The sequence below is a fragment of the Paenibacillus sp. 598K genome (genome assembly GCF_003851045.1).
Lineage (GTDB): Bacteria > Bacillota > Bacilli > Paenibacillales > Paenibacillaceae > Paenibacillus_D.
On sequence record NZ_BFBX01000016.1, the window covers coordinates 108932 to 166602 of the forward strand.

Here is a 57671-nt window from a genome sequence, read left to right on the forward strand (position 1 = left end):
TTGGCAGTCCGCCAAAAAGACAACACGTTTACCGGGCATAAGTGACTTCCCCCTTCCGATACATAAGAACGTTCGTTCTTATTATATGAGAACGTTTGTTCTTTATGCAATAAGAAAAAAGATCCATCCTGTATCATGACGAGAAAAGAGTCCTGCGTTGCTTCAATAATTATGTTTGACAGAGTAAAACAATCATGATATATTTGTTTTACAGAGTCAAACAAACAACGAGAGAATACATATAGCCGCAGACGCAAAATGGCGTCGGGCCACAGGAGGAAATGAATATGATGAAAGTTAAAATCAAAGAAACAGGTGCTATGGAAACACTGAGCATGCTCTCGTCTAACGGTACAGATGCAGCAGCAGACATGATCGGCAATCATGGCGGATTCGGATCTGAAAGCTGGCAGTTTGATCTTGACGCTGACACAGGCATTTATGAAGCAAGTCAAGAAACGTATGATTGGTGGGAAAAGGTGCTGACGGAAAATGAGGAATTGGAGGAGCGTATCGAAGCGTTGAAGGAAGAACATGGATCAGATGCGGTGCAGGAAGTAATCGAAGCAGCCGGAAATGTAGACCTTGAAGACCATGCTGCCAATCTAAATAACGCTCTGGATGAGGCATTCTCGGGAAACTAATTCCCCCGCTGGCAGGGGTAACAGAAGCCGCTGAAATCCTCGGTTGGAAGAAGCAGCATGTCTCGGTTTACATGCAGCGCGGGAAGTTCCCCATTCCAATCCAGCGCCTTGCTGGCGGGCCTCTTTGGACGGTAAAACAGATCGAGGAGTATCGTGATAAACGCGGGAAGGAGACGGAAAAAGGCGATTAGCCAGTGGAAGGGTTGGCGACTGTTGGAGTTTAACGAGGACTAGCTAAAGCGCGACAGCCCCAGGAGGCGGCGCATAGGAGGATAATATGAGTAGACAAGTTAACAGGAAATCGATAGCGAAAATACGAGAGAGTCGAGCGAAGGAATATATTGAGCAGAAAAAACAGGAAAGACTCGATAAATTAATGGCAAAACCAATTGATTCACTAAACCTAAAAGAAGCATCATTGGTTGTCTATTTGTTGTCGAGAGAGTTAGAAAAGCTGGATCGCGAGGAGGAGTTACTGCGCAGAAAAGCTAATAAGATGATTAAAGCATATTACGAAAGGTCATCCGAGGTAGAGGAACTTAAGGCTTACTTGGAAAACAGAAGTGAAGCACAACCGGATCAAGTTACTTTATAAAAATAACATAAATAAGCCGCCCAGCCACGAAGGCCAGGCGGCTTTTGCTATACCGTGATCGAGGCTGTCTTACTCGGTCCATCCCACGCCACAACGCCCCCGACAGCCTCCCCAGCAGCCCGCAGCGCGACGTAGGTCACGCCGTCCAGCAGCAGCCCCGCGACAGGCTTACCGCCCACGCTGGCCGTCTTGCTGGCGTTGTCCCAGCCGACAGAGTGACCGGCAGCCTCCCCGACCGCTCGCAGGGGCGCATAGGCTCGCCCGTCGATCAGCAGGCCGCTGGCTACCTCCTTACCGTTGACGACGATGCGGCAGGTTGGGTGCCGAGGGCTGGCGGCAGGCTTAAGCTCTGCGGCGACCCGCGCTTTAAACGCCTCCCACCCCGCCCAGCTGCCGCCGTCGTACATGAGGCGCGGGCAGATCTTACGGGACCAGTCATAATGCCGCCGCAGCCGATCCACGCCCCACCCACGCTCCCGGAGCATGGCCGCAACCAGCTTGACGGCGTTGGTTAGCGTCTGGGCGTAGTTGCCGCTCTCACAGATCTCGATGCCGATTGACGTATTGTTGCCTGCTGCTGTCCCGGCGTGTAGCGCTCGCTCGTTGACCGGGATGCACTCGATAGCCTCGCGCTCATCGACAACAATGTGATAGCTGGCCCTTGCGACGTTGCTTGGATTGGTGAGCCAAGCCCGCTCATTGCGGGCCGTGCTCTTGGCGTTGCCGGTGTTGTGGATCGTGATTGTCGTGGCGACCATAGACTGCCCTGAGCGGCGGCCATACGGCGTTGACTTGGGGATGTGGTCAATGACTGCCCGCATCGCTGCCGCCTCCCTGCTTGGCCTTGTACTCGGCGAGCGCCTTTTCCACGGCTGCCCGGATATCGGCGTCGCTTAGGTCGCTACCGACCGCCCCGAGCCCCTTGTTGATGTAAGCCTTGGCGAGCCGCAGCTTTTCCTGCCCCTGCTTGCTGCCGAGAGTCGCTTCGAACAGCGCTACCGCCTCCGCTGCGATCCTCTGGAGGGCCTGACGCTGTGTATCGGTCGTCCGGGCCCGCAGCCAGGCCTTGGCAGGCTCGACCAGCGGATCAAGCTTGCGCAGCGCCCAGGTCATCACAAAACCCACGATAGCCAATACCAGCGTGTTGATATACGGTTGCAGTTGTTCCATGTTACTCTTCACCCTTTTTATCGTATTTGCGAAGCACAAACCACAGATCATAGCGGCGTGTATAGGTCAGCACGGCCAGTATAGCCAGACCCGTCGTCGTACCGAGCTGAGACAGCAGCCAGAGTCCGCGCTGCAAGTCCTGCACTGCCTCTGTCCGGTATCCAAACACCTCACTGGACCGCATCCATACAGCAATCAACATTTTGATGTCGTAAGCGACCAAAAAAAAGAGCATCGCCAGCATAAACGCGCTGACAACGCCCACTTTAAACCGCTCCGCGAAGTACGATCGATGTGCAATCAGTACATACGTCGCGCACCATACCGCTGCTGTGTATAGCACCAGCAGGCTCCAGTCGATCCAATCAATCATCGGCCTCAATCTCCTTTATCGTATATGAGGTACTTGGCAAAATTATTGCGCTCGATAACCTCCTGTAGCTCCCGGGACGATGTACGATAACGGTTAATGCTAAGAGTCGTCCTCTCGGAGGCCCGGGCTAACTCGGCCTCTTTTTTACGGAGCCAGGGGGCGATCCATCTCAACACTCGCATGAGCATAGTGATCATCCTCCTCGGTCCTCGTCTCTCTTAATGTTATTAACCGCAATCGTCAGCTGGTCCAACGGGCCTTTGATCTCATTTAGCGCCTTGATTGCCTCATCCCGGTCCTCCTCCGACCTGTCGAGTAGTTCCCGAGGCACGAGCTTGCCGGTGATGAGTAATCGCAGGATGTATATCATCATCACGGTCATGACGATTGCCAAGATCAGCGTAACGCCATACTTATCGACTAACTGGGCCCATCCCGATACTTGATCATGCGTCACGCGCAGACCTCCCCTCCCCAAATAAAAGAGCCCCGCCTAAGCAGGGCCTATTCCTCGATCACGATATAGTTAAACGTTGTATTTTCCTGCGCCGGAATTTGCAGGCGGCTGCTGGTGCGGATGAATCCGGGCGACGTGGCGTTGTAATACATCATTGACGTAGATGTTCCGCCCCCGACAAATACCCGATCTGTCGTCGCAGCGTACACGACTAGATACTCGAAGTTATTGCGGTAAAGTATAGCAATCCCTGCCGTAAATGCGAGTCCGGTAATGTTTGCTGCGCCGCGAAGGACGAGGCCCGTACCGACCTGATCGAATTGTACCGCCAGAGCTCCCGACGTGACGGTCCCTGTAGCTACACGCTTACCCTCGATTAATGTACCGATGACACCGAAAATATTGACGCCTGACCGGATGTTAGCCGCCGTGAGGTTGGCGCTGCCCTGCACGACGCCGCTGCCGTTGTGGTAGCCGTTTTGGATCGTCTGGTTAGCGGTACCCGGCGTAATCGTTACCGCGCCGCGATTAGGCATCGATCCCGTCCGCCGCGTCTTGGCGTCCGTATCGTAGTAGGTGCGCCCGGTCAGGACCTGCGCCGCCGTGGCGTCCCCGGTAAGGGCTAATGTGCCCGTCACCAAGCCATCCTCGGTCCCTATCGTCTTGCCCGCCAGCACGTCCCCGGCTGCGGCGTCTCCGTACTCACCCCCTTCACCCTGTAACGTAAAAGCCGTGCCGTCGCTCACCAGCGTATAGATGCCGCCTGCCTTGAGCAGTCCGGGAGGCGGTGCCGAGCCGTTGGCACGCAGGATTGGCGAAGCCCCGAACCCATTGGCGTTGATCGACGGGTTAGCGCCGTTGGCAACGTGCAACTTGACGGTGATGCGTAGACCTGCCGGGATGCCCACCGGTGCAGGCGTCAGCGTGACCGTATAAGCTGTAGCCGTCCCTGTAGTAACGCCGTAGCCGTTGCGGTTAGCCGCCATCGTCTCTAGCGCCCAGGCGTCCAGTTGCAGCTCGCGGATGCCCGTATCCTGCTTGTCGTTGTGGGTTTTAACCCTGGCGATGTCCTCAGTGTTGGCCCCGACCGCGCTGCCGAGATTGGCGGCCACGGTGACGCTCGCCTCGCTGACGGCCGTCGTGTAGGCGTGGCGGTCGAGGACGATGTAATCGACGTAGTAGTCGGCGTTGGGATCGTAATCAGTCGCTGGGATGGATGCGCCGCCGCCTCCGTTATAGTTGCTGTCGTTGGCCCTGATCGTCCACTTATCGTCGACCTGGCCGCCTTTGTATACGCGCAGGACTTCGTTCGTCCGTCCCGTAAGAGCCGAACCCGCTTGCGCCGTCCGGTTTATTACATAGTGCGGTACGCTGCTGATGGATACCGATTGCGGCGTCGCAAGCTCTCGACGGTACCCCGTCCGCACCTCGACGATATTAGGACCGGGATGGACCGTCAGGGCTCCGCTATGCGGTACGGGCTCAGTTACGGGAGCTGCGAGGCGATAGACGATCTTGGCGGACATGTTCGTCGCAGCCTCAAATTGGGCGCGGGTAGTACCCTTGGCGACTAAAAAATCAATGATATTGGCTCCGTGGACCGTACCGTATTTGCCGACATTGCTCGCCTGATCAAGCGCCCCTGACAATTCCGCCATTCCCTCAACTAGGGCTATGCCTGATCCAACAACCCCTGACATGCCAGAAGGGCGGTTATAGACAATTCTGTCCACGTTCGTACCTGAGACAGTTGTCAGATACGTCAGATCGCTAAGTAAAACTTCGCCGACTATTCGCCATACCTCACCGAGGTTAGCGTTGTAAACATCTCGTCGATTACCGATGCTACGCAAAATCACGTCGGCGATGTGCGTTTGATCCTGGTTAGGAACAAAGGATGGGGGCAGGGCGCTGGCGTCGCCGAGAACCAAGGTATGATTGGCGAACTCGGACGTAGTGTTGGCGTTGGTCCGCATGTACAACCGGACAACCGTGTTAGCCCCGCTGTTGAATGTGCGCGGCGTTGTGCCGTAACTCGCCAAAGATGCCGATCCAGCCGAATCAAATACACCAATCGTCCCGTTTGCGTTGTTGATGTCGGCAGCAAACGTATACTGGCGATTCGGCAGGACGGATATCGTGATAAAGGCATTCACGCCACTAGCGCCGCTCGACGTCAGCCTGTACTTATACGGCTCCAGTATTTCGCCGACGGCTGTCGTTGAGACTCCGGTCGAGTGCAGCGGCAGAATCTGATTACGACCCTTGACCGCTACCGACACGCCCCTTACGCTCTGCATCCCATCAATGTATGGGATAAGCGTATCTAAGGCCTCTCCGGTCAAACTTGAGAATTCAGACGAACTGATTTCTATTAGCCGCAAGTCTGCAAAGTACATTACCATGGTACCACCTGTGTTCATCCCAAAGCGCAACCGAAAGCCATCCCCAACCAAGGTGTTATTTTTGGGGATCTTAACCGAAATAAACTGCCAAGCACCCACTAAAGAGTAATTAATTACTGCTGTGTACCTTGTTTGGTTCGTGCCAAAATCACGTAGCGTGATATTAGCACCGCCAGACTGATATGACTCGATGTACACCCAGCACCCAACATAATACTCTTTGGTCGGATCGAGAGTAAGAGAGTAGTCCTTAGTTCCTTGGCCTGTATCAACAAACATGAAAGAAGATCCTGTATTACGCACGAAAGCTGTAGATAAGGTGACGTTGCCCGCAATTGAAAATGTAGATAAATTATTCAGTCTACCGTCACTACCCAGCAGGTTATACCGCGTCTGCCCCAGCACCACGACACTCGCCCCTGACGCCTGCTGCGCCTCCACGATACTCTGGCCTTGCGATAGGGTGTGCGTGATGGTGGCGGCTTCGGCAAGTTGAGCCTCCAAAGCGTCGACATCTGCTTGAAGGTTCGTTATTGCATTCTTGTCCGCTGCTGCCATGAGCCCGGAGGTTGTTGTTGTTGCGTTCGGGATTGGGTCAGATCCCCCGGACAAGTGAGAGGAAGCGTGCGCTCCTGGAGTCGATGTTCCTGTGGCGGTGATGGTCATCTTTTTATTCGCAGGGTCAGTGGTGACAGTTATGCCCGTACCGCCTTCGACCGTCAGTGTGTCCGTCTTGCTGTTGGCCGGTACGTTGTTGACCTGGCTGAAGGCATTCTGGTTGACCTCGGCTCCAGTCTGGATGCCACCCAGCTTCGTTTTCTCAGCAGAGGTGACATGGATCGTGCTGTCGCTCGTGTGCGTCGTCAGATTGCTTTGTACGGCGTCTACGTCCTGTTTGCGGGCTATGTGACTGTTGGCTGTTGGTGTGCCTACGTTCGCCTGTCCGTTGCCGTCACGCTGCATCAGCGTGTTGGCTGTGCTTGCGCTGGTCGACTTGTCGAGCTTGTCTTTGTCGGTAGCGACCATGAAGCCCGCTGTCGATGTCGTGGCTGCTGCATGGGCGCTGCCGCCGCTGCCTGCGTGAGTGGTGAGATTGTTCTGAACCGTGTCAACCTCTTGCTTACGGGCGATGTCGTCGGACGCCGCCGGAGCTGCTACCTTCGCCCGGCCCTGTGCGTCTCGTTGCATGATCCGCCCCGCTGTCGCTGCTGAAGTCGAACTGTGCGCCGTAGTCGCCGCTTTATGATCGTTGATGTCTTGTTGCGCTGTTCCGGTTGATGTGTCCAACGCGTCAAGCTCCTGCTCTACGCCATCGAACCCATCATTGATCTGCGTATACGAATCCGAGATGCGGTCACTTCCGACCAGATTCGTGAACCGATTTGCCATCGGGCTTACCTCCTTTCAATTGCTCCAATCGCTTCTCAATCGCTTCTTTAATGCCTTCGAGGATTTTGACCTCCTCTCCTGGATGGTAAGGCGTCATAGCTTGGATAACGCCGCATACCTCTTGCACAGGTTTTGTTGGGTCGATCTCCGCTCTAATTACTGCCTCTATTCTGGGCATATGGAACCTCCTCGGAACGTTTGTTTGCAAGGAAAAACCTCCCATCCTGTCGAAGTGCTATGCACCAAGCCAGAAGGGAGGTTCTTATTTTGTCTGAAGCATATTCTTGTCCAAAGTGTGGTATTAAAACATTCATTAAACATGATGAGCCGTTAATGCTCCCTCGTTTAGTCAAAAGTGATAATGGCAACGGAATAATGACTGACACGACAAGCGGTATCGCTGTGACGGCTATTATTTGCACCACATGTCGCTATGTGGAGTTCAACGCAATACTTGGTGATGAAGATTTAGTGCTTTGAACAATCCCGACCTGTAGCCTTCAATATTAAATCACTCGACAGATTAATTGGGGGCGCGGGTCGTGCTGCTTCACGAACATGCCGCTGATCCTCTTCCTTGGTCGCGGCTAATTCCTTTCTTACTATACCTCGAAAAACTTCCATTTGCTCGTCAGTCATTTGCTTCAGTGGGACAATGATTTCTGGACCTTTATCCCCAACCGTTTTATATTGGAATGATGGATTATCGACCAGCACGGTCAATGTCAGGGTGCCTGATGCGTCACCTGCACTCACGTCCAAATTGAAGTTAGTGACATATCGAATCAATTGACCATTGAGATAGATTTTGCCGCCTTCGATACTCAAATTATTCATCCTGTTCCCTCCCATCGAAAAACCCTCCGCGCGGGAGGGCTTAGTTTATTGTAGTGCTGCCAGTTGGTCCTTGAGGTCGGCGATTTCATCTTTCAACGTCTCGGCTTCGGCCTTTAATTGGTTCAATTCCTCAAGCAGGATAGGGTATGCTGGGGTATCCTTCAGTTGCTGGTCGCCGCCGCCCCAGTTGTATACTCCTTCGCTGTCTTTGAAGTATTTTTCCCTTGCGTCGATGTTGGCGTGCAGCCGAGATAACTGGTCTTCCTTTGTTGATAAGAGGCTTGTTATTCTCATTTCATTAACCAACTTCTGTTCATCTACAGACACCGCAGCGCCCCCTTTCGTCACAATTTCGATATGTTTATTTTGAACACTGACAATTTCGCCGTTTATAGCATTCGTTGCGTCGCGGACTGGGATGTACGAGGTACCATTGATGATGGCCGCTTCTTTTTCAAGCTTCTTCCCGTCTACCGAAACTGTCATCGTTCCATCCACTTTCTTTCCGATAATAGCGCTAATGTTGGCAGCAGATACCGATACGCCGAGCATTAAAATTGCGCCAAACAACATTCCTGCGACAAACTTCTTCATTCGAACACCTCTCAATACGTTTGATAGATTATACTCCAAAGTATCGGCAGAGTTTCGAGTTTTAATAAGTTAAGTCGCAGGAATGATTACAGACGCGAGTTCAGATCCATTCCGGTTATACATTTTCAATAGCCTTGTAGATGAATTAAATACTAAGTTATACCCAGCTTCTGACTTAAGTGCTCTATTGTCAATCGCCAGATCCAATCTATTAATAACAGTCTCTAATGATTGCCCTGTAGCCTCTGATATTAAAGACGCCCACCCGAGTATATAAGTACCCGAATAACCCCGCAGATACATGGCGTTGAACTCTGCCGTCAATGCAGGTGCATTCATATAGATCCCTGTCGCTGCGTTGCTCATCTGGATACTCCCCTCAGCTCCAGGCACAAAGAAACGAATATAAGGAGCGGAACCCGAGCCCCCGAATGCTCTCATTTCGATGCCGCTATTGGCTGAGGACTGAACGCCGAACATCTGAATGGTACTGGTCATGTATGCTCTTGGGTACGTTCCTGGCGCATTAGTCTGAACAGTACCACCGGTGATGGTTGTACCATTCAGGTTCGTTCCGTTGATCTGACCACCATTGAAGACTGCCGCGCTGATCGTCCCGGAGAACTCCCCGCCAACCGCCACCATATGGCCCGCGTTGTTGACGCTGAAGCTGCTGCCGATCTGGATGCTTCCGCCGATGAATTGACCGCCTTCGACCGTCCCGGTAAACTTCCCGTTTACACCCTCCAGCGTGCCGCTGAATTTGAATTTCCGAGAGGGGATGTCGAACCATAGCGCCTCTTCTCCATCGGCAGTGAACTTGAACTCATCGGTGTTTAAGGTCACTGAAGCCAAGCTGTCACTTCGATCAATGGTCAGCCCTTTGTCTCGGGAAATGCTAACGCCATAATACTTCTTCCCTTGCTTGACCGCCGACTGCGAGAGCTTGTTTATCTCGCTCGTCACTGTACCGACGACAGGATACTCACTTTGCTGCTCGCTCTGTGACGGGCTGTCAACACTCATAGAGAGTCCGCCCCGGAAGTCGAACACCTGATGCATAATGATCGTCTCATAACGGCTGAGGCCGTCCCAGGGGACTTCAGTATCTTCCCAAGGCTTGATTGCTGTCTCCCAGGTGTTGCCCTCGTACTGGAGGTAACTGATACGGTCGCCCATCTCTAATTGCGGATAGCCCCGTGCGTCCATTGCCACAGGGACATACGAGAATCCGTTCATCACAGCCAATATGCCATTCGCGATTTGCGGCGTAGCAAAAGGATTGTTGATGTATAGCGTGTGGTTTTCGTCACCGGTGCCCACCTCATAAGACAAGTCGTCCTCATCGTCGTAGGTGACAACGAACCGGGTGTAGGTCTTCAATGGGTTGGCTTTCTTCGCCATCATGTAATCCGATTCCGATAACTGAAAGACTGGCTGGTCGGCTGCCGTGAATCTCCTGAAGCGAATAGTGCCTGTTTTGCTGACATAGACACTCGCTGCGTTTGAGGCAGCAATGAACCCCATCACCTGACGCGTTGTATAGCCTGTAGGAGCCACAGGGAGCGTATAGGCCGGGTTAATACTCACCTGGTCATACTCATACCCTAGACGGTCGCATATCTCGTCCCATACGGCTTGCATCGTCGCAGGATACGTCAGGGATGAGACATAAGGCACCTCCGCAAAAATGAGTGCATCTAAACAAGTGAATGTCCAGATGTCCTTTTCCTGTACCCGCGAGTCGACAAAGAACTCCCCCAAAGGGAGCCAGTCGGTGCCTGACTCGTCCCCACCGCCCCAAGGGAAGTCACTACCCGCCCAAGGATAGGTAGCGTCTCCCCAAGTCATCCCAGCTGTGGAGAGGGCCAAATAAGGGCGCATGCGGGCATTGGCGGGGATCTCTAGCGGCGTCCTAAGCTTCAAGACAAATTTAGAGGCTGTCGCCGTCCCGATTTCGAATTCCTGATTCAGTGTCAGGCTATTCTCAATCAGAAACTCGACGATGCTCCTATTGGTGTACTCCTCCCCATCGATTTCAACCTTGACCATCCATTCCCGGTCGCGGCGTTTCAGCAGGTCCTCGAAGACCGGAGATATTGGATACACGGCCTCACCTCTCCGTCAATGTCATGGTTAATCCATCCCACCAGAGGACGCCGTTTTTCTCGATGGCGACCGGCGCAGGACGATTGCCGACATAGAAGTTTTTGGTCGTGTAATTTCCAAGCAGTGGGTCCGGGTAACGGAAGTCAAAGAAGACATTCTGCGTCGCCCGGAGGATGGCGGAAATCTTGTTCCACGGCAGCGCGGCGAACTTCATTTCGATCTGACGTTTGACTGCGACCCGATCCCTTGTCATCAGCCCGTCCGCCGTTCGTGTCGTGGATTCCGCATCGTCCAGGTCAAGTACCGTGACCGAAAATTCGATGGGGTAGGCAGCGATCTCTGTGCCGTTGATGTGCAATTGCATGACTACCTACCTCCTATACATTGAAAGCCAATCTGCCTTGTCGTCTGGTGATCTCATTCGTGCCCTGAGCAACTGCGCGGACAAGATCCGTATTGCTCAAGTTTGGTTTGCTGCCCTGCTGGTTTGTTTGCTGTTTGACGGCATGATAGATGCGATCCAAAGCCGCTACGACATCTTTGTTGTCCGATTCCGTGTTAATCATTGCCTCCAGTTTGGACAGAGGTGAGATGACTTCCGGGTCTGCCGCAGCTCCTCTATTATCCCCTACCATGGCGAGCGTTGGGCCGTAAGCCAAGCCGCCTTTGGCGAGTTTCGGGATTTTAGGGATGCTGATCCCAAACGATGATCCACCGCCCGCCCAATCCGGCACCCAATCCGGTACGTCAATGCTGATACTGTTGAGCCCGTCGATAACGCGATTGACCCCATCTATGATGAGGTTCAAAGGTGTTTTGACAATAGACCAGAGCGAATCAAACACACCCTTGAATATCTTTTGCACACTGTCCCATGCGTCGCTCCAGTTTCCTGTGAAAATGTTGGTGATGAAGTTCAACAGACCCTCCAAGGTTGTCTTCAGCCCACCGATTAAGTCTTTGATCCCGCTGAAGACATTGTCGAAGACTGTTTTGAAGACTCCCCCGATGAACTCTGCAATCGGCTTCCCAACTTCCTTCCAAAGGAATTCCAATACGCCGATAATGGATTCGATATCCGACATGAGCGTGGTGATCATAAACGTGCCGAGCGGCTTCAATACTTTCTCCCAAAGGAACTGAAATACCGCCGATACAGCTTCCACGGCAGGCTTAACCAGATCCTTCAAGGCGTTGCCTAGCGGTACAAGGACATTGTTCCATAGGTTTTTAGCGACGTCTGTCACCAACTTAAGAGCGATGACGAGGACATCACCAACGACATTAGCAACAGGTGTGACAACCTGTTTCCAGAACCACAACAAAAACTCGCCGAACGGTTTCAGGATGTTCTTCCAGAGCCATTCGGAAGCCTTCGTTACTGCTTCCCAAGCCTTCACGAGGACTGTTCCGAGCCATGAACCAAAAGGCTTGAGTACGTTATCCCACAGCCACTTAGCACCTGTCCCTACAGCCTCCCAAGCTTTCGTCAGGTTGGTTCCGAGCCATGACCCAAACGGCACCATGACATTATTCCATAAGTCCGATATGACATCTCCAATCGATTTGAAAATGCCATCAACCACACCCTTAAATCCTTCGTTCGTGCGGTAGAAGTAAATGAATGCAGCAACTAGCGCCCCGACAGCCAATACGATCCATCCAATCGGCCCGGATATAGCACCCAAGACCGCCACAATTGCAGTGCCTGCGCTTTTGACGGCTGCCACAATAGCTCCCCATCTCGATACAAGAAAGAATGTCGCAAACGCCGCTGCCAGTCCTCCTAATGCCGCAATAATGATATCTTTGTTGGTAACAACGAACTCTCTCATGTTTTGGAAGGCGTTGCGCACTTTCTCAGCCATTGCTCGGGCCTTCTCGCCGACATCGATCATACCGGCACCCATTGCACCAAAGGCCCCGCCGCCAGCATCGACATTCATTGGCCCGATTTCATCCTCGGCGTCTTTATCTTTGTCCTTGCCACTACCCGAGTCCGATTTATTACCGATCAGGTTCAATTGGTCAAATCCCGCGACAGATGTCTGAGCCTTCTTGCCCGCTTTCTTGGCTTTGTCTCCCGACTTGGCCGCAGCCTTACCAGCCTTGTCATAAGCATCACCCAAGCCGCCGACAGCTTTTGTTTGTTGGTCGATGCCTTGTGTCTGTGTCTTCTGCGCAGCTCCCCCGCCGAATAAAGCAGTGACAAACTGAGCGATAAAGTTAGCCACTGTAGCCAAGGCCGTAGCCATCCGCGTTAATGCCGGTAGTACGGAATTGTAAATCGGCAAAAACGCCTGACCAAGAGCCAGACGGGTGTTTTTGAGTTGGGCCACAAAGACCGCTTGTCGATAGGCTGTGTTTTGCGCTACCTCTGTACCGTACTTGGATGTGGCTTGTTCCAAGATACCCATGAGCCGGATCTGCTGCTGCACTTGAAAGCTGAGTTGGTTCCAGCTTTTCCCGTTGGCAAAGGCTCGGAAGGCTTCTGTTGACTCGATCATTGAGACATTGACGTTGATGCCAAGATCCTCGATAGCCTCCGTGTTGCCTAGCAGACCGGAACGAATCCTCTCCATCGTGTCTTCCATCGTCCTACCGGTGGCGGCTGCGGTGATGGCCGACGCCTTGAGTAGGTCTTGGGTGTTCTTTGTCGTCTCCTCTACCGTCTTGGAAAAAGAACTAATCAGATTGGAGTAGACCGCTGCATACTTGGTGATTTCGAGAGTCGACATACCCAGCGCCCGCTCGTTGTCCTTGGCCCACTTCTGAAAGGAGCCCGCACTGCTGCCGAGCGTCCGGTTGATCTGCATGATCGCTGCTTCAAGCTGCATCGCATCTTTGACTGCACTACCGATAGCCAAGCCGCTGCCAACCATAGCGAGGATCGCGCCAATGGCCTGTACAGTCTTAGAAATTCGCCCCCGAAACTGCTCCATGTCTTTTTGGGCCTGTTGCATGGATTTCCGCATCGCACTAAAATCAGCGCCCATGCGGATCATTAGGTTCTTAACTACTGCCATTCTCGCACCTTCTCGTTCCGCCGAATGCGGCGTTCAGATTTTTAACGATGGCTAACATCTCTTCCGGCGATTGCTGACGCTTTTTATTCGGTTGCTTACTGAGCAGCTTCTTGAGCGACGGCATCGGCTTCGTCGAACGGCTCCACCCGGCGTTGAGGTAAAACAACGTCATGCGCTCGTCCATCTCGGCACGTTGCCGCTCGTTAAACGCCATGATCTGCAAATTGAGCTCATGCGGCGTCATCTCGTTGTATTCGTGGACCTTCAGACCAATGGAGAGCGCGGCCTTTAGCGATTCTTCCCAGTCCCACGGTTGGGGCTCCCCGCTGCCGCCTGTGGGTTTCCCACCATGAATTTGCCGAAGGACGAAGCGAATGCTTCTTGCATCTTTTCAATCAATTCCTCGTAAGATGCCATGTCCAATAGATCCTCGATCTGATCCATTTCGAGCGTTTCGTTGTTGTCTCTCGCGTCGGAGAGCAGGCCGCAGTAGAAGAAGATTTCAATCTTCTCCGCGTCGAAGTTATCCATGTCGATATTCTCAATCGACGTACCCGTGAGAGCCTGGAGTTTCTTCAACGCCTTGTGCCCAAACCGCAATTCGCGTGGTCGGTCCAGATAAATCATGACTGCATCGTTCTTGTTGGCATTCGTCAATGTAATCCCTCCAAAAATAAAAATAGGCCGGATAGACCGGCCTTACGGCAGTACCAGAGTCGGCTCGCCAGATACCTTCAGCGTGCCCTCGAAGGATAATGCATCTTCCAGCTCCGCGCCGGTCGAGAAACCTGTCACAACAGCGTTGAATTCCCACGATGTTTCCATTTCTGGTGGGAAGACGATCTTGCAGGCGCTGGTCGCACCGGACTTGAAGGCTTGGTAGATCGCCGCTTGTCCCGCATTGTCAGGCATGAAGAAGCCAGAGATACCAACCTCTCCACCATCCTTGAAGCCACCAATGAACTCCCGGTAGCCGCCGTCGCTATCCAATGTTGTTGTATCGATTGTGTCGGCGGACAATTCAAGTCCGCTGATGGACGTAATACCGCCGACCGTAATAGTGCCGATCATGAGTGTTGTGCCTACCGCTCTTTGTGCCACGCGTCCAACCTCCTAAAGGTGAAATGTCAAACTGATATTGCATCTGTGCAGCGCTGGTAAAGCCTCGTATAGCTCCGTGGGGTCCTCATAGGTGAGGTCTTGGATGAATGGACCCCCGTCGCCAATCACGCGCCTAGGGAACGATGTGATGACGCTCATAACCTGTTCGGTCAAGTCCTTGAGTTGGGGATAATCGGAGGTGAGGATGTTTAAATCCACATTGACACTCTTGTTTCGGGTAAACCCAGCAAGCGTCCGTATCTCCCGTCCGAAACTGGACAAAAACACGATGTAAGGCGTCGTCACCGGCAGACCATCCAAGCCCATTTGCGGGGCGTTAGCTGGGTAGGTTTTGCCGTTCAGAGGCCCTATCGTGTCCAGTTCGAATATCATCGCTTCCTCAAGATTCATGTCATCACCTCGCTCTCCAAGCTTTGTCTACTGCTTTTCCGGCCACCTCAATGACTCGGGATTCAATGCGCGTCACATTCTCCACCAGACCACGACGTAAAAAACGGTAGCCAGGGACGTATCCCCCATCTACCGTCATAAAGCCGTATTCCATTGAGGCCGGATAGTAATAGCGCGTTCCGTCCTTTGTCGTTTTGACAAAGATATCGTTCTTGGCAGGGTCCATCATAATGTCATAGACTGCCTTGCCGATCTTTGTCCGGCGTTCCTTTTTCATGATGATGCCTGACTTCAGGTCTCCTGTGTCCTCCGGCGCATTGGCTTTAGAAGCCCTGAGAGGGATCGTAGCGCCTGCCCTCGCAGCCTGGGTAACAATGGTCTGTGGCACTTTGCCAAGGCGCTTCATCGCCCTCTCAAGCTCCTTCATACCTTCGATCCTCGTCCCCCTAGCCATCCTTCTTCACCATCGGGAATCGAGAGCAGACCAGTTCCAGCTTTTCCCCGGATTTCGAGAAGTTCCGAATGATGTAGTAAGTTGTTCCCTCGTAGATCAACTTTGGTTCCTCTCTGTATTCCTCGGCCAGAATTTCGAACATGATTTCCGGCTTCATGCCGACCGCCAACGCCTGGTAAAACTCGGACTGGCGAGCCGACTTCTTGTTGGCGTAAACATCCCTCGCCGGTGCGTCAACATCCCTCAATGAGTTGTAAGGCCCGCGCTCTTTCACAACAGCTACGAGCCCTACAACATCTCTCCACATCATGGGGTATCACTTCCTACCGTGTACTCCTGTGACAAGCTCAGATGGGCCTTCAGGGACTCGTAGGAGGCGGCAAAGCGTACCGCCTCCGGGTTGTCGAATCCGAAGTTGGCCTTGGCATATACGATGATGGCCCGCTTGATAAGAGGGTCGGTATCAATGTCCACCTTCGCCGCGATCACTCCGCAAAGTTTAAGGTCGTCTCTCGCGGCTGCAATGATGTCCTCGACCTCGATGTCAAACGTTGTGTTACTCGGGCTGATGCGAAGTGATTTTTTCACCGTTTCCAGCATTGTCATCACCCTGTTCTTTGTCCGTTTTGCGCTTACGCGATGGTTTATCTTCGGCAAGCACCTCGATGATTCCGGCTTTTTGCAGACAGGTGATGTGCGCCTTGTCGGGGCAGCTATACGCCGCCCCTCGCTGGAACATCTTCTTGTTCACCGGACAATAAAAAGATCTGAGTACATTCATGGCATCACCATTAGGCGTCGCGCTTAACGCGAATGAAGCCGTTGTGCGCGATTACGTTACCGCCCGCATATACCGACCCGCGATGAGCCACTTGGCCGGACTTAAATTTGTAATCCTCCGAGCGGCGAACGTCGATGTCAGAAAAGATAGTCAGCAAGTAATTTTGGAGATTGCCGTAAGCCATCCCAAAATCACCAGCAGTTCCAGCCGCGCTCAGACGTTTGCACGCAGAGTTGATGATGAACCGAATGCCGTCGATTGTTCCGGTATTGCCGTTGGAGCGAATGGTGTGAATCTTGTTGCCGTTCCCGTCCCGCAGTTGAGCGAAAGCTTTCAGATCGAGCTTGTTCAGAATGAGTGTTGCTCCACCTTCGACATCTTCATCACCGCCATAGCTGTAGACGATCTCATCCAGGAGGTTGTCATCGATTGCCGTGATTTCGAGGTCCTTGTTTGCATCAATAGCAACCGGAGAGGCGAAGATGCCCATGAGCCGGTTTGTTGCGCCGGTGCCAATCAGGATTTGACGGGAGATCCGTTTGCGGATTGCGATTCGAATGCCGCGCATGACCTCCGAATCATAATCGACATCCGGCAATTCGAGAACGCCTTGGTCCACTTCGGAGTACGACGTGATTTTGCTTTTGATAATTGCCGCCTTGCCGAATTGGGCGTCGTCTTCGTCGTAATCTGCGTCATCCGCAACCTCACCAGCTTCGCCATAGCCCACAACATAGCTTTTCTCGTAGCTCTCGCCGCCAATGCGTGGCGTCACCTGAACCAGATCGAGAAGCGAGGAGACTTCATTGAAGGTCGGCGACAAGGAGTCGGAATACCGCGTTGGGACCAGAATGCCAGTAGATGTCAGTTTTACTGCGTTGTTTGCGCGGAGCAGCGCTCCCCGCTCTGCTGATGGTCGGTCCCAAAAATCAGGGATGCCAGCGCCTGGAGCTTGTTCGAGTGGAGCGTCGTCACCTGTAAGCATACCCGAACGCAGATCTTTCAGGCGGTCGTTCATGGCTGTTTTGTTGGCGCGGTCCTTTACCGCTTGGTCGTACTTGTTGTCGAGGGCTTCGATTTCTTGGCTCTTTTGTTCGAACTTATCCAAGCTGCCTTCATTGGCGTAACCCTCCGCCTCTGCTACCAATGCTTTGCGAGCCTCTACGTATTGCTGTCTATTCATCCTCTACCACCGATCCCTTCAGTTTCATCAGTTTTATTTTGGCGGACATAATCCGTTGTTGCTTTTCATTTTCTTCTGCTGCGGAAGCTTGGTTTTCCAGAGGTGGATTTATCTTCCCTGCGCCACTCTCCGCAAGTAACATGCGGACTTTGTTGACAACCTCCTCTGGCAGCATGCCGCTGAACGGAGCGCTGGCTGCGAGTTGTTTCTGTTCATCAAACATAACCTCGTCAGCGAACCCCTCTTTAACGGCGTCTTGAGCAGTCATCCATGTTTCGGCATTCATCATTCTTTTCAAGTCTTCCTCGGACTTTCCGGTTTTCAGACGATAGGCATTGGCAATGGAAGTGTTTGTGTTTTGGAGAAACTTAGCCCCATGCTCCATATCGCGATAATCCCCCGTTACGCGAGACCATGCGTTATGAATCATCATTTGAGCGGTTGGAGCCATAGCTACTAAGTCACAAGCCATAGCAATAACACTGGCTGCGCTTGCGGCTAGGCCAACCACCCTCGCAATTGTTCCGCCTTTGTACTGCTTCAATGCAGCGAAGATTTCAGATCCCGCAAAAACAGAGCCTCCCCCAGAGTTGATGATTACATCGACATCCTCACCGTTAGCTTCTGCCAACTCGTCATATACACTTTGGGGACTAACCGCTGCAATACCGAACCAATCATAAATCCACTTCTCGTCGTCGCCGACGATAACACCTTTGATGTTGACCGTCTTCAAATTCTCACCTCCTTCCAAAGGCAAAATAAAAACACGGCTATTTGGCCGTGTCTCTGACTGTTTGGGTATCAAGCCTCAGTATTGGTTCGTCCCCGCCCTCTAAAGGCGGGAGGTTCATCACTCGACGCCATTCATTTGGCGTCAATGAGCGTCGATCAACCATCTGTACGAGGTTGAGTTTGGTTTGCATGGAGGCAAAGCTCATATCCATCGAATCGAATGCGATGCGATTACCGAATCCACGTTCCCTCGGTGAAAAAAGCTTTCTTGTGAACTCGCCAGAAGCTTGCAAGGCACATGGCTCAATCTCCGATTCGTAGTAAGCCAACCATTCATTCTCGTCATATTTCGCTTGAACGATCTTGTCGTTGGTTCCGAAAAAACTGTAGATCCTTTGAATTGCTTTTTCTTGATGCGGGGTCGCAGGAACAAATTGCTCGTTCTTCACTTGCTCCAGCGAGTACCTGGGATCGGAATAAGCCGCTCCGCCTGATTTAGTGGAAGACATGAAGTTTTCCACAAACTCTTCTACCGCAATATCCCGGTCTTCCTTGCGAAGGATAGTTTGGAATTTCAAAATCCATCGGATGATCGCAGAGTTTTTAACGGCATTCACGATAGATTGATCAGAAGCGTTGATAATTTCCATCAATGGCTTAAGTGCTTCTGTGTTCGCACTGCCGAAGATATCATTCTCGTTGTAGTCATCTCGTAGGTGTATGACATCCGAATAAGGAACGGTCAAAACTTTGCCCCGCGATAGCCAAAACTTCAACTTTAATTCCTGCCCCTCTTCTCGAATGACTTCCACGCCGGAAGCGTTGATAGGATAGAGTTGAACAGGAATATGGTCGGTATTCCGATAGATAAGAGCAAATGCATTGTTGTTTAGTTCGAGTTGAGTTGTCATCCGCTCCATGAACATCTGACCCGTCGAATAAGGATTCGGCTCTTGGAGGAGACGTTTCATATATGGCTCGGGATTGACCTTTAGACCATCAGGCCCTTCTCGGATGTGCGTCGCTTGGAGCTTACCCATGGCCTTCACTTTTGGTCGTATGGCCGCCCTAACGATGTCTGATTTGTACAGGTTGCCGCCCCACGGTGAATACCAATTGCCGTCATCGCTGATAAGTTTTATCTTCGTTTGGCTTTGCTCTGAAGCGCCAAATATTTTGTTCCACCATGCCAAAGTATCACCTCCCTCAAATCATATTGATGTACTCGTCCCTGTGCCGTTCCAAGGCGACGTAGGCATTCAGCAGCGCCGCCGTGCCGTCAATCCGCTTACGTTGGTTTTTGCCTTTGTGGGGCTGGATCGTTTGGTTCTTCAGGTCGAGGTCGATAGCCGTATTCGATAAGCACCACTTATCAATCGGGTTATTGTTGTAGATGACTTTCTTGGCCGACAGATCAGCTCCAAGCAGCTTCATCGGACCCGAAAGCGTGGCCTTACCTTGGGCCACATCCTCAAGCGCCTGTTTCCCGAAATGGCCTTGCATCTCCTCAACCCAATAGACGGCTGAATACCTGTCATAACCGATCCAAGGGATATAGATGCCAAACTCATTTTGAACTTCTACAAACCACTCCGTGACGAACTTGTGATGGACGCGATGTCCTGGAGTCGTCCGCAAGAGCCCACGTTGATACCAAAGGTCGTAAGGGATTTTATCCTCCTTGGAACGCTTCTCCAGTAAATCTTCAGGAAGCCAGTACATTTGCAAAACATAGATGTTATGATCGCCCCGTCGCATCGCAATGACCTTAGCTGCTGTGAGGTCGGTAGTGTCGGATAAGTCAGTACCGCCAATCCCATACCTAAGCCCGAGTTCCGCCACCTCGAACGTCTCGGTGTTATTTAGGTCCTCAAATGACAACCAGGCTTCAGCAGACGTTTCACGGATATTGAAATCCTTTGTCAGAAGGTTTTTGACCAGCATTGAGTTAGCTTTGGCCTTATTGACTTTCGTTTCGAGCTGATCAATCTTCTTGATCGTCCCAAGTCCCGGGTTGGCCTTCGGCCATGTCGCGGGATCGACCCACTCGTCTCTGTGATCGAGCTCATAGATGATTGGCAAGAAGGTATCGTCCTTATAGCCGTCCAGGTCGTCGAAGCCGTTCAAAAGCATTTCGGCCTCTTCATACTTCTGGTCATATACCGCTTCCCGGACCGTCCCCGCAGTGGTGATCATCACAATCAGCGGTTGTTCACGCGAGCTCGTACCATCCACGATGACGTCATAGAGGTTCTTATCCTTCCAGGCGTGTATTTCGTCCAGTAGAGCCCCGCTAACGTTCAGGCCGTCCAACGTCTCGCTATCGGCTCCTAGAGGCTTAAACGAGCTGTCATTCCAGTCAGACTTGAGCTCGGAGACAAGCGGCTTGATCCGTTTACGCAGCGCTGGGGACTTATTGACCATCCGTTTAGCTTCGAGCCATACGAGCTTGGCCTGATCCTTTTTGGTGGCACAAGCGTACACTTCGGCTCCAGGCTCTCCATCGGCGATCTGCAAATAGAGTCCTATGCCTGATGCGATGGTCGACTTGCCATTTTTCCGGGCAACGACTAATAGCACCTCGCGGTATTTGCGGGTGCCGTCAATTTTATGAATAAAGCCAAATGTTGCTGCTATAAATGCTTGCTGCCAATCCTCCAGGTCGATTGGTTTACCGCCCCACTTGCCTTTCGAGTGCTTACAAAAGTTTTCGATGAACTCGATAGCGTGGTTGGCGTGTTTTGGGCTGTACTCGTATTCGCTGGACTGATCATGAATGTCTGCGACGAGCTTTCGATAGATTCGTTTGACCTTATCTCCGACCGTGACTGATCCATTCTCGATCTGCGTCCAATAGGCGATAATCGGATTATGCGCTAACGGATATTGCTTTAGAAGGGCGCTCATCGGCCATGCACGAATCCATCAAAGCCGTCATCGACTTCCCCAGGCTTCGCGCTGCCCTCCTCTGGCTTCGGCATCATATCGGAAAGTTGCTTGATGATGCTTTGATAGTTCTTGTTCATCGCATTGTATAACCGCGCTACGGGTCGTTCACGTTCGTACGGAGCCGCCTTATCCGACTGGCTGAACATCTCGACAGATCCTTTATCACCCAGGTCATCTTCGAATCCCTCCAGTGTGACACGCATGAAAGCGGCTCGTCTGATTAATCCGTCAGCTATGTCCATCTGATTTCTCGGCATCTTCTCGTAAACCTTGCGAAGTCGCTTTTCCTCGGCGGTAATGGCTCGCTTCTTCGCAGATTTCCGCGCTGTTTCCGAACGCTTTTGAGCTGCAATTTTCGCACTCGCGACTTTCTCCTCCGCAGTCTTTTTCGCCATCAAATCACCTCATTTCAGGGGAGGGGGGTCATGCGCGCGCCCTGTGTGTTATTTGAAGGGGACACAACGGTCTTCATCATCCCCTCACTCACTTTTTGAAAGGGGGGGCGTTTCCCAATTTTTTGGTAATCCTTTAGTCGAATGAAGTGCTGTTTTGTCAACACTTTTTTCCGATTTTTCAAAGGTTTTTTTCGAGTTCGTCGTAGGGAATGTGCTCAAGGTTGTGTTGGTCATAGGTTGTAACCGACACTGCTCTTATCTTTATCCTCATGATGGTTTCGAGCATCAGTTGAACTTCATCGATAATCACTTCTGTGCGGAATGATCTATCTTCGAGGTCCTTTAGTGTAATGATTTCTATCGACTTGCCCATGTCTTTTGCAAGTCTGAGCAGGTAACTCTTCATGTACGAGTTATGAGCAAGTATTGGAATGCCTTTCTCTGCTGATAGGTTAATCAGTTGTGTCGACCTGCCACTCTTCCTTGGCCCGATGTACACCGATGGGAAACGTTGCAGGTCTCTTTCCGAACTCCTGACCGTTAGGTTATTGAATCCTTGTTGTGCTTTCTCCCCCTCCGGATTCGCCGTCAAACCCAAGTCCTTCTCTATGCTGTCGCACACCAACACAATGCGTTCCTCAACGCCCCGTTGTTGCGGATTCACATGTTTCAGCTTGGTCAGCCGGTCGAGATATTCCATCTTTGTATTGATGAGTTGCTGCTTAAAATTCATGCTGAACCCTCCCAATTTGCACTTATTTACTGATTCCCGAATACAAAGTCGCTTTTTCGAGCATTTCTTTGCACTAAATGAATGATTCTCGACCATCTTGGATCAAATCCCCATGCTCATCAAACATCAGCCCATCCTCTACCAGCGGCTCATGACTCCCGTGATGCTCCCGGTTGTGGTCGTCTTGGCACACATACTCCAACAGTTCATGATTGAGCGATATAGCCGGATTGTCGATGTTCTGAGGCGTAAGATATACCTTGTGATGGACGATCTTTCCGGGTGCTCCACAGCGCTCACATAGGCCGTGTACGGTCTTGATGTAGGACTCTCTACATCTCTTCCAGGCTGTGCTGTTATAGAAGCTCTTGGCCCAGGGTTTCATGGTCGCCTCCGTTATGTGAAATTAATGATACCGCTGGTGCTTACAGCTATAGCTCCGTTTGTCCGCATGTGTGTTCCGTCTCCCGTTATGTTCTCTCCGGTGATGCTGGTCCGCCATTTACGGGTTACGGGGTCTTGCAGGATGTCACAAATATCAAAGTACCCTGTAAGTGGCGCTGGGTTAGTTTTGATCCAGATGTTCAATTCATCCATCACACTGCCCGGCCCATACTTTGCGGCATCTGGAAACGTCTGATTCTCCAATGTGTTCCAATTGTCTGTGCTGTTTGTACGGTGTCGCTGTGTACACATGTAGACCTTGAGACCTCGATTGTGCAGTTCTGTGAAAATCGTCATCAAATCATCCTTAATCTGCTGTAGTGTCCTCCCACTTTCCACATCATTCGAGCTTAGATCAATCAAAGCTGCGTCGGTGTATTCTTGGAAGAATGCCAATTGAGTCAAAGAACCAAGGACGAAGCTTCTTGCGGTATATCCTGCGCTGCCGAACCGAATATACGGGTACTTCCCTTCCACTGACCTACGGGCAAACCCTTGGCCTGAAAGATCACCGGTACCCATGACGCTGGATGAACCTATAAGTGCTATCGATGGCACCTTATCGTCCTCCGAGATATCTCCTAAACACCCTATAGGACCGAAGCCTACGGATGCTGGAGTGTCGGGAAAGTCAATTGCCGTGTTGTCTGTTTTGCCTGGTACATGAGGCATTGTCCACCCGCTAGTCGGCCATGTCTGCCCGGTTTCAACTGTGACCAGTGCTTGAACAACAACCACCTGTCCTTTGGCGACACTCGCTGCAATTGGGTCGGAAACCACTGTAGCGCCTGGTGCCACTGTGGTAGTTGTATTCCCTCCAAAAGAAAAAGAGTGGAAAATCCCGTTAATTTTCGCTGCCATCTTGATTGTGATTGGGTTCGGGCCGGGGTTCTGCAAGTTATAGTTTGAAAAAATGAAGCGCGGGTTTTCCGTGTCATACTCAAAAATGAAAGAGTCTCGATAGGTAGCTCCGCCTTCTGCAATCAATCCTGCTGCCGCTGTGGCTCTGAATCCAGTATTTTTCTCTGAAGAAGCGACTAATGCCATCACCTTGACTGGTCCTGGATCAGGCCCATCACTAGGCACCCCAAAGTAGGACACCTGCAATCTCGAAGACCCCGAAACCGCTATTGCCCGAAACTTATCGACCTGCGACCGAGAGTCAAGCGACAGGCGATCCCCAGGATCAAGCTTATGCCCTGCTGTCACCGTTGGATTGCTACCGTCCAGCCAATATCTAGCTGCATTGTCCTCGACGGTAAGAGCGGCCTTTGTTGCACCTTCTGGGATCGACGCCAGTCCCGCAGCCATGCTATTAAGCGTAAGTGTTTCATGTCCCACCGAATCCTCGGCTGCTGATCTAACATTGATACTCCCGTCCGGGTTAATCCCATCCGCCTCATTCACAATCGAACCGTCACTCCGTATTACCTTGCCTGTTCTCGGTGCGTAGTTTGCCATCCTCATTCTCCTTTCCGGGCATGAAAAAAGCCGCCCGGAGGCGACCCAAATTTGATATGATAGTTATGAGCCGTATGGGAAAGCATCCCTGCGGCTCCTTGTTGTGTTCGCCATCCCGACTGAACCAAGCGAAGCTTGACCGTTAACGCCGGGACAGCGTGTTTGCGTGGGCAAGGGACTTGCACCCTTGCATGGCAGTGACTCGACCACATACCTGTGTCACATGCCGCACCAGCCGTCTGAAGTGGGTGTGTGCGTCTTCCTATTCCGCCACCACGCATATATGTGATGCATCACCCGATAACCGGTATACAGCCGCCGCTATGTTGGGGCAACTGTCGGGTGTGCTTATCACCGTTATTCGGACGCTTCGGTTGATGGAAACTCATCTGCAACAACGATCCTGGCGCACTCTATCATGCCAAGCGCTTCGATGATGCTAAACTCCCCTTGATAATCAACAGTGAGGTTTCCAGATTCATTAATACTGATGACAATTTTTCTATCCACCGAAGAACCCTCCTTTTATGACCTCCTACAAGCCAATCTAAGCCACACTAGAGCTCGGGTATCCAATCCGACGTGCTTGCACTTGGCGCGTGTCTCAGACGGTTGTAGGCTGTCAGGACATGAAAAAGAGGCTCGCCCGCAGCGTACCCTCATAGGGTAGGTGATTGTGTCGGGCGGCCTCTTGATTCATTTTCCATGATATAAATATAGCACGTCTAAATCCTAATGGAGACGGTTCTGCGTCTATTTTTTTTCTTTTTTTAGCACGAAAAATGTCGGCAAGAATATTTTGCTTTAGTCTTTTGGTTTGACTATAATACATTTATACAAACCAAAAGGAGGTCAAGAACATGCTGAAGCGCGAATACTTAGTTGGTCTCGGAATCGAATTTATACTGAATTATCTCCGTAAGTCGCGCCAGGACGAAGAACTTGAGAAACGTACAAAAGAAGACACGCTTAAGGCTCAAAAAGATCTTATGGATCGTTTTCTAGAGCCGATCGGTATTCCTTATGAACAACGCTCAGAGATAGGATCAGGAGATAAAATCGAATCTCGACCAGTTTTTCAAGGTGTTATACGGGACCTCAGAGAAAAGAAATACCAAGCTATTGCAGTTAAGGAAATCAGCCGCATGGGACGCGGTAGTTATACAGACATGGGTGTTATTTATGATTTGATTCAAGAAAATCGAATCTTCATAATCACTCCATATAAAGTCTATGACCCTCGCAATCCTTCTGACTTGCGTCAAATTCGTTTCGAGCTGTTTATGAGTCGAGAGGAGTTTGAAACAACGAGAGAACGACTCTTTGGCGGTAGAGTAAACAATGCAATGGGCGGTATGTGGGTATCTGGAAAGGCTCCTTTTGGTTTCACCTACAACAAGAAAACACGTAAATTGGAGGTTGATGAAGAGGAAGCTGCCGTTGTCCGCATATTGTTCGACTACTACGTCAATGGTGTGCCGACAAAAAACGGAAAACGTAGAGATGTAAGCTTCAGAGCTTTAGCAACCTATTTAAAACGGAACACGTTAATTAAAACACCTAAAGGTAAAACTGATTGGCACCCGATAGCTATCCGTCAGTTGATTACTAACGAAAGATATAATGGTGTTTTGAGATTTCGCACGACGCAAAGAATTAACGGTAAACGCATTGCGCGGCCAGAGGAAGAACATATCATTCGCCGCGACGCTGTTCCTCGAATAATTAGTGAAGAACTTTGGCACTCCGCACAAGAAAAAGTTAATGAATCAGCCCATAAGCCAAGAACTAAAATGGAATTCTCTCCTTGCGAGTTGGCTGGGCTTTGTGTTTGTATAAAGTGCGGTCGCAGAATGATTCGACAATATAGTGTGCAAAAATATAAAACTAAAGAAGGGAAAGTTAGCACATACCATAAGGAATTTCTCTGGTGCACTCAGCCCGGGTGTACATTTGTCAAGTACAGAGCAGTAGAAGAAGATCTGATCGCAACACTTCAATATTTCAGTGCATTGGATAATGAAAGGCTACAGGATCAGATCGGCAAAGTGATAGCTAGTAACAAGAAAAGCCAAGAATTAACCTTAAGCAAGGAAGCACTGTCCGAACATGTTAACCAACGGCGCAAAGAACTTAAAGCCAGAGAAAAATTCATTTACGAAAAGTATGAGAGTGGGAAATATACGGATGAGGTTTTTGATGAGCGGATGGCAGAACTGAAGGGAGAATTAAAGAAGCTAGAAGAGATGGAAACAGCCGTAGAAGGAGTGCAGGAAGGCGAAGAGGAAATAAACGTGGAAGCTGTAAGGGGAAATCTCGAATCTGTGCTCCAGCAATATGAATCCACCAATGACAAAACGGAGAAAAACGAAATCCTGAGGTCTGTTTTCGAACATGTCGTGATTGAGATAATTGAAAAGGGACGTGGTCGGATACCAGCAAAGCATATGATCTATCCCGTTCTGAAATTCAACTTGCTAAAATCCAATTCTTTTGGTTTAATGATGGTATAACCTATTCGTCGGCCGAGATGAGCGCGAACCGCCCCGCCTTGAAGTTGCCCTCCTGCGTCAGCGAGAGCAGGTTCCACAGGAACTTCTCGTCGCATTTCAGCATTTCCTGGAACTCCATTAAGCCGCGATTGGCTTTGTTCAGCTCGCCGTCGAACCGGTACGCGCGCGGATCGGACTCAGATCCGTATTCGGTGATCGTCGAGAAATCGATGCTGCCGGTGAGGTCGGCGATATCCTGCGACTTTGGATCGGATGGGCTGAAGGTGCCGATGCCGATACGATTGTCCTCCGAGATGAGCACCCGCTCGACGAGCACATCCTCAATTCGGCCGTTATACTCTGTCTTGAGCCTCATCTGGCAAGCCGGACACAGATTGCCCTCAATGCGCACACCGAGCTCCTTCTCGAGATCTGCTCTCAGTTCATGAGGGATGAGATGGAGCGGCTCCTCATGCATCGGGCAGCCTTTAATCGCATAGACCGCCCCCTTCTCCGTCCTCGAAAACCGTTCGAGCCCCTTTTTCAGCATCGTCACAATCGTCGATTTGCCCCCGCTGACCGGTCCCATCAAGAGCAGGATCCGTTTGCGGACATCAAGCCTTCGAGCTGCGGAGTGAAAGTATTCCTCCACTAGCTTTTCTACGGCACGGTCAAGCCCAAAAATCTCCTGCTCAAAAAACTTATACCGCTTGCGGCCGTTTATCTCCTCGGTGCCCATCGCCTCGATCATCGCATAGACCCGTGAGTGCGCCGTCATCGCCGGTGTGGGGTCTTTTTTGAGGATATCAATATATTCCTTAAATGAACCCGTCCACAATAGCTGCTCACTCTCTGCGTTAAACTGCGAAATTTTCTCAAAAATATCCATACCGAGCCTCCTCCCATCGCTCCTGCTGCGCTGCGCCAGACTTTGCTTCCAACCGGGGGTACAACACCCACGCCCACGCGTTTACTATCTTTTTTTGAAGTACTACATACCTATGCAGTGGGCAGGACGAAATTGCCCCCTTTTTAAAATCTGCGGACACCCTCCTTGTCTGATCCAGATAGCGAAACGACTTGGGCAAAGTGAGCCATGACAGACGATGTGATATAATGAAGCAATCGTGTTCTGATATTCAACTGGAGAGGAGCGGGAAGCGCTGTGGCTGTGAGAGAAGAGAGCGAGCTGTACTTGCCGCTCAAACATTTTTTTGAGGCGAGGGGCTACGAGGTCAAAGGCGAGGTCAATCATTGCGATCTTGTCGCTGTGCGACCGGACAATGAGGAGTTGCTGATCGTCGAAATGAAAAAGACGTTCAACCTCGCCTTGCTGCTGCAAGGGGTCGAACGTCTGCGACTTAGCGACAACGTCATCCTGGCGGTAGAGCGCAACCGCAAAAAAAGCGGCGCGGTCAACCAGCGCTTCGGCGAGCTGACCGAGCTGTGCCGGATGCTCGGACTAGGCTTGATGACCGTCACCTTCTACAAGACGAAGGGGCCGTTCGTCGAGGTGCTGTGCGAGCCGGGCGAGCCCCCTCGCGCCGGTCGCCGCAGGACCCGGGAAGCGCGGCTGCGCATGGAATTCCGCGAGCGCAGCGGCGACTATAACGTCGGCGGCGTCAACAGCACGCAGCTCGTCACCGCCTACCGCGAAAAGGCGCTGCGCTGCGCCTGGGCGCTGCAGACCGAAGGGTCGTCGGCGCCTCGGCGAGTAGCCGAGCTAAGCGGCTGCAGCAAGGCCGCCAGCATCCTGCAGAAGGACTACTACGGCTGGTTCGAGCGTGTCGAGCGCGGCGTCTACCGGCTGAGGCCAGCCGGCATCCAGGCACTGCTCCAGTACGCCGACGTGCTGGCGGTCTGGCAGACTCGGGTGCCGCCGACCGCTCCCGATGGCCGTTAGTCTAGCAGCGGGCCAGGAACTCGTCTACCGCCTCAGCGAAGCGCTCGATGCCTAGACGCATCCGCTCACCTTCGGTATAGGTGAAGTTCATGCGCGCGGTATTGCGCTTCGGCACGCCTGCAAAAAACGGCGCGCCAGGCACGAAGGCGACGCCTTTCATGACCGCTGCTCGCAAGAGCGCCTCGGCATCCAGTCCTTCCGGCAGCTCCAGCCAGAGGAACATGCCTCCCTGCGGCTGCACCCAGGTCAGATCCTGCCAGTTGCGCTGCTGCAGCAGTTGCTCCATCTGTCGCATCCGCTGGCCATAGGCGGCCGATACGCGACGGATATGCTCATCCAGCGGGAAATGCGCCAGCAGCTCGCTAAGCGTCTGCTGGTCCAGCGTGCTCGAATGCAGGTCGGAAGCCTGCTTGGCCTTGGCGAGATTGCGGATAATACCGCGATCCCCCATCGCCCATCCCGTTCGCAATGCAGGCGCGACCGTCTTCGAGAAGCTGCCCATATAGAAAACTACGCCGCCGTCTGCCTCGCCCTCCAGCGAGAACAAGGTCGGAAAATCGGCCTTCTCGTCGAAGCGGATGTCGCCATACGGGTCGTCCTCCAGGATCGGCACGCTGTATTGGCGACATAGCGCCAGCAGCCCTTGTCGACGCTCCAGACTCCATACGCGCCCGGTAGGATTGCCGAAGGTCGGTACGACGTACACCATCGCCGGGCGATGCAGCCGCAATTGCTCCTCCAGCGAGGCCATCACCATGCCGTCCTTGTCGCTCTCCACCGGGACGACAGTAACGCCATGCATGCTGAACACCTGCAGACTCGACAGATAAGTCGGATTTTCCACCAGCACAACGTCGCCGGGATTGGTCAAGACGCGCGAGAGCAAATCAAGCGCTTGCTGGGAGCCCGTAGTAAGGATCATCTGATCCGGATCCACGCTCATCCCTTTGGCCGCCATCCGGACGCAGAGCTGCTCCCGCAAGGGCATGAAGCCCTCCGTGAGACCGTATTGCAGCGAATCGCTGCCTTTCTCAAAGACGCGCGCCGCCGCATCTCGCACCGCCTCGAGCGGGAACAGCTCCTCGGCTGGCAAACCGCCAGCAAACGAGATGATCTCCTTGCCTTGCGTAAGCTTCAGGATGTCGCGCACGGCGGATGAGTGCAACTGACCGATACGTTCTGATACACGATACTCCATCTGTATTCTTCCCATCTATGACGTAATGGCCGCTTCTATGCGCGGCAAAAAAATGCTACTTTACATTGTACGCCTAATCCAACGGATGGGCAACCGGGATTGCGAGCCGAAATTTGTAACAATCTGTTCACAGGATTTGAAGTTTTCTTTTTCGCCCAGTTTGGTTATAATATATACAGTTTACTGGAGGTGTACGTAATGGAGTTTCCAATGGAGTTTTCGCGGACATTCTGGGTGATTATGATTGTCATGGTATTGTTCTTGGTCGCGATTCTCACCTCATCCTACAACGATGACAAGACCAAAGGTTTGTAAAGGTTTACTTGCGATGTGAATAAAGCTTGGCGGCTTGTTGTTGAGGCCGACCATCACGCCAGCAGAAGGTTGCATCACAACCTCTTGCTGGCGTTTTTCGTTCATGCTAAGGCTGGAAACTTCTTCCTTCCCCCGCCCAGAACAACAGCGCCCTGTCGGCAAGCGTTACGCCCTCATCGCACACAAAAAAACCATGCAGCAACGCTGCATGGCAGTCCAGATGTCAATGGGCTCGGGTACCCCTATGCTATTAAGCCCGCATATGAATCATGTCCTGCGCACAAGCCGCACACAGGTAACGCTCCTTAAATTCGTGCACATCCTCCATCGAGGTGCAGAATACGCATCTTGGACGATAACGCTCCAAAATGATGTGATCGCCCTGTACGAGAATTTCGACAGGATCGCCTTCATTCATCTGATATCTTTTGCGCAACGATTTGGGAAGCACAATCCGACCCAATTGGTCTACTTTACGTACTACACCTGCCGGTTTCACTGTATTCACCACTCCTGTGTCAAGTATAGAGAGTCTGTCTGGGAGAACCTCCGTGTACCATAAGTTTCGAGACGTAAACTTCGTTTCCTTCCCATTGTCGGGAATTGTTGAATTTTCTGCAAAGCCGCCTTTTGCGTTTTACGCTCTAGAGAGATGTGGAGTTCATCTCCTTTTTTAACCCCAAACCTGTACTTTTGAAACAAAACGCAGCCTTTATTTTAAGTCATCCCCGGATAATCCAACTGCCTGAGCGCCTCGAATACAATAACCGCCACCGCATTGGACAGATTAAGCGAGCGCACGTCGCCGGTCATCGGCAGTCTCAGACAGGTTTCGGGATGCTCAGCCAGGAGCGCTTCCGGCAAGCCCTTCGTCTCCTTGCCGAATACCAGAACATCTTCGTCACGGAACGCAAACTCTGTAAATCGCTTGGCCGCCCTCGTGCTCGCAAAGAAAAAACGTCCCTCCGGGAAGCGCTCCTTTACCTCTTGGAAGCTGTCGTAATACGACACCTGAACGGCGTGCCAGTAATCCAGTCCCGCTCGCTTCAACGTTCGGTCATCGGTGCGAAAACCGAGCGGTCGCACAAGATGCAGATGCGCCCCCGTCGCCGCGCAGGTGCGAGCGATATTTCCGGTATTGGCCGGAATCTCCGGCTCCACCAGAACGATATGCAATGCCATATCTATTCCCTCCATACTAGTCCTCAACAGATTTTACATTCGGATAACGTGTGCTTAACTCCCCGCATAATCTCGCATGTCATAATGAGAGCACATAAGCCGAAAAAGGAGCTTAAGCGATGAAAAAGAAAATTCTGGTCGTCGATGACGAGCCTTCGATCTCGATGCTGATCGAATTTAACCTTAAGCTAGCCGGCTTCGATGTCCGTTGTGTAGAGGATGGAGAAGCTGTGTTCGATACACTGAAGCCGTACCGGCCGGATCTCATCGTGCTCGATCTGATGCTGCCCAAGATGGATGGCATCCAGGTCTGCCGCGAGCTGCGCAAGCAACAGAACGCCGTGCCGATCGTCATGCTCACCGCCTTGCAGGATGTGACAGACAAAATCGCCGGTCTCGACAATGGCGCCGATGATTATATGACCAAGCCGTTCAGCCCTCAGGAGCTGATCTCCCGTATCCAAGCGATCTTCCGCAGAGTGCAGTCATTGCCCTCGACAGGCGAAGGCCAGAGCTATGAATTGGGCCGCCTGCGGGTCAACAGCGAGCAGCGCGAGGTTCGCCTCGATGACCAACTGGTCGATCTGACGCCCAAGGAGTTCGAGCTGCTGCTCTTCCTCTGCAGCCATCGGGGCAAGGTGCTAAGCCGACAGCAGCTGCTGCACGGCGTATGGGATTATCACTTCCTCGGCGATACCCGGATCGTCGATGTCCACATCAGCCACCTGAGGGACAAGATCGAGAAAAACGCTCGTTCGCCCGAATATATTATGACCGTACGCAATGTAGGCTACAAGCTGACCGGACCGCAGGTGAAGGATTCGTCCGGCTAATCGGAGCCGCTTCAGCCAGACGCGCCCGCCAGTTCACGCCAAAGAGCCTTCTGCCGCTGCAATGACGCGGCAGAAGGCTTTTTTGATGCTCGTCCGGTCAGTCCTAGCCGTTGGAGGCTTGGAACTCTTTCATGAACTCCGCAAGCGCCCGGCAACTCTCGAGCGGCACGGCATTGTACGTCGATGCCCGAAGACCGCCTACATCGCGATGCCCCTTCAAGCCGACGAAGCCTTGCGCCTCCGACTCCTTGATGAACCGTTTCTCGAGCTCCGCATCATGGATACGGAACGTAATGTTCATCGTCGATCTGCTAGCCGCCTGCGCCACACCGCGATAGAAGCCGCCGCTCTGGTCGATAGCGTCATAGATCAGCTTCGTCTTGTCGCGGTTATATTGGTCGATCTGGGCGATGCCGCCGCGCGCTTCGATCCACTCCAGCATCAGCTTCACCATATAGACGGAGAACGAAGGCGGCGTGTTGTAGAGCGAGTTCGCTTTGATATGCGTATCATAACGCAGCATCGCAGGCAGATGCTTCGGACTGTCGACAGCTACATCGTCACGGATGATGACCAGCGTCACGCCCGAAGGGCCGAGGTTTTTCTGCGCGCCGGCGTAGATCAGACCAAACTGGCTGACGTCGACAGGACGCGACAGGATATCGCTCGACATATCCGCGACCAGTGTCGCATGATCGGCGACATTGGGATATGCGCCGAATTGCGTGCCCTCGATCGTCTCATTGGAGGTGATGTGCAGGTAAGCAGCCTCCGCAGGCACCTCGATGTCGCTTAAGCTTGGAATTCGGGTGTAGCTGTCACTCTCCGACGAAGCGGCAATTGCCGTCTCGCCGAATAATTGCGCTTCTTTCAACGCTTTTTTGGACCAGCTGCCCGTCATCACATAAGCGCCTGCACGACCCGGCTGGAGCAGATTCATCGGCACCATCGCGAACTGTGTGCTAGCCCCGCCCTGCAGGAAGAGCACATGATAATTGTCGGGAATCCCGTACAGTCTACGCAACAGAGTCTGCGCATCGTTGTTGACTTGCTCATATGCCGCGCTGCGATGCGACATCTCCATGATCGACATACCCGCACCTTCATAGTCAACAAATTGCTGCTGCGCACGCTCCAGTACTTCAAGCGGCAGCGCAGCCGGCCCCGCATTAAAATTAAACGCCCGTTTGGTCACCGTTCTCCACCTCTATCTTCCTCTATATTGTATCTATGTACACTATCGATAATCATAGCAAGTTTGGCCCCGAGCTTCAAGCCCCCAACCGCCGAAGAAGCTCGCGGCTTCGCCCGGAAGCAAGAAAAAGCGACTCCCGTCGTCAGGAGTCGCCATCCCTGTATAATAAAGATAAGTTCGATTAGCAACCAAAGTAGAGGCTGTACTCGTGCGGATGAACGCGGATCGATACCGCTTTGGCTTCATCGCGCTTGAATGCCACGTAGTTAGCGATGAAGTCTGGCGAGAATACGCCGCCTTCAGTCAAGAACTCGGAGTCAGCTTCCAGAGCGTCCAGCGCTTCGTCCAGCGTTGCAGGCACGCTGCGGATTTCGCTCTTCTCTTCATCGGAGAGCTCATAGATGTTTTTGTCGAATGGACCATAGCCCAGTTCCTTTGGATCCAGCTTGCGCTTGATGCCGTCCAGACCAGCCATCAGCATAGCTGCGAATGCCAGATAAGGGTTAGCCGTGGAGTCAGGCGTACGGAACTCGATGCGACAGCCTTTTGGCGTAACAGCAGCGATCGGAATACGAACCGCAGCAGAACGGTTGCCTTTGGAGAAGACCAGGTTCACTGGCGCTTCGTAGCCAGGTACAAGACGTTTGAAGGAGTTGGTGCTTGGGTTGGTCAGCGCGATCAGAGCAGGCGCGTGGTACAGAATACCGCCGATGTAGTTCATCGCGAGCTCGCTCAGATTAGCGTAAGCGCCTTTTTCGTAGAACAAAGGCTCGCCGTCGTTGAAGATGGAAGTGTGGACGTGCATCCCGCTGCCGTTGTCACCGAACATTGGCTTAGGCATGAAGGTTGCGACTTTGCCATACTGGCGCGCTACGTTATGCACGATGTATTTGTATTTGAGAAGGTTGTCTGCTGTTTTGGTCAGCGTGTCAAAACGGAAGTTGATCTCGCCTTGACCAGCCGTCGCCACTTCGTGGTGATGACGCTCAACGCGCAGACCGGCTTCTTGCATCAATCGAACCATTTCGCTGCGGATGTCTTGCTGCGTATCCATTGGCGCTACCGGCACATAGCCGCCTTTGACGCCAACTTTGAAGCCCAGGTTGCCGCCTTCTTCCTTGCGGCCAGTGTTCCATGCAGCTTCTTCGGAATCTACAGCATAGAAGGATGTGTTCATCGAGCTCTCGTAACGCACGTCGTCAAAGATGAAGAACTCCGACTCAGGCGCGAAGAATGCGTCTGTGCCGACTCCGGCAGACTTGAGATACTCTTCAGCCTTATTGGCGATGCCGCGCGGGTCGCGGTCGTAACGATCGCCTTCTGGCGTGTGGATGTTGCACATAACGTTTAATGTCGGATGATCAGTAAACGGATCGATATAGACGCTCTCGGTATCCGGCATCATGACCATGTCGGATTCTTCAATACCGCGGAAGCCAGGGATCGAAGAACCGTCGAAGGCTACGCCTACCTCAAAAGTATCCTCTTCCACCTCGGAAGCGGGCAATGTAATGTGATGCGCGCGACCGGAAAGGTCGACGAAACGGAAATCCACGAACTGAATGCTGTTTTCTTTCAACAGGTCCAACACTTTTTGAGCTGACATCTGATATTTCCTCCATTTCCGAACGTTAACTTAGATTAAAACGGTTATTGTTCAACTTTCGCTTTAAACTCTGTCGTAATTATAAAACGAGCGTTTCGCACCGTCAATACTTATGTCAGGTATTTTTTGAGTATGTGTAAGCTATCCTCACACTTTTTATCTTTTGTTCACATTTCCGTCAAACCGAATGTTCAGGTTTGGCAAAATCGTCTTTTACAGGGCATAAAAAATCGTCCCAGCCATCTTTTGGGATGGTTGGGACGACGTCATGTGAGCTATTTCTATTTTTTCCAGGCAGCAAAAGCTTCGGCAGGCGCCTTCTCGGTGTCGAAGCGACGTCCCACCAGCTCGCCCAGCTTCTCGAGATCCTTGAGCAATGCCGCAAACTGGTCCGGGAACAGCGACTGTACGCCATCGCCGGTCATCGAATTGTCCGGATCGGTATGCATCTCGATGATGAGGCCATTGGCTCCGGCGGCCACCGATGCCTTGGACATCGGCTCGACCAGCTCGCGGCGACCTGTGCCATGGCTCGGATCGGAAATGACCGGCAGATGGCTCAACTGCTGCAGGACCGGGATCGCTGTCAGATCGAGCGTATTGCGCGTGTATTGCTCGAAGGTGCGGATGCCTCGCTCGCATAGCATAACGTTCGGATTTCCACCTGCGAGGATGTACTCCGCCGCATTCAGGAATTCATCGTAGGTGGCGCTGAAACCGCGCTTCAGCAGGACCGGCGTCTGGATCGTGCCAAGCTTGCGCAGCAGATCGAAGTTCTGCATGTTTCGTGTGCCCACCTGAAGGATGTCAGCGTACTCGGCGCACACATCGACGTACTCGGGCGTCATCACCTCGGTGATCGTCAGCAGACCGTGCTTCTCGCCCGCCTCGGCCATCATCGCCAGACCTTCGACGCCGACGCCCTGGAAGCTGTACGGCCCGGTACGTGGCTTGAATGCGCCGCCGCGCAGCACCTGACCGCCTGCGGCCTTAACCAGACGGGCAATCTCGTCGATCTGCTCCGGCGTCTCGACTGCGCACGGCCCGCCCATGACGACCATATGCTGGCCGCCGATCTTGACGCCCTTGATCTCGATGATCGTATCATCAGGGTGGAAATCGCGGCTCGCCAGCTTGTAGGATTTGGAGATCTTGATGACGTTCTCCACATCCTTCATCTGACGGAGATGCTCCGCCAGCGTCGGCTCTGCCTGGCCGATGATGCCGACGACCGTGCGATCCTCGCCGCGCGAGACGTGGGCCTTGACACCTGTTTTTTCGATATAGTCAACGATTTCAACGATTCTTTGTTCCGATACGTTTTTGTTTGTGATGACGATCATGTTTATCTCTCCTTTTCTCGCTTCAACGCTTATCCGCTTTTAAGCTTTGGTGCTTTTATGCTTTTAATCGATAAAGTAAATATACAAGAAAAAAAGCCCCCCGTCAACCTCTGTTTTATCGTGACCAGAGGCGGAAAGGCTTGGGGGGCGTTCAGACTGCCACCTGCCAAATCAGGCGTTGGATTTCTCGCGAATCTTGGGCAGCAGCTTGTTCATATTGATCGTCCGCTTCAGCTCCCAGGTCGCCGGATCGTTCGGATCGTATTGCTCCAGGTAGTTGATCACTTCCTTCGTAATCGGCGTCGGCGTCGACGCGCCGGAAGTGACCGCGACGATCTCGATGCCCTCCAGCCACTCGCGCTTGAGCTCGCTCAGGTCGGAGATGCGATACGCAGTGACGCCGCCGATCTCTTCGGACACTTGGGCCAGTCGATTCGAGTTGTTGCTGCGCGGGTCGCCGACGACGATGCACAGCTGGGCCTCGCTCACCTGCTCGGCAACCGCCTCCTGACGGACCTGGGTAGCCAGACAGATTTCATTGTGCACCTCGGCTGTCGGGAATACCTCCAGCAGCCGCTTGATCAGATGCTTGACATCCCACTGGGACATCGTCGTCTGGTTCGTGATGATGATCCGGTCTGTCGACAGCTGCAGCTGCTCGACATCCTCCAGACGCTCAATCAGATGGACGCGCTCCGGCGCGACGCCGATCGCGCCCTCCGGCTCGGGATGACCCCGCTTGCCGAGATACAGGATCTCGTAGCCTTCCGTTGTCTTCTCGCGGATCAGATCATGCGTGCGAGTGACATCGGGACAGGTCGCGTCGACGATCGTCAGCCCCTTCGCGCGGGCGCGCTCGCGCACTTCCGGCGAGACGCCGTGCGCCGTGAAGATGACGGTGCCTTTCTCGACCTGCTCGAGGATCTCCAGCCGGTTCTCCCCGTCCAGCGTGATGATGCCCTCCTGATCGAAGGACTCCGTGACATGCCGGTTGTGGACGATCATGCCCAAAATATAAATCGGTCGCGGCAAATCCAGGTTTTTGGCCGTCTGCATAGCCAGCACCATGGCATCGACGACACCGTAGCAATAACCTCTTGGCGATATCTTTAGTACCTTCACTGTGATTGCACCTGCTTTCTGACCGGTTAATCCTGCTCCCGGCCGCTGTCTTCTATTATATCGGAATCCGGCGGCCCTGCATAGGCGATCGGCAGCCAGATGACGAACGTCGTACCTTCGCCGAGGCGTGTCTTCACCTCGATCGATCCGCCATGCTCATCGATGATCCACTTGGCAATCGACAGTCCCAGACCAGTGCCAGCCGTCTTGCCGCGCGATTCATCTGCCCGGTAGAACCGTTCGAAGATATGCGGAACCTCTTCTTTGTCCAGCCCGATGCCGGTATCCTTGACGATCAGACCGGCTTGGTCGCTGACGCGGATCGCCTGTAGTTCGACATAGCCCTCCGGCGTGTACTTAAAGGCATTTTCGATGAAGATGAAAATTAACTGACGCAAGTAATCCTCATTGCCATGGACGTGGATATCCGTAAATGTCGCGAGGCTCTCGTCCAGTCGAAGCTCAACTGTCCGCGGCAGCAATTGGGCGCGTCGGGCCACCTCCTCCACAACCGGCAGCAAGGCGACCTCGGTCTTGTCCATCTGGTATCCGGCATCCGCGCGCGCGAGCGACAGCAAGTCGCTGACGAGACGCGACATCCGCTTCGCTTCGTCGGAGATGTCGCGCATCGCTTCCATCGACAACGCCGCGCGTTCGGCGTCGATATGGATATAGGACTCACGCGCATCCCCCGGCGCTTGCAGCTGCGGCGCCCACATCTTCTCAAGCAGATCGATATTGCCGCGGATCGTCGTCAGCGGCGTCCGCAGCTCATGCGAAGCATCGCTGACGAAGCGACGCTGCGTCTTGTACGCGCCGTCCAGCTCATTGTACGTAATCTCCAGCCGCTCCAGCATGCCATTCAGCGTATCGGTCAGCCGCCCCATCTCGTCATTGGGCCCTTCTCTAGGGATGCGCAGAGCCAGGCTCGAGCCATTCTCGATCTGAGCGGCTGCCCGGATAACATTGTCGATCGGCTTGAGCGCCTTCCTCGCCAGGAACAATCCCGTCGTGAAAGCGGCCAGCACCAGGAACAACGACGAGAGCGTGAGGATCGTCTGCACGTTGCGCAGTAGCGTCTCCTCGCGCTCCGTCATGGCCGCCACCTGGAGCAGGCCTACGAGCGTGCCGTCACGCAGGATCAGCGGATACTCATAGACGAGGAAGGGGAAGTTCTCGAGCCGGATCGTACGGAACACGCCCTCCCGATTTTGGATGCTTGTCGGCTCGGGGTAGGGGAATGTGATGCTCTCGAGCAGATTCCTCGTCCGGAAGCTCTGTGCCGGATTCGTATAGTTGACCACCTGGATGAAATATTCGTTCAGCTGAATCGTCGAGCGCTGACTAATATTCAGCTTGAATTTCTCGATAAAATCATAGCTCGGCTCAATGTAGATCGTATTGGCCTGCTGAATCATCCGGCTCTTCAAGCCATCATACGTATAGTAATTGACGAAAAGGTAAATCGAAACGCCGAACACCATCAGGGTGATTGCTAGCAATCCGGAATACCATAACGTCAGCCGCAACCGGATGGACATGCTCCTAGCCTCCTTCTCCTTTCAACACGTAGCCCGTGCCCCGCACGGTCTGGATGAGCCGCTTGGCGCCGCCGTCCTCGGTCTTCTGCCGCAGCATGGCGATATACACCTCGAGGACGTTGGACTCACCGCTGAAGTCATACCCCCAGATCCGCTCCATAATCGTCTCGCGCGTCAGGACACGGCGCGGATTTTGCATAAACAGATGCAGCAGATCGAACTCCTTGGCCGTCAGCTCGACGCTGCGTCCGGAGCGGATCGCCTCGCGCGAGTCGAGATCGAGGATCAGGTCGTCGAAATAAAGCCGGCTTCCCGGCTCCTCCAGCTTGTCCGGCTTGCGGCGCAGCAGCGCTCGCACCCGGGCGAGCAGCTCCTCGAGCGCGAACGGCTTCACCAGATAGTCGTCAGCGCCGAGGTCCAGCCCCCGCACCCGGTCCTGAATATCGTCCTTGGCGGTCAGCATCAGGATCGGCACCGCGCTGCCGCTCTCGCGCACGCGCCGGCACACCTCCCAGCCGTCCACCTGCGGCATCATCACATCGAGCACGAGCAGATCCGGATCATGCGACAGCATCGTCTTCAGCCCCTCCAGGCCATTGCTCGCCGTCGTCACTTCATAGCCCTCAAAGGCCAAGCTGCGTCTAAGCAGCGAAGTAATCTTCTCGTCGTCATCGACGACGATAATATGTGGTCTCACTCGCGTGTCCCCTTTCCTCTATCCTGCGTTTCTCCCGTCTGACTCTCATTATAGCAAGGATTAACAGACGATTCATCTGTTCCGGCTGCTGCAGCTTGACAAGTCAAGAGCGCAGGCCGGCCGTCGGCCGCCTGCGCTCCATGGTGAGGCTTATTGCGTATTTTGCTCGAATTCGTTGCGGTCACCGAGCACGACCTTCAGCTCGAGCGCACGTCCGTCACGGATGACATTCAGCGTAAGCTCGTCGCCGACCTTGCGGCTCTGGATCTGCTTAATCAGCGCATCCGTCGTAGCAACCTCATCGCCGTTAATGCCGGTGATGACGTCGAACTGCCGGAGATCGCCTTGGTACGCCGGAGATCTGTAGTAGACGCGATTGACAAGCGCGCCCTTCGCTTCATCCAGTCCGAGCTCCTTGGCGAAGTCATCGGTTACCGTCTGCAGCTCGGCGCCGATGAACGGGATCGGCTCCTTCGGAATCTCCTGGTTGCTCTTCAGCGTCTCCACGACTTCCTTGATCGTGCTGGTCGGGATCGCGAAGCCGATGCCTTGCGCATCTGTGCTGACGGCGGTATTGATGCCGATCACCTCGCCGCTAGTGTTCAGCAGCGGACCGCCCGAGTTGCCGGGATTGATCGATGCGTCGGTCTGCAGCAGATGCTCGTATTGTCTTACACCCTGCGAGTCCGGGATATTGATCGGCCGTTCCTTGGCGCTCAGCACGCCGACGGTGATCGTATGGTCGAAGCCGTGCGGATTGCCGATCGCAACCACCCAGTCGCCGATACTGATCGCGCTCGAGTCGCCGAGCGGCAAGGTCGGGAACGACTCCTCGCCGGTAATCTTCAATACAGCCAAGTCCAGATCATAGCTGGAGCCAAGCTTCTCGGCCTCGAACTTCTTCGGATAGCCCTGCAGCGTCACCTCGATCTTGGAGGCATCCCCGACGACATGCTCGTTGGTCAAGATATAGCCATCCTCCTCGAAGATGAAGCCGGAGCCGACGCCTGTCGGTACGGTGCTCTCGCCGCCGCCGTTATCAGGCGCAGACTGTCCTCCAAAAAACTGCCAGAACGGATCGAGATTGCGTCCACCTCGGTTGCTGTTCACATTCGTATAGGTCTCGATCTTGACAACAGCCGGGGACGCCTGCTCGAAGATCTGAGCGATATTGTTCGGTCTGGCCGTATCGAGCGCGCTGGAGACGGGAGCGGATGCCGTGCTCTCGCCGGACGCTCCTGTCGTCTGCGCCTTCGAATTGGCTGGCAACAGACCATTTCCAGTGAACCAGTTGTTGTAATCGGCCAGCCCCATCAGTGTGCCTACGACGAGCACCCCGGCCAGGAAGGAAGCGAATATCGCACGGAACGAAGTTCCTCGCTTCTCCTTGACCTGCCAGCCGTTCTTACCTGGCGGCGTCGAGGTTACCGGCGCATAAGGGCGCGGACGCATCGGCGGCGTTATCTGGACATCCGTCTGATGCGAGGCGCCCGCCTCGAGAGGTCTGCGCCCTTCTTCCTGACCATACGCACCGTTCTGCTGCGGAGCTCCTGCATCTCCAGCCTTGAACGGACCATAGGAGTAGTAGTAGGATGGCTTTTGCTCCGTCCGGTCAGCCGTCGGGCCGGACGTCCCTGCGCGCTCCTGATCCCGTTGCTCGTCGCGCTCGCCCTCGGGGCGGTCGCCACGAAAAAAATCATCGTACGACTTTTTGTTGTTGTTGTTGTCTTCCATCGCTGCTTTACCTCCCGTAGCATGGTGTTGAATGATCCCTATCCTCTCAGCGAAAAAATCGCTGTCATTAAGAAAGTTGCATAAGTTTGTCTTGTTGTCTCTATCATGCACATTGTACCTTAAAAGAAGATTAATCGGGGATGAAATTTAGATAATTTTTGTGACGTCGTCTTACATCCCGGTACAATATTACGCGCAGACCTTCCTCCCCAACATAAAAAGCCCCGCATTATGCGGAGCTGTGGTTTTACTGATCATAGCTACTTTATCAAAAAAAATATCACTGAACATGTATCCATGTTACATATGGAACAGTGGAACTGTATTGACTTGAATCATGGCCTTTCACTCTCCAATAAATCGTCCAGTTGTGAGGTAAACTACCCACACCATATGAGTCTATGCCTCCTGGCCCATTATCGCTTGCGGTTTGAGGCGTGTCTATATTAACACCCGGAGGCGCAAATGCAACTTCTAAATCATAGTTTTGTTGCCCTGAGTTAACCAAGATCACTGATAAAACTTTTGCTGATCCCGTTGTGTTTGTCCATCTAAACCAATCAGAATCAGTGGATGTCGTTATATACCCTTGATAAGCCTCAAAAGGATTAACAACATAGGCCGAGTAGGAGTCATCAGCAAACCCTACTGTTGCAAATGCTGATTGAGTGAAAGAGAAGACGAGAACAAGTGACAAGGCAAGCGAGACCATTTTTTTCTTCAATGCGTCCTCCTCCTGAAACTTTATTCGATGCCGGCCAGCTATCTATATCCAATGTTACCACATCGTTCCATTGGTGAGTATGGTACAAAAATACCAGTTAGTTACAGTTAACAAGCGTATTTGTCGGTATGTGTCGAAGTCCCCGCCTAGCAGGGCCTATCCTAAGAACATAGCGTTACGTTTTCCACGTCGCTAAACACTCAAAAGCTCTCTGCACTAACAATGCAGAGAGCTTAATATGCCTTGCGGTTGAAATGTTCAGCGCGTCACCAACCGCTCGACCTCGGCGAGCAGTCGCTTGCCTGCTTCCACCCACTCCGGCTCGATCTCGGCATCGGGATCGATCGGCTGGGAAAACTGGTCGAAGAGCGCGCCGACGATATTCACTCGCGCCTCCTGATCCAGGCCTTCGTTGTACACATGCTTCAGCACATAGGGCTGGCCCATTCGAATCTTCGCATCCTGCGGCGCCTCGATATCCAGATTGCCCTGATAGACCTCGAAGGGCAAGCGCAGCCAAACTTTATGAGCACCGTCCAGATAGCGGTCGAACGAGCCCTGCTTGTAGTCCCACGCGCCGCCGAGCGCGAACTCCAACGGCTCCAGCAGCTGCAGCATCTCGATATATTCATGTTCGGTCGATTCCAGTCGGGACGATAATACGATCATAGCGATTCGTCTCCTTTATAGCCATTTACCATCTAGCGTCCCCGAAGCAGGAGCCAATTATGTATATCTCTGTGAACGGAAGGTCGTCCCTCCGCTCACGCCTTGCCCGCCCACCCCTTGCGGTGCGCGAATACGGCCAACTGGGTCCGGTCCTCGAGCTCGCACTTCATCAGCAGGTTGCTGACATGCGTTTTGACCGTCTTGATGCTGATATGGAGCTCATCGCCGATTTCCTTGTTGGACCTGCCTTCGGCAATAAGCAACAGCACCTCCCGCTCCCGCTCGGTCAGCCCTTCATCGTCTCCTTGGGCTGTGCGCAGGCGCAGGCCGCGCGTCAACGCTTGCGAGACATCGCTGGTCATGACCGGCATGCCTTTGACCGCTCCTGACAGGGCATAGATCAGCTCCTCGGCCGAGACGGTCTTCAGTACATAACTTACCGCTCCCGCTTCGATCGCAGCGACGACCTTCTCATCCTCGAGGAAGCTCGTCAGCATGACGATGCGCAGTCCGGGATCGAGAGTCATGATCTGCCGAGTCGCCTCGACGCCGTCCATGACCGGCATCATCAGGTCCATCAAGATGACATCCGGCCGATCCTCCGGCGCGGTCTGACGCAGCATCTCCAGCGCCTCCCCGCCATTGCCCGCCTCTGCGGTCACCTCGAATCTCGGGTCCAGCATCAGGTAGGTGCGCAATCCCGCCCGCACCATATCGTGATCGTCGACGATCATTATTCGCCACTGCTTGGCCTCACTCATCGTCTTCATGCTCCTTTGGCGTATATTTCGGGATGCTCACACGCACGCGCGTGCCGCCTCCGGTCTTGCTGATGATCTCGGCATCCCCGCCGAGTCGCTGCGCCCGCTCGCTCATCGTCGACAGCCCATACGAGCCGCGCTTCACCTGATCGACGCGGAAGCCCGCCCCGTCGTCCTGGATCGTCAGGATGAGCTGATGCTCCGTCTCCGAGAGGGTTAGCGTCGCCTTGCTCGCCGAGGCATGCTTGACGATATTGGCCATTGCTTCCTGAATGATCAGAAAAAACTGATGCTCCTTGGCCTCCGACAACGGCTCCTCGATGCGCCAGTCCAACACCCCCTGCAGATGGTTCTGTCGGCAGTAATCCGGGAACCATTTGTCCAGCGCCTGCTGCAGCGACTTGCCCTCCAGCTCCATCGGGCGCAATTGGGCGATAAAGCCACGCATCTGCTTTTGAGCGGAGGAGGACATCTCGATGAGCTGCTCCATCAGTTGCTCCGCACGGTCAGAGTTCATCGCCAGCAGCTTCGGCAGCGAAGAGGCCGACATATGGATGGCGAACAGCTGCTGACTGACCGTATCATGCAGGTCCCGTGCCAGCCGCTTGCGCTCCTCCATGACCGCCTCCTCGTTGGAGGCGGCCTCCCGCATCACCTGCTCCTCGCCGATTCGTTGCAAGAGCTGCATGCGCCGCTGCATCGCCGCCACCATCGTATTGAATTCATGGAAGGCAGCTGTGAAGGATCGGGCGCCTTCCTCCGGGATGCGTACCGACAGGTTGCCATTGGCTGCCTGCTTGAGCGCCAGATGCATCGTATCGATCCGGCGCTGCCATCGTTGCGCGGCCCAATAGCCAAGCGCCAAATTGAGCAGGATGAGGATGAGCGGCATCGTCATACGAACCTTCTCAGCTTCGAGACCAGCCCTCGCAGAGAGCATATCCGTCCCGATATACCAGAGCAAGGAGGAGAGTGCGGCAGCGAAGAAGAAAAAAAGGATGAGCTCCCATTTGGAGCTGCGTAGCAGACGCACCATCATGTCCGCCTCACCCGACCTTCGTCACTTTAACATCGCCGATGAAGGTGCTGACGACGAGACGAACCTTTTTATCGCATTCATCGTAGGCTCGGCTCTCTACCCGGGTATTGAGGAAGAAGCCGCTGTCCTTGCGGTCGAGAATCTTCGCATCGCCGATAAAGGCGCTTGAGACGACGTCGATCCCCACCTCCACATCGCTTGGCAAGAAAACTTTGACATCCCCGATAAAAGTCGAAATCGTCAGCTTCGTCTCGCCGTACGGGATCTGCGCCTTCGTCAAGTCCAGCGTCGTATCTCCGATAAAATGCGAGATGTTCATCGGCTTAAGCTCCCAGTAATCCTGTCCGAGGTGGATGTCGCCGATAAAATTCGAGCGTGTCTGCACGTTCGGATCGTTGTTCCACCATTCGACCCGCTCGCGGCCATTATGGCTATGCTTATATTGCGGATCGCCGTAATCCTGCCCTTGGCTCTGTGTCCCGTAAGCCCCGTGGGGACCATGCTGACCGTAAGCATCCTTATGACTGTGAGCCCCATGATGGTCGCGGGAGCCATGTTGTCCCTGGGGGCCGTGCGGACCGTAATGGGGCTGTCCGTTGGCCTCATATCCTGCTTGACCGTAGGGAGCATCCGCGCGGTAGCGGTCGTCATAATCGCGAGCCGGATCATAGGTTCCGTCCGACTTGGTCGGATCGGGGTGCAGCGGCGGCGCTGGCGGGATGGGCGAAGAATCGTTGGGATACGCTTGCCACTCCTCTTCCCGATGCGTCTCTCGCTTCTCCTTGCGCTTGAAGATCATCGACAAGCCGACGCCGATAATAATGAACGGAATCGCATAACGAATCAGATCGCCAAAGGAGAAATTAACGAAGCCCAGATTGTTGCCCAAAAAGTAGAGGCCAATCACAAGCGGAATCGCATATTCCCACGTCGACTTACGATCAAGCAGACCCCCGAGACCGATCACGATCAGAATCATCGGCCAGAACGTGCGGATCAGGTCGCTGATCCCGAACCAGATCAAACCGAGCTGACTCATGAGGAACAGAACGCCCGCGCCTACGACCATCAGTCCAATTATGATGCGCGTGAAAACTCCAGAATGCATCTTCATCACCCCTGTTTGTATACTGCTGTACACCTAGTATAACGGAATGCAGCAAATCGATGTAACGGGCGGCGGGTTGATCCTGCTCTACGTCTATAGACCGAGTCGATGGAAGAGGTTTACAGCCAAAACTATCCAATACACGTCAAAACCTCCCCGCCTGATCTTCAGATCAGAAAAGGAGGTCTGACGTAATCGCCACCCTAGGGCGTGTCTGCAAACTACCTTCGGAGTATGCTGACACACCCTAGGGTGTGTTTACATACTCGGAGGGTAGCAGATTAGGCTGAATTTTCGTTCCATGCAAGGAACTTTTGTGCAGTCGTACCGGGGGTACGGCAAGCAAAAGTGACGCCGCAGGGGGCGGAAAGGCGGCCTAAGATGCCCCTGAGCGGGTTTGTAAACACGCCCTAGCGCCCTACCCGCACATCGATGCCGATTACGCCGATTGGTGTGCCCGAGCCGTCTCGAATCGGTAGAGACAAGGTTATGCAAGCTTGCTTCGTAATCGCCGAAATATAGACGTCCGAGGTAAAGGAGCGGCCAGCCATCGCCGCCTTCCACCACTCGCGCGAACGCGCATTGACCAGCCCCGCTTCGGGCAGCGAGATGATGAACGAGCCGTCTGCCCGGTTGGACCAGACCGCCTCCACATCGGAGGCTCCCAGCATCATTGAGGTCAGCCGCTCCCGATGCTCCGTCTCGTCAAGCGTCGTCAGTCTGGGATCGGCGGCGAGCTGCTGCAGCTTGCTCATCAGTTTGGACACCTCGGTCATCGCATGCTGCGTCTGGCGTTCGACGCCAGCCTTGCCGATCGACCCAGCCAGCTCGTCGGAGGACTTCTGTAACGAACGGTTGACCCGCTCCAGCTTGGCGATCTGGCCACGCTGGATCTCGGTCAGCTCCAATGTCTCGTCGACCCGCTGCAGCGTCCCATTGACTGTCTCCACCACATCGGCCAGCATGCCCGTCGTTTCTGTCGTCAAGGCGCTTTGTCTTGCACTGGCTTCGCTCGTCTGACCGACGAGCGCATCGACCTGGTGGATGCGGCCGACGATCCGATCCATATGGTCCTTGATGATCCCCATTTCCTGAATGCCGCTGGCGACTGCCGACTTCTCTACCTCGACAGAGGCGACGACGCGCTCCACGCCCTGCTCGATCTCCTCGACGATCGATGTCGAGCGCTTCACCGCCTCGCCGCTCTGCTCGGCCAGCTTTTTGATCTCCTGTGCGACAATAGCGAAGCCTCGCCCTGACTCGCCGGCATGCGCAGCTTCGATGGAAGCGTTGAGCGCGAGCAGCGACGTTTGCGAGACGATGCTGTGGATCGAGGCATTGATTTCATGGATGCGCGAGGTCTGCTGGATGAGCTCGCGGATGCTGCTGCTCATCGTTCTATTTTGCTCATAGAGCTCGTTCATCACTTGATCTGTCGTCGTCAGCGCCCGGACAACATCTAGCACGACATCCTTGGTCTGACGACTCTCCATGCTTAGCTGCTGCGAGGTATCGGTGATTTGCTCTGCAGCAGCGGCTACCTCCTGCAGCGAAGAAAAGGTTTCCTCGATGCGTTCGAGGGCATTTTTGCTCTGTTGACGCAGCTTTGCCTCTTGAACAGCCGAACGATCGGCGATCGCAGCGAGCTGCTCCATCGCCAGATGTACCTCCTCTACCACCGCCTGCAGTTGATCCACCGTCACTTGCGATTCGTTGACCAGTTGTACCAACTGCAATTCCTCATGCCGGCCAAGGCGTTCGGAGCCTGCGGTCGATTTAAGCTTCCACCAGGCTTGGGCCATCAATGTTTCCCCTCCATCACTCGACAATAGGTTACAATTATTAACATTATAAAGGAAATTTCTGCATAAGAAAAGAGGGATCTCTTAGACCCCTCTTTTGTAATATTAAGAAACGATTATTTGTTGTTATTTTTGTTCACCTGTTTCGCCGGATTGTTGTTAGCTACATTCGCATTCAATTCCTCGGCATACTCTTCATTCAGTTGATTTTGTTGATTTTGGTTTTGCTGTACTTTGTTCTTGTTGTTTTTGGCCATCGTAATCACCTCCCTGGACTAGTATGGGAGAGTGAACGGCCGATTATGTATGTGGCAGCAAAAGTTAACTATTCGGGATGCGGCGAGCTGATCCAGTTTTTCAGGCGTTCGCGGCTCCGGTGGATGCGCGCCTTGACTGTGCCGATCGGCATATTCATCGCATCGGCAATCTCCTGATCCTTGAACCCGTAATAAAACTTGTAGAGGATCATCGTACGCGAGCGCGGGTCCAGCGCGCCAAGCAGCTCCGAGATCTCAACGATCAACTCGGCCTCGCTCGGCGAAGGCGCCGAATGGACGTCCCACTCCTCGATCCACTGTCCCGCCTCGCGGAAATGGGATTGCTGCCGATTCATATTGGACGCGATATTGGCCGTTATCGTCTTGGCCCACGCCGCCAGCTTGCTCTGCTCGCGCAGCGTATCATGCTTCAGCAATATGCGAACCCAAGCGTCCTGCACTACATCGTACGCATCGGATTTGTTGTGCACTCTGGAATAGGCTACACGGATCATCTGGTTGTACAGATCGCGCAGCAGTTCCTCATGCTCGTCCGCTCCGCCAGTCTCGGCGCCAGGAGATACCCATCTATGCATCGTCTAACCCGCCCCATCAAAGTTCTTTCTTAATGATCCTATTATACCATCAAACGTTGGAAAAAAAAAGAAGATTCACCCCGAAAATTGGCACGGGATAAATCTTCCAGCCTACTACGATTTTAACATGGAGACCGGAATGGTCCGCTCTGTCTCCATAACCCGGTTAATCTCCTTGAGCCAGGCTTCGGTCAGCCGCCCTCGACCTCTATGAATCACTTCGACCGTCACCGTCTTCTTGCCCCATTCCTGATAGACTTGCTTGATCGTGTCAAAGTACAGGTCGATCTTGTTGCCCTTGATCGCAGAGCCTGTATCAGCGACGACGCCGTAGCCATAGCCTGGAATGTGAATGAGACTGCCGATCGGCAATACATCCGGGTCGGCGGCAATCGTCGACACATGGTCGCGACGGACGCGCACGCCGGAGTAAGTGATGCCGTATTGCGGATGGCCTGGCCGCTTGCCGGTGGATTCGTAACCTGCGGTATAGCCAGTCGCAGTCACCTCCAGCGTAGCCACGGGCTGGCTCTGCAATCCGCCGCCTGGCTGCTCCTCTGTCGCAGCCGTCGCAGGGACAGCGAGCGAGCAGAGCAGCAGGATGCCGGCGAATGTCAGCTTTCGCTTGGACATGGTGGTCTTCCCTCCTGCTTCCAAGGTTCCCCCCACGCCGCGATTTCTATTCGCCTTAGACTTTTTTGGTGCGAATTTCCTCAGCCAACTGCTCTGCCAGCTCGACAACCGGACGCGCGCCGATGTCGCCCTCGCCGCGCTTGCGCACCGATACGGAGCGAGCGCTCATCTCCTGCTCGCCGACAATCAGCATGTACGGCACCTTCTCGAGCTGCGCCTCGCGGATCTTGTAGCCCAGCTTCTCGTTGCGCAGATCGCTCTCGGTGCGTACGCCAGCTGCTTGCAGCTGCTCCTGCACTTCGCGCGCATACGCCTCGTAAGCCGTCGATACCGGGATGACGCGGGCTTGCTCCGGCGACAACCAGAGCGGCAGCGCACCGGCGAAGTTCTCCAGCAGGAAGGCGGTCATCCGCTCCATCGTACTGATGATGCCGCGATGGATGACGACCGGACGGTGCTTTTTGCCGTCCTCGCCGATGTACTCCAGCTCGAACCGCTCCGGCAGCAGGAAGTCCAACTGCGCTGTGGAGAGCGTCTCTTCCTTGCCGAGCGCCGTCTTGATCTGCACGTCCAGCTTCGGACCGTAGAAGGCCGCTTCGCCCTCCGCCTCGAAAAACGGCAGCTCCAGCTCCTCCACGACCTCGCGCAGCATGCGCTGCGACATCTCCCACATCTCGTCGTTCTGGAAATATTTCTCGGTATCCTGCGGATCGCGATAGGACAAGCGGAAGCGGTATTGGCTAATGCCGAAGTCCTCGTACACCTGGCGGATCAGCTGAATAACGCGGGCAAACTCCTCCTTGATCTGATCCGGGCGGCAGAAAATATGCGCGTCGTTAAGCGTCATCGCCCGAACGCGATGCAGGCCGGTGAGCGCGCCGGACATCTCGTAGCGATGCATTGTGCCGAGCTCGGCGATCCGCAGCGGCAGGTCGCGATAGCTGCGCATGTCGCTCTTGTAGACCATCATATGATGCGGACAGTTCATCGGCCGCAGCACGAGCTCCTCATTGTCCATCACCATCTTGGGAAACATGTCCTCGGAGTAGTGATCCCAGTGGCCGGATGTTTTGTACAGCTCGACGTTGGCAAGCACCGGCGTATACACATGCTGATAGCCGAGACGCTCCTCCAGATCGACGATATAGCGTTCCATCGTCCGGCGCAGCCGCGCGCCGTTCGGCAGCCAGAGCGGCAGACCCTGTCCCACCTCGCGCGAGAAGCCGAACATTTTCAGCTCGCGGCCAAGCTTGCGGTGATCGCGTTTTTTCGCTTCCTCGAGCAGATGGAGATGCTCGTCGAGCTGCGATTTTTTGGGGAAGGCGGTGCCGTAGATCCGTTGCAGCATCTTGTTCTTCGCATCGCCTCGCCAGTATGCGCCTGCGACGCTCAGCAGCTTGAATGCCTTGATACGGCCGGTGGACGGCAAATGCGGACCGCGGCACAGGTCAAAAAACTCGCCCTGATCATAGATCGTGATGACCGAGTCCTCCGGCAGATCGCGAATCAGCTCCAGCTTCAGGTTATCCTCCAGCTTGGTGAAGATGTCCAGCGCTTCCTGACGCGAGACGACGCGACGGCGAATCGGCAGATCCTCCTTGACGATCCGCTCCATCTCCTTCTCGATCTTGGTCAGATCCTCCGGCGTCAGCGATTGCTCCATATCGATATCATAATAGAATCCATCCTCGATGACCGGTCCGATGCCAAGCTTGATCGATTGATCCTTGAATACGCGCTTGATCGCCTGGGCCATCAAATGCGCGGTGCTGTGGCGATAAACCTCCAGCCCAGCTTCGCTGTCAACGGTAACGATCTCTACCGCGGCATCAGGCGTCAGCGGTTCGTACACATCGACGACCTTGCCATTCAGCTTGCCTGCGATTGCTTGCTTCCTCAGTCCGCTGCTGATCGATGCCGCTACGTCCTCGATCGTACTGCCCGCTTCGTATTCGCGCACGGCGCCGTCCGGCAGCTTGATTTGAATCGACATTTCCTATTGCTCCCTCCAGTAATGAAAGTAATGGCAAGCGGCGGAGCACGCAAAAAAAGCACGCATCCCGCAAAAGGGACGAGTGCTTGACATGACCCGTGGTTCCACCCTCATTCAATCGCGGCCATCGCCGACGATCCTTGAGCCATCCGGTAACGGAGATGAACCGTTGCCGCCTACGCACCTGACGCTTGTGGCGTCGGCTTCAGCCGCACAGCTCCGAAGGGGTATCCCTGTCGATGTATCGGAAGGAAATTGCAGCCATGTTTCCTCTCTCTGGACCGTACAAAGTGGACAGAGCATTGTCTTCGTCAAGACGCTGTTCATGTACAACATTATACAATCGAAACGCCGATAAGGTCAAGGCAGCCGCCTCATCGTGGAGGCGATGCGTGCCGCATCAGGCGCACAATGACGGTGATCGCTTCCGCTCTGCTTGCCTCTGCATGCGGCTCGAACCGGTTGCCCGCCCTGCCGTTCACCAGTCCCGCGCTGCGGACGGAGCTGACCGCAGGCTCCGCCCAAGCCGGGATCTCCGCTGCGTCCGTGAAGGGAGCTTTCTCCTCTGAGCCTATGGCTGCGGAGTCCAGCGCCTTTAGCCCCCCGGCCAACATTACCGCAAGCTGAGCCCGCGTCAGTCGAGCGTCCGGACGGAAGCTCCCGTCCTCATAGCCTTGCATCAGCCCCGACTGGACTGCCTGCGAGACGGCTGGCCTGGCCCAATCGCGTATCGCTCCTGCATCCCGGAAGTCCGGCAGCGCCGTCGGCCGATTGATCGGCTGGAGCGCGTTCACAAGCATGACGACGAACTCCGCTCGCGTCACCGGACGCGCGGGCTGGAAGGTGCCGTCTTCATAGCCCTTGACATAGCCTGCTTGCAGTCCCGTCCGAATCTCCGCCTCGGCCCAATGACCGGCAATATCGGAGAAAGCCGACGACTCAGTCGGATCATCAGCCGGATCGGTCGACCCACTCGCTTCCGGAGACGCTTCCGGCTCAACCGCTGCTGCCGCCGAGCCTGGATGCACCAGGAGCTCCTCTTGACTCTGGCTGACCGAAGGGAACCATGACCAACCGGGAGGCGAGACTGCCGGCTCCTCGTCAGGATCAACATCGAGCTGTACCCGTACGAATCCGTTGTCTTGCGTAAATGCCGCCTCCGTACCATTCCACAATACCCGGGTCGTCCCCGGGGCATATACGATCGCCGTCATGTCGGTGACGCCGGATGGCGCATCAGTCGTCAGCTGCAGCTCAGTGCCTGCCAGGTCAGCCTCGACGCTTACATCCTCCGCCTCGTATCCGCTGCCGTCCGTCCAATAATAATGCAGCTTACCTTCGGTTTCACGGTCGCCATTGAAGTAGAACACCTGCGTCCTGCCGTCCTTCAGCTTGATCTCGATCTGGTCATCTGGCGTGCGCCTTGCGCTCTCGATCCGGCTCTCGCCGGAGAGCGGCTCGATGACGCTGACGAATTGCGCTTTCTGCCGGTTCGTGATCCGGTTCACGACAGATGTCGAGTAAGCGCTCGTATCATTCGCCGGGCCCGGCGCTTCGCCCACGATCATGACGGACGGCTGCACCGGCGAACTGGTCAGACTGTACAGCTTCAGTCCGTTGCCGCTCGGCAGACGCCACTCCCCGTTCCACGCCTCTTCCAGGTCCGCCTTTTGACCGTTGCGGAAGAAAGGATAGGCATCCTTCGTCCCAAGCGCTTCCTCCATCGGCGTCAGGTCGCCGCCCGGCGTGAATTCGCCCAAGCCATGCAGCAGCCAATCATACTGGCGCGGAGTATCGGAGGCTACCGTGAACAGATCGATTAAATAATCACCGGTCACCGCTACCGTTCGTTCGTAACGGTCCATATCTGCGTAGGCCTTCGTCGCGCTATTGGTCATGATGCCGAAGCCTTCGCCAGGTAGGAACAGCTTGGTCGGTTCATGCGTCTCGACGCCGTTCTCGGCGGGGATCTGCTGAGTATCGCCGTCCACCGTTACCGTGTTGTGGGCAAAGGTCTTCTTGTAATAGGTCTCGAACATGGAATTGCTGTACGAAGGGATGCCTTTATCCGGCGCGAGACGCTCTCCCTGTCCGAATACCTCTAGATGCAGCTTGTCGAAATGGCCGTGATACCCGCCATGATCGCCATAATCGACCAAAGCGTACAACTGGTCGTTGCCGGTGCCTGAGCGCAGCACTGACTGACCCAGCCCCTCAAAGTTGCGGCTGGCGGAAGGCCACTCGCCAATATTGTCGATCGCTGCCTTCCCGAAGAACACGGCCTGCTCCCCTGCGATGCCCGAGGTCGGGTCGCCCGGCACGATGTAGCCGCCGCGCGGCCTGCCGTTCTCCACATAGAGCCTGTGCAGCAGCGCGCCATAGACGGGATCGTCGTAATGAGCGTATACCGCCTCGTAATCCATCGGCACCACCCGCCCCGGTGCGCCCATACTGGTCGGATACTTGCCGGAGTTGTTGCTGTTGATGATCCCCAGATCCGGGAAAGCGTAGTCGATCGGCATATCGAACGTCTTCTTAAAAGGCCCGCTGGCGAACAAATCATACCCCATGCCGCGCAACCCGAGCGTATGATAGAGCAGCGCCGCCTGGGCATAAACATGATAACCGATCGCGCCCTCGTACCAGAAGCCGTCCGACAGGACGCTGTTCTCCATCTGGAAGGTGAAGCCGCTGCGTCCGTTAACGGAGTGATCCATCAACGCCTCGTCCTCCAGGATGGCGCCGATCAAGCCAATGGCCGCGTTATGCCAGGTCTGCCAGTTGGACTTGGCCACATCGTAGGCCTGCAGCGTGCGGGCTGAAGGGGCGAACAGATTCTGCTCGATGTCGTGCTTCTCCGCTTCGCTCAGCACGCCGCTGGACGCGATAAGATCGTAGGCATGCACCAGCTCGATCATCTGCACCGCTTCGTCGAGCGACTGGTAGAACAACCGCCCGTTCTGCGCCTGCAGCGGATATTCGGGGTACAGCTTGGCATAGTTCACCAGGATTTCCTTGGCCTTGGCCGCATACCTCACCTCATCCGTCAACGCGTACACAATCGCCAGATTGCGCGCCGCCTGGACGTTCAGCGTATGGGTCGTGAACCGCCATCCCGCATCGACTTGCTCGCCGGTGTGCAGTTGACCGTCGGCAGGGCAGAGATGGGCATGCGGGCTGTTGTAATCATAGATTAATGTTACGTCGCCGCATACGAACCAAGTGGTTTGCCCGGCAGGCTTGGATGGGTAATAGACGGTCTTGTCCACCCAGTCATCCGCTTTTGCCCGCACAGCCGCCAGGTAGTCCTGTGCCCAAGGATACGTTTGTATTTTGACTTTGGCCGCATCCAGCTCCTCGGCCGCGACCATCACATAAGGGTGCTGCTTTACCTGGCTCCCCCGCTCGCCGATGGCAATATTCAATTCGAGCGCGACCTCCTTGCCGCCCTGCTGCGGAGTCACCGCAAACGTTGCAAGAGCCGCCTCGCCCGCTTGGGCATCTGCAGGCACACGCACCCGGAATGATACCTCCGTCTCTTCGCCGTCCGTTACGACTTCTGTAGCCGTCTCATAGTTGAGCTCATAGCCTGCTGGAAACGGTACTTTCGAGGAGATGCCGTAGGCTGTATCCGTCCCGCCGATATTGCGCAGCAGGAAGGTGTACTCCAGCTCCGCTCCCGGCAGCGCGCCTTTATCGATTCGCTTGATTGAAGGCTCGATGGCGTTTTTGGAGAGCGCCATACCGTCAAAGTAGAGTACGTCCGTCGGGTCGGGCTCAGGATCCGAGCCATACCAGCGCGGATGGATGATGAGTTGGGTAAAGTTGGCGAAGCTCGCATGACCATTGGAGTTCAACATGCGATTAAACGGCAGCTCAACCTTCTTCCAGCCGGACCAGTCTACGAAGAAGGTCGACATGAAGTATTCATTGCCTGGAATGTCATTGTCCGGCGTCTGGAGGATGAAATAGAGCTTCTTATTGGACGCCCGCTCCGAATACAGCCAGAACTCGATCTGGTCGTGCTCTTCCCACAGCGCCGTAATCCCCGTCACATTGATGGCGCCTGCGGGGTTCGTCCATCTTCCAGAAAACTCACCTAATACGGGGTGCTCCGAGTCCGGTGTCGTGTTGGTCCAACCGGTGAAGCCCTCCATATCGCTGATCGGATAGCTGCCGCTTCCGGACAGATCGATCGTATAGACATGGCTGGTCTCTTCGCTCGTCTTGTCCTCCGCGACCGCATAAGTCGTGATCGTCCGCGACGTGTTGACCAGCAACGGCTCCGTGTACAGCTTAAAGTCGGCATCCATGCCTTCCACCTTGTAGAAGATAGAAGCGCCTTCTGTGGCGGTGGTCAGAACGACCGTCTTGGCTTCCGCATAGGTACCCGCTCTCGGCGCAGCCTCGACCGGCTCCACTACATCCCGGTAGACAATCGTATAGGGATAAGTCGTCTCCCCGCTCTCCACGCCATGGAGCACCGTCTTGACGATGAGCGCCGTATCCTCAGTCAGCGTGATTGGAGCTGTGTAATGCAGGAAATCATCATCTACACCGACGCGTTTATAATACAGCTCCGCCAGACTGGCCGGACGTGTCTGCGACGATAAGGCGACCGTCACCCGGTTGATATATTCGCCGGCCGGCTTGTCCGTCACGGCCGGATGCAGCTCGCCGCTGCTGGTCAGCCGCATATCGTCGAGATAGAGCTGCAGCCCGGTATCCAGCGTCGTGCCGGAGACACCAGCCTGGTCGAAGCGGACATAGTCTAGCGGCCCCCACGGCTTGGCCTCAGCACTGCTCCGCTGCTCCTGCACGACGGCGAGCGGCACCTCGATCTCTTTCCAGCCGGTCCAATCCAGTGGCAGCCGGTAGTAATAGTAGTTGGTATCACCCTTCATGAAGAAACGGAGCTGGATCGGCTTGTCCGCCTGATCTCCCGTCCTGGCTTTCACCGAATACGCCCATACCTTGAGTGTCTCGAATCCGTTCAGATCAACCTGCGGAGCATGTTTGGGATAAATGAGCGCCGAACCCGCCGTCAGCGTACCGGAGGCATCGTTAAAGGCCAGCAGCCACTTCTTCGAGCCGATTCCTTCACGGATATAGTCCGGGTCGCTATTGGCTTCCACAGCAATACCTGCCGTACCGACCGTATCGCCGGTGCTGTTGGCCAACGAATCCATATTGTTGAGCTGCAAGGAAATCGGTACCTCCTGAGGTGCGGCGAGCGCCTGCTCCGCAGGGGCAAACAGTTGGAAGCTGCTGATCGTAAGCAGTGCCGCCAGCCATATCGACACGCTTCTTCTGAACCGAACGGATATCATGGATTCCTCTCCTTTTGGTCAATAGAGCTTGGTCAGCCGCCGGCCACAGCATAGATGCTAGCTCATAAGCCTAGTTGGCCGCATTCATCATTCGTTCGTAAGCCTGGGTGAACGTGTCTACAATCTTGTCGACACCCAGTTTGTTCTGCTCGGTGACATAGCTGTCCCACTCGTCAAGACTGCGCTCGCCAATAATAAACTTGGAGATGTTCTCGTCTCGATTTTTGTTGAGGGCATCGCCGACGGTGCTGAGCACTTCCTGCTCCTCGGCCGTAAAAGCCGGAATCGGCTGCTGTTCGCTGTCATACTGCGGTCCCTGCTCATAAGCCGCCTTCAGCTCGGGGGAGGCAAGCGAGACATGGGCGTCATAGTCGAACCAGATATAGGTGCCATCGGTTGAGAGCCCCGTCTTTTTGCGCATGTCGGATACGTCCGTGTATTTCTCGATGAATTGCTTGGCGCCATTTTCCTCTTTGTAGCTCTCGCCTTCCTTGCCCCAGCTGACCAGCGTCCGACCTTCCTCGGTGTAGAAGAAATCTATGAATGTGACGATTTCGTCAATCTTGCTGGTCTTGGAGGAGATCATGAAGCCTTCTTGCGCAATTTGGGTAAAGGCGTTTTTGCGCGGACCGCCTTCCCATCCGGCAGGCGGCGCCATAAAGTTCAGATTGAAGTCCGGGTTCTCCGCACGCAGCGCCGAGTTGAAGAAGTCGATCCGCCCCACATAGTCCAGGGTGACGAAGGCCCGGTTGGTCGACATCAGATCCTGCCACAGCTTGGTGTCCACGGTCAGGAAATCCGGCGGGATCAGCTTCTCGGCGTAAAATTTGTTCATATACTCGACCATGGTCTTGAAGTGATCTTCGGTGGCCCCGTAAACAAACTGCTCCTTGTCAAAGTCATAATACACGGCAGACAAATCAGCATTCATCGAACCGACGGTACCAAAGGATGCGCCGAAGTTCATCAGATAACGCAGACCGCTGCGGAAGGTCAGCGGATAACTGTCCGGGTAGAGCCGCTTCAGCTCCTTGAGCGTCTCATAGAGCTCGTCCCACGTCTCTGGCTGCTCCAGGCCATGCTCGCTGAAGACATCCTCCCTATACATCCAGATCATCCGGTTCGTCTCGCCGATTCCCTGATTGGGGAAGATATACATCTCTCCATTGGACGCGATGACGCTTTGGACAGCCGCCGGGTGCTCCTCCATCCACGCCTTGAAATTCGGCATCTGATCCACGTAATCCAGGATGTTGACAAGCGCTCCCTGCTGACCGTACTTGTCGGCCAGCGGCTTGGTAAACGTGTAGAGCAGATCCGGCAGATTGCCCGAAGCGATCGTCAGGGCGAGC

The 57671-nt window shown here is 54.1% G+C and carries 58 protein-coding genes and 1 pseudogene (2 of these 59 running past the window's edge); 6 read left to right on the top strand and 53 right to left on the bottom strand.

Annotation, left to right across the window (positions count from 1 at the left end; translation table 11 throughout):
- On the bottom strand, positions 1–39 hold the start of the coding sequence (locus tag PA598K_RS07170; RefSeq protein ID WP_128656276.1) for a DNA polymerase IV. It extends 1227 nt beyond the left edge of the window; only the first 39 of its 1266 coding nucleotides appear in the window; its start codon is at positions 37–39; its stop codon lies off the left edge, out of view.
- A 248-nt stretch (positions 40–287) separates the two neighbouring features.
- Between PA598K_RS07170 and PA598K_RS07175 the strand changes: the two genes are divergently transcribed.
- Both PA598K_RS07175 and PA598K_RS07180 read left to right on the top strand, forming a co-directional pair.
- Positions 288–644: a hypothetical protein gene (locus tag PA598K_RS07175; protein WP_260405303.1), complete on the top strand. Its 357-nt coding sequence runs from the start codon at positions 288–290 to the stop codon at positions 642–644.
- A 277-nt stretch (positions 645–921) separates the two neighbouring features.
- Positions 922–1239 (top strand): hypothetical protein, encoded by a 318-nt coding sequence (locus PA598K_RS07180; RefSeq protein ID WP_128656277.1) that lies wholly within the window; start codon positions 922–924, stop codon positions 1237–1239.
- A 47-nt stretch (positions 1240–1286) separates the two neighbouring features.
- Here PA598K_RS07180 and PA598K_RS07185 read toward each other — a convergent pair whose 3' ends face one another.
- The 6 genes from PA598K_RS07185 to PA598K_RS07215 all read right to left on the bottom strand — a co-directional run bounded on the left by PA598K_RS07185 (position 1287) and on the right by PA598K_RS07215 (position 7211).
- Positions 1287–2060 (bottom strand): N-acetylmuramoyl-L-alanine amidase, encoded by a 774-nt coding sequence (locus PA598K_RS07185; RefSeq protein WP_128656278.1) that lies wholly within the window; start codon positions 2058–2060, stop codon positions 1287–1289.
- Positions 2044–2409 (bottom strand): phage holin, encoded by a 366-nt coding sequence (locus tag PA598K_RS07190; protein WP_185601665.1) that lies wholly within the window; start codon positions 2407–2409, stop codon positions 2044–2046. The genes PA598K_RS07185 and PA598K_RS07190 overlap by 17 nt, the downstream gene beginning before the upstream one ends.
- A 1-nt stretch (position 2410) precedes the next feature.
- Positions 2411–2782 carry a hypothetical protein gene (locus PA598K_RS07195; RefSeq protein ID WP_128656280.1) on the bottom strand — a complete coding sequence of 124 codons (372 nt, stop codon included), beginning with the start codon at positions 2780–2782 and terminating at the stop codon, positions 2411–2413.
- 193 nt (positions 2783–2975) lie between these two features.
- Positions 2976–3239 carry a TMEM14 family protein gene (locus tag PA598K_RS07205; RefSeq protein WP_128656282.1) on the bottom strand — a complete coding sequence of 88 codons (264 nt, stop codon included), beginning with the start codon at positions 3237–3239 and terminating at the stop codon, positions 2976–2978.
- 47 nt (positions 3240–3286) lie between these two features.
- Positions 3287–7033, bottom strand: coding sequence for a hypothetical protein (locus PA598K_RS07210; RefSeq protein WP_128656283.1), 3747 nt, complete (start codon positions 7031–7033; stop codon positions 3287–3289).
- The gene (locus PA598K_RS07215) at positions 6999–7211 is read right to left on the bottom strand and encodes a hypothetical protein (protein ID WP_128656284.1); all 213 of its coding nucleotides are present in this window, start codon (positions 7209–7211) and stop codon (positions 6999–7001) included. Before PA598K_RS07215 ends, PA598K_RS07210 begins: the two co-directional genes overlap by 35 nt.
- An 89-nt stretch (positions 7212–7300) precedes the next feature.
- Here PA598K_RS07215 and PA598K_RS07220 point away from each other — a divergent pair, with 89 nt between their 5' ends.
- Positions 7301–7513, top strand: coding sequence for a hypothetical protein (locus PA598K_RS07220; RefSeq protein WP_128656285.1), 213 nt, complete (start codon positions 7301–7303; stop codon positions 7511–7513).
- Here the strand turns inward: PA598K_RS07220 and PA598K_RS07225 are convergent.
- The 22 genes from PA598K_RS07225 to PA598K_RS36010 form a co-directional block, all read right to left on the bottom strand.
- Entirely contained in the window at positions 7502–7870 is a 369-nt protein-coding gene (locus PA598K_RS07225) for a hypothetical protein (protein WP_128656286.1), read from the bottom strand. The genes PA598K_RS07220 and PA598K_RS07225 overlap by 12 nt on opposite strands.
- Positions 7871–7915: 45 nt before the next feature.
- The gene (locus tag PA598K_RS07230; RefSeq protein ID WP_128656287.1) at positions 7916–8464 is read right to left on the bottom strand and encodes a hypothetical protein; all 549 of its coding nucleotides are present in this window, start codon (positions 8462–8464) and stop codon (positions 7916–7918) included.
- Positions 8465–8533: 69 nt separating this feature from the next.
- Complete coding sequence (locus PA598K_RS07235) at positions 8534–10573, bottom strand: hypothetical protein (RefSeq protein WP_128656288.1); 2040 nt, start codon at positions 10571–10573, stop codon at positions 8534–8536.
- A gap of 4 nt (positions 10574–10577) precedes the next feature.
- Complete coding sequence (locus PA598K_RS07240; RefSeq protein WP_128656289.1) at positions 10578–10937, bottom strand: DUF6711 family protein; 360 nt, start codon at positions 10935–10937, stop codon at positions 10578–10580.
- A 13-nt stretch (positions 10938–10950) separates the two neighbouring features.
- Positions 10951–13599 (bottom strand): phage tail protein, encoded by a 2649-nt coding sequence (locus PA598K_RS07245; protein WP_128656290.1) that lies wholly within the window; start codon positions 13597–13599, stop codon positions 10951–10953.
- On the bottom strand, positions 13586–13843 hold the full coding sequence (locus PA598K_RS07250) for a hypothetical protein (protein ID WP_128656291.1): 258 nt from the start codon (positions 13841–13843) through the stop codon (positions 13586–13588). Before PA598K_RS07250 ends, PA598K_RS07245 begins: the two co-directional genes overlap by 14 nt.
- Positions 13844–13887: 44 nt before the next feature.
- Positions 13888–14256 (bottom strand): hypothetical protein, encoded by a 369-nt coding sequence (locus PA598K_RS07255; protein ID WP_185601667.1) that lies wholly within the window; start codon positions 14254–14256, stop codon positions 13888–13890.
- A 42-nt stretch (positions 14257–14298) separates the two neighbouring features.
- Positions 14299–14700, bottom strand: coding sequence for a phage tail tube protein (locus PA598K_RS07260; RefSeq protein WP_128656292.1), 402 nt, complete (start codon positions 14698–14700; stop codon positions 14299–14301).
- Positions 14701–14712: 12 nt separating this feature from the next.
- Positions 14713–15111, bottom strand: a complete 399-nt coding sequence (locus PA598K_RS07265; protein WP_128656293.1) for a DUF3168 domain-containing protein — start codon at positions 15109–15111, stop codon at positions 14713–14715.
- Positions 15112–15115: 4 nt separating this feature from the next.
- Positions 15116–15538 carry an HK97 gp10 family phage protein gene (locus tag PA598K_RS07270; protein WP_260405304.1) on the bottom strand — a complete coding sequence of 141 codons (423 nt, stop codon included), beginning with the start codon at positions 15536–15538 and terminating at the stop codon, positions 15116–15118.
- A gap of 19 nt (positions 15539–15557) precedes the next feature.
- Positions 15558–15875 carry a hypothetical protein gene (locus tag PA598K_RS07275; RefSeq protein ID WP_128656295.1) on the bottom strand — a complete coding sequence of 106 codons (318 nt, stop codon included), beginning with the start codon at positions 15873–15875 and terminating at the stop codon, positions 15558–15560.
- On the bottom strand, positions 15872–16171 hold the full coding sequence (locus tag PA598K_RS07280; protein ID WP_128656296.1) for a phage head-tail connector protein: 300 nt from the start codon (positions 16169–16171) through the stop codon (positions 15872–15874). Before PA598K_RS07280 ends, PA598K_RS07275 begins: the two co-directional genes overlap by 4 nt.
- Positions 16122–16346, bottom strand: a complete 225-nt coding sequence (locus tag PA598K_RS36005) for a hypothetical protein (protein WP_185601671.1) — start codon at positions 16344–16346, stop codon at positions 16122–16124. The genes PA598K_RS07280 and PA598K_RS36005 overlap by 50 nt, the downstream gene beginning before the upstream one ends.
- A gap of 10 nt (positions 16347–16356) precedes the next feature.
- A complete protein-coding gene (locus PA598K_RS07285; RefSeq protein ID WP_128656297.1) occupies positions 16357–17529 on the bottom strand; it encodes a phage major capsid protein in 1173 nt (390 codons plus the stop codon).
- A complete protein-coding gene (locus tag PA598K_RS07290) occupies positions 17522–18265 on the bottom strand; it encodes a head maturation protease, ClpP-related (protein ID WP_128656298.1) in 744 nt (247 codons plus the stop codon). The genes PA598K_RS07285 and PA598K_RS07290 overlap by 8 nt, the downstream gene beginning before the upstream one ends.
- Positions 18266–18302: 37 nt before the next feature.
- Complete coding sequence (locus PA598K_RS07295) at positions 18303–19457, bottom strand: phage portal protein (RefSeq protein WP_128656299.1); 1155 nt, start codon at positions 19455–19457, stop codon at positions 18303–18305.
- A gap of 13 nt (positions 19458–19470) precedes the next feature.
- Positions 19471–21171: a terminase large subunit gene (locus tag PA598K_RS07300; RefSeq protein ID WP_128656300.1), complete on the bottom strand. Its 1701-nt coding sequence runs from the start codon at positions 21169–21171 to the stop codon at positions 19471–19473.
- Entirely contained in the window at positions 21168–21608 is a 441-nt protein-coding gene (locus PA598K_RS07305) for a hypothetical protein (protein ID WP_128656301.1), read from the bottom strand. The genes PA598K_RS07300 and PA598K_RS07305 overlap by 4 nt, the downstream gene beginning before the upstream one ends.
- Positions 21609–21786: 178 nt before the next feature.
- Positions 21787–22341, bottom strand: coding sequence for a hypothetical protein (locus PA598K_RS07310; RefSeq protein ID WP_128656302.1), 555 nt, complete (start codon positions 22339–22341; stop codon positions 21787–21789).
- A gap of 73 nt (positions 22342–22414) precedes the next feature.
- Positions 22415–22726, bottom strand: coding sequence for an HNH endonuclease (locus PA598K_RS37805; protein ID WP_128656303.1), 312 nt, complete (start codon positions 22724–22726; stop codon positions 22415–22417).
- 11 nt (positions 22727–22737) lie between these two features.
- Positions 22738–24246, bottom strand: coding sequence for a hypothetical protein (locus tag PA598K_RS07320; protein ID WP_128656304.1), 1509 nt, complete (start codon positions 24244–24246; stop codon positions 22738–22740).
- A gap of 357 nt (positions 24247–24603) precedes the next feature.
- Positions 24604–24756 (bottom strand): hypothetical protein, encoded by a 153-nt coding sequence (locus tag PA598K_RS36010; RefSeq protein ID WP_185601673.1) that lies wholly within the window; start codon positions 24754–24756, stop codon positions 24604–24606.
- Between the two features lie 350 nt (positions 24757–25106).
- Between PA598K_RS36010 and PA598K_RS07325 the strand changes: the two genes are divergently transcribed.
- Positions 25107–26759 (top strand): recombinase family protein, encoded by a 1653-nt coding sequence (locus PA598K_RS07325; protein WP_128656305.1) that lies wholly within the window; start codon positions 25107–25109, stop codon positions 26757–26759.
- 4 nt (positions 26760–26763) lie between these two features.
- Here the strand turns inward: PA598K_RS07325 and PA598K_RS07330 are convergent.
- A pseudogene (locus PA598K_RS07330) lies at positions 26764–27627 on the bottom strand (protein prkA); the annotation flags it as partial.
- A 276-nt stretch (positions 27628–27903) separates the two neighbouring features.
- Between PA598K_RS07330 and PA598K_RS07335 the strand changes: the two are divergent.
- Positions 27904–28641: a DUF2161 domain-containing phosphodiesterase gene (locus tag PA598K_RS07335; protein ID WP_128656306.1), complete on the top strand. Its 738-nt coding sequence runs from the start codon at positions 27904–27906 to the stop codon at positions 28639–28641.
- Position 28642: 1 nt separating this feature from the next.
- Here the strand turns inward: PA598K_RS07335 and PA598K_RS07340 are convergent, their stop codons facing one another.
- The 4 genes from PA598K_RS07340 to trmL form a co-directional block, all read right to left on the bottom strand.
- On the bottom strand, positions 28643–29839 hold the full coding sequence (locus PA598K_RS07340) for an aminotransferase-like domain-containing protein (protein ID WP_128656307.1): 1197 nt from the start codon (positions 29837–29839) through the stop codon (positions 28643–28645).
- A 279-nt stretch (positions 29840–30118) separates the two neighbouring features.
- Complete coding sequence (locus tag PA598K_RS36015; RefSeq protein WP_185601675.1) at positions 30119–30259, bottom strand: hypothetical protein; 141 nt, start codon at positions 30257–30259, stop codon at positions 30119–30121.
- A 145-nt stretch (positions 30260–30404) separates the two neighbouring features.
- Positions 30405–30653 (bottom strand): AbrB/MazE/SpoVT family DNA-binding domain-containing protein, encoded by a 249-nt coding sequence (locus PA598K_RS07345; RefSeq protein ID WP_128656308.1) that lies wholly within the window; start codon positions 30651–30653, stop codon positions 30405–30407.
- A gap of 218 nt (positions 30654–30871) precedes the next feature.
- On the bottom strand, positions 30872–31336 hold the full coding sequence (gene trmL / locus PA598K_RS07350) for a tRNA (uridine(34)/cytosine(34)/5-carboxymethylaminomethyluridine(34)-2'-O)-methyltransferase TrmL (protein ID WP_128656309.1): 465 nt from the start codon (positions 31334–31336) through the stop codon (positions 30872–30874).
- Positions 31337–31455: 119 nt separating this feature from the next.
- Here trmL and PA598K_RS07355 point away from each other — a divergent pair, with 119 nt between their 5' ends.
- A complete protein-coding gene (locus PA598K_RS07355) occupies positions 31456–32169 on the top strand; it encodes a response regulator transcription factor (protein ID WP_128656310.1) in 714 nt (237 codons plus the stop codon).
- Between the two features lie 103 nt (positions 32170–32272).
- Here the strand turns inward: PA598K_RS07355 and serC are convergent, their stop codons facing one another.
- From serC to PA598K_RS07445, 19 genes are all read right to left on the bottom strand, one after another.
- Positions 32273–33364, bottom strand: a complete 1092-nt coding sequence (gene serC / locus PA598K_RS07360; RefSeq protein WP_128656311.1) for a 3-phosphoserine/phosphohydroxythreonine transaminase — start codon at positions 33362–33364, stop codon at positions 32273–32275.
- A gap of 181 nt (positions 33365–33545) precedes the next feature.
- Positions 33546–34970, bottom strand: a complete 1425-nt coding sequence (gene glnA / locus PA598K_RS07365) for a type I glutamate--ammonia ligase (protein WP_128656312.1) — start codon at positions 34968–34970, stop codon at positions 33546–33548.
- Between the two features lie 281 nt (positions 34971–35251).
- A complete protein-coding gene (gene aroF / locus PA598K_RS07370) occupies positions 35252–36313 on the bottom strand; it encodes a 3-deoxy-7-phosphoheptulonate synthase (RefSeq protein WP_128656313.1) in 1062 nt (353 codons plus the stop codon).
- Positions 36314–36484: 171 nt separating this feature from the next.
- Positions 36485–37435 carry a 4-hydroxy-3-methylbut-2-enyl diphosphate reductase gene (locus tag PA598K_RS07375; protein WP_128656314.1) on the bottom strand — a complete coding sequence of 317 codons (951 nt, stop codon included), beginning with the start codon at positions 37433–37435 and terminating at the stop codon, positions 36485–36487.
- A 26-nt stretch (positions 37436–37461) separates the two neighbouring features.
- Positions 37462–38976, bottom strand: coding sequence for a sensor histidine kinase (locus PA598K_RS07380; protein WP_128656315.1), 1515 nt, complete (start codon positions 38974–38976; stop codon positions 37462–37464).
- Between the two features lie 4 nt (positions 38977–38980).
- On the bottom strand, positions 38981–39673 hold the full coding sequence (locus tag PA598K_RS07385; protein WP_128656316.1) for a response regulator transcription factor: 693 nt from the start codon (positions 39671–39673) through the stop codon (positions 38981–38983).
- 150 nt (positions 39674–39823) lie between these two features.
- Positions 39824–41407 (bottom strand): S1C family serine protease, encoded by a 1584-nt coding sequence (locus PA598K_RS07390; protein ID WP_128656317.1) that lies wholly within the window; start codon positions 41405–41407, stop codon positions 39824–39826.
- 280 nt (positions 41408–41687) lie between these two features.
- Complete coding sequence (locus PA598K_RS07395) at positions 41688–42131, bottom strand: hypothetical protein (protein ID WP_128656318.1); 444 nt, start codon at positions 42129–42131, stop codon at positions 41688–41690.
- A 258-nt stretch (positions 42132–42389) separates the two neighbouring features.
- Positions 42390–42800 carry a YugN family protein gene (locus tag PA598K_RS07400; protein ID WP_128656319.1) on the bottom strand — a complete coding sequence of 137 codons (411 nt, stop codon included), beginning with the start codon at positions 42798–42800 and terminating at the stop codon, positions 42390–42392.
- A gap of 95 nt (positions 42801–42895) precedes the next feature.
- A complete protein-coding gene (locus PA598K_RS07405) occupies positions 42896–43561 on the bottom strand; it encodes a response regulator (RefSeq protein ID WP_128656320.1) in 666 nt (221 codons plus the stop codon).
- Positions 43554–44600 carry a HAMP domain-containing sensor histidine kinase gene (locus tag PA598K_RS07410; RefSeq protein ID WP_128656321.1) on the bottom strand — a complete coding sequence of 349 codons (1047 nt, stop codon included), beginning with the start codon at positions 44598–44600 and terminating at the stop codon, positions 43554–43556. Before PA598K_RS07410 ends, PA598K_RS07405 begins: the two co-directional genes overlap by 8 nt.
- 7 nt (positions 44601–44607) lie before the next feature.
- Positions 44608–45708 (bottom strand): cell wall-active antibiotics response protein LiaF, encoded by a 1101-nt coding sequence (gene liaF / locus PA598K_RS07415; protein WP_221414104.1) that lies wholly within the window; start codon positions 45706–45708, stop codon positions 44608–44610.
- 410 nt (positions 45709–46118) lie between these two features.
- On the bottom strand, positions 46119–47510 hold the full coding sequence (locus PA598K_RS07420; protein WP_128656322.1) for a methyl-accepting chemotaxis protein: 1392 nt from the start codon (positions 47508–47510) through the stop codon (positions 46119–46121).
- Between the two features lie 116 nt (positions 47511–47626).
- Positions 47627–47767, bottom strand: coding sequence for a hypothetical protein (locus PA598K_RS36020; protein ID WP_185601677.1), 141 nt, complete (start codon positions 47765–47767; stop codon positions 47627–47629).
- Between the two features lie 68 nt (positions 47768–47835).
- Positions 47836–48363 (bottom strand): RNA polymerase sigma factor, encoded by a 528-nt coding sequence (locus PA598K_RS07425; RefSeq protein WP_128656323.1) that lies wholly within the window; start codon positions 48361–48363, stop codon positions 47836–47838.
- A 114-nt stretch (positions 48364–48477) separates the two neighbouring features.
- Complete coding sequence (locus tag PA598K_RS07430) at positions 48478–48996, bottom strand: 3D domain-containing protein (protein WP_128656324.1); 519 nt, start codon at positions 48994–48996, stop codon at positions 48478–48480.
- 55 nt (positions 48997–49051) lie between these two features.
- Positions 49052–50989 (bottom strand): threonine--tRNA ligase, encoded by a 1938-nt coding sequence (thrS, locus tag PA598K_RS07435; RefSeq protein WP_128656325.1) that lies wholly within the window; start codon positions 50987–50989, stop codon positions 49052–49054.
- Between the two features lie 374 nt (positions 50990–51363).
- Positions 51364–56319 (bottom strand): S-layer homology domain-containing protein, encoded by a 4956-nt coding sequence (locus PA598K_RS07440; RefSeq protein WP_128656326.1) that lies wholly within the window; start codon positions 56317–56319, stop codon positions 51364–51366.
- A gap of 70 nt (positions 56320–56389) precedes the next feature.
- Positions 56390–57671: the 3' portion of an extracellular solute-binding protein gene (locus tag PA598K_RS07445; protein ID WP_128656327.1), read on the bottom strand. Its footprint extends 278 nt past the window's final position; the window shows 1282 of its 1560 coding nt (coding positions 279–1560); the start codon falls outside the window, past its right edge; it ends in the stop codon at positions 56390–56392.

What these genes read in the sequence shown, in the direction of transcription:
- PA598K_RS07320 (WP_128656304.1), bottom strand. Translation starts at nt 24,246, where the DNA reads ATGGCAAACTACGCACCGAGAACAGGCAAGGTAATACGGAGTGACGGT.
- PA598K_RS07225 (WP_128656286.1), bottom strand. Translation starts at nt 7,870, where the DNA reads ATGAATAATTTGAGTATCGAAGGCGGCAAAATCTATCTCAATGGTCAA.
- PA598K_RS07210 (WP_128656283.1), bottom strand. Translation starts at nt 7,033, where the DNA reads ATGGCAAATCGGTTCACGAATCTGGTCGGAAGTGACCGCATCTCGGAT.
- PA598K_RS07340 (WP_128656307.1), bottom strand. Translation starts at nt 29,839, where the DNA reads ATGGAGTATCGTGTATCAGAACGTATCGGTCAGTTGCACTCATCCGCC.
- PA598K_RS07440 (WP_128656326.1), bottom strand. Translation starts at nt 56,319, where the DNA reads ATGATATCCGTTCGGTTCAGAAGAAGCGTGTCGATATGGCTGGCGGCA.
- PA598K_RS07285 (WP_128656297.1), bottom strand. Translation starts at nt 17,529, where the DNA reads ATGAATAGACAGCAATACGTAGAGGCTCGCAAAGCATTGGTAGCAGAG.
- PA598K_RS07355 (WP_128656310.1), top strand. Translation starts at nt 31,456, where the DNA reads ATGAAAAAGAAAATTCTGGTCGTCGATGACGAGCCTTCGATCTCGATG.
- trmL (WP_128656309.1), bottom strand. Translation starts at nt 31,336, where the DNA reads ATGGCATTGCATATCGTTCTGGTGGAGCCGGAGATTCCGGCCAATACC.
- PA598K_RS07380 (WP_128656315.1), bottom strand. Translation starts at nt 38,976, where the DNA reads ATGTCCATCCGGTTGCGGCTGACGTTATGGTATTCCGGATTGCTAGCA.
- PA598K_RS07300 (WP_128656300.1), bottom strand. Translation starts at nt 21,171, where the DNA reads ATGAGCGCCCTTCTAAAGCAATATCCGTTAGCGCATAATCCGATTATC.
- PA598K_RS07190 (WP_185601665.1), bottom strand. Translation starts at nt 2,409, where the DNA reads ATGGAACAACTGCAACCGTATATCAACACGCTGGTATTGGCTATCGTG.
- PA598K_RS07265 (WP_128656293.1), bottom strand. Translation starts at nt 15,111, where the DNA reads ATGAATCTTGAGGAAGCGATGATATTCGAACTGGACACGATAGGGCCT.
- liaF (WP_221414104.1), bottom strand. Translation starts at nt 45,708, where the DNA reads ATGCATTCTGGAGTTTTCACGCGCATCATAATTGGACTGATGGTCGTA.
- PA598K_RS07195 (WP_128656280.1), bottom strand. Translation starts at nt 2,782, where the DNA reads ATGATTGATTGGATCGACTGGAGCCTGCTGGTGCTATACACAGCAGCG.
- PA598K_RS07305 (WP_128656301.1), bottom strand. Translation starts at nt 21,608, where the DNA reads ATGGCGAAAAAGACTGCGGAGGAGAAAGTCGCGAGTGCGAAAATTGCA.
- PA598K_RS36015 (WP_185601675.1), bottom strand. Translation starts at nt 30,259, where the DNA reads ATGAACGAAAAACGCCAGCAAGAGGTTGTGATGCAACCTTCTGCTGGC.
- PA598K_RS07230 (WP_128656287.1), bottom strand. Translation starts at nt 8,464, where the DNA reads ATGAAGAAGTTTGTCGCAGGAATGTTGTTTGGCGCAATTTTAATGCTC.
- PA598K_RS07425 (WP_128656323.1), bottom strand. Translation starts at nt 48,363, where the DNA reads ATGCATAGATGGGTATCTCCTGGCGCCGAGACTGGCGGAGCGGACGAG.
- PA598K_RS07250 (WP_128656291.1), bottom strand. Translation starts at nt 13,843, where the DNA reads ATGACGCCGCATGAGCTCAATTTGCAGATCATGGCGTTTAACGAGCGG.
- PA598K_RS07180 (WP_128656277.1), top strand. Translation starts at nt 922, where the DNA reads ATGAGTAGACAAGTTAACAGGAAATCGATAGCGAAAATACGAGAGAGT.
- PA598K_RS36005 (WP_185601671.1), bottom strand. Translation starts at nt 16,346, where the DNA reads ATGAATGTACTCAGATCTTTTTATTGTCCGGTGAACAAGAAGATGTTC.
- thrS (WP_128656325.1), bottom strand. Translation starts at nt 50,989, where the DNA reads ATGTCGATTCAAATCAAGCTGCCGGACGGCGCCGTGCGCGAATACGAA.
- PA598K_RS07420 (WP_128656322.1), bottom strand. Translation starts at nt 47,510, where the DNA reads ATGGCCCAAGCCTGGTGGAAGCTTAAATCGACCGCAGGCTCCGAACGC.
- PA598K_RS07410 (WP_128656321.1), bottom strand. Translation starts at nt 44,600, where the DNA reads ATGATGGTGCGTCTGCTACGCAGCTCCAAATGGGAGCTCATCCTTTTT.
- PA598K_RS07405 (WP_128656320.1), bottom strand. Translation starts at nt 43,561, where the DNA reads ATGAGTGAGGCCAAGCAGTGGCGAATAATGATCGTCGACGATCACGAT.
- PA598K_RS07400 (WP_128656319.1), bottom strand. Translation starts at nt 42,800, where the DNA reads ATGATCGTATTATCGTCCCGACTGGAATCGACCGAACATGAATATATC.
- PA598K_RS07240 (WP_128656289.1), bottom strand. Translation starts at nt 10,937, where the DNA reads ATGCAATTGCACATCAACGGCACAGAGATCGCTGCCTACCCCATCGAA.
- PA598K_RS07275 (WP_128656295.1), bottom strand. Translation starts at nt 15,875, where the DNA reads ATGATGTGGAGAGATGTTGTAGGGCTCGTAGCTGTTGTGAAAGAGCGC.
- aroF (WP_128656313.1), bottom strand. Translation starts at nt 36,313, where the DNA reads ATGATCGTCATCACAAACAAAAACGTATCGGAACAAAGAATCGTTGAA.
- glnA (WP_128656312.1), bottom strand. Translation starts at nt 34,970, where the DNA reads ATGTCAGCTCAAAAAGTGTTGGACCTGTTGAAAGAAAACAGCATTCAG.
- PA598K_RS07390 (WP_128656317.1), bottom strand. Translation starts at nt 41,407, where the DNA reads ATGGAAGACAACAACAACAACAAAAAGTCGTACGATGATTTTTTTCGT.
- PA598K_RS07430 (WP_128656324.1), bottom strand. Translation starts at nt 48,996, where the DNA reads ATGTCCAAGCGAAAGCTGACATTCGCCGGCATCCTGCTGCTCTGCTCG.
- PA598K_RS07215 (WP_128656284.1), bottom strand. Translation starts at nt 7,211, where the DNA reads ATGCCCAGAATAGAGGCAGTAATTAGAGCGGAGATCGACCCAACAAAA.
- PA598K_RS36020 (WP_185601677.1), bottom strand. Translation starts at nt 47,767, where the DNA reads ATGGCCAAAAACAACAAGAACAAAGTACAGCAAAACCAAAATCAACAA.
- PA598K_RS07310 (WP_128656302.1), bottom strand. Translation starts at nt 22,341, where the DNA reads ATGAATTTTAAGCAGCAACTCATCAATACAAAGATGGAATATCTCGAC.
- PA598K_RS07325 (WP_128656305.1), top strand. Translation starts at nt 25,107, where the DNA reads ATGCTGAAGCGCGAATACTTAGTTGGTCTCGGAATCGAATTTATACTG.
- PA598K_RS07280 (WP_128656296.1), bottom strand. Translation starts at nt 16,171, where the DNA reads ATGACAATGCTGGAAACGGTGAAAAAATCACTTCGCATCAGCCCGAGT.
- PA598K_RS07185 (WP_128656278.1), bottom strand. Translation starts at nt 2,060, where the DNA reads ATGCGGGCAGTCATTGACCACATCCCCAAGTCAACGCCGTATGGCCGC.
- PA598K_RS37805 (WP_128656303.1), bottom strand. Translation starts at nt 22,726, where the DNA reads ATGAAACCCTGGGCCAAGAGCTTCTATAACAGCACAGCCTGGAAGAGA.
- PA598K_RS07245 (WP_128656290.1), bottom strand. Translation starts at nt 13,599, where the DNA reads ATGGCAGTAGTTAAGAACCTAATGATCCGCATGGGCGCTGATTTTAGT.
- PA598K_RS07270 (WP_260405304.1), bottom strand. Translation starts at nt 15,538, where the DNA reads ATGAAGGAGCTTGAGAGGGCGATGAAGCGCCTTGGCAAAGTGCCACAG.
- PA598K_RS07175 (WP_260405303.1), top strand. Translation starts at nt 288, where the DNA reads ATGATGAAAGTTAAAATCAAAGAAACAGGTGCTATGGAAACACTGAGC.